Source organism: Kitasatospora sp. NPDC002551 (assembly GCF_040296005.1).
GTDB lineage: Bacteria > Actinomycetota > Actinomycetes > Streptomycetales > Streptomycetaceae > Kitasatospora.
In genome coordinates this window covers 1-55,157 of sequence record NZ_JBEOWI010000024.1, presented here as the reverse complement: position 1 = coordinate 55,157, position 55,157 = coordinate 1, and the positions used below count along the sequence as shown (strand labels likewise).

Here is a 55,157-nt window from a genome sequence, read left to right as displayed (position 1 = left end):
TCCTGCTGGTGCTGCACGAACTCGGGCCGCTGGAACCGCTGATCGACCGCGCCGTGGTGCTCCGCGACGGCTGCGTCGCGCACGACGGCCCGCCCGTGCCCAACACCGGCCTGCACGCCCTGCCCGGCCACGACCACGTCCACCCGCACGCCGACCACGGCCACGACCACGAACGGATCCGGGGACTGCTGTCATGACCGAGATGCTCAGCTACGACTTCATGCAGCGGGCGCTGCTCGCCGCCGTCCTGGTCGGCGTCACCGCCCCCGCCGTCGGCATCTACCTGGTGCAGCGCCGCCAGGCCCTGATGGGCGACGGCATGGGCCACGTCGCGATGACCGGCGTCGGCCTCGGCTTCATCTTCCAGACCAGCCCGGTCTGGACGGCCGTCCTGGTCTGCGTCGTCGGCGCCGTCACGATGGAACTGGTCCGCTCGCGCGGCAACCAGCGCGGCGACATCGCCCTCGCGATGCTCTTCTACGGCGGCATGGCCTGCGGCAAGCTGCTGGTCTCCAAGTCCGCCCAGGCGGGCGCGGGTTCGCTGGAGAGCTACCTCTGGGGCTCCATCCTGACCGTCTCCCCCGCCGACCTGGCCACGATCGCCGCGCTCGGCGCCGTCGTCATCGCCGTCACCCTCGGCCTGCGCCGCCAGCTCTTCGCGATCTGCCAGGACGAGGACTTCGCCAAGGTCACCGGCGTCCCGGTGCGGCTGCTCAACCTGCTGCTCGCGGTGATGGCCGCGGTCACCGTCACCGTCGCCATGCGCGTGGTCGGCCTGCTGCTGGTCAGCGCCCTGATGGTGGTCCCGGTGGCGGCCGCCCAGCAGCTCACCCGCTCCTTCGCCGCCACCCAGGCCGGCGCGATCGCGGTCGGTGTGATCGTCGCCCTGGCCGGCGTCACCGGCTCCTACCAGCTCGACGTGCCGTCCGGCCCGGCCATCGTGCTCCTCGCCATCGCGGTCTTCGCACTGTTCAGCGCGATCGCCGCACCGCTCGCCCGGCGCCGCCACCGCGGCACCCCGGAAGCCGGACCGCAGGTCTGCGACGTCCGGCTGCCGGACCCGCAGCAGTCCGGCGACACCGCCCCGGAGCGCACCGCCCCGCTCGCCCCGGGCCGGGCCGACGCGCTCTCTCCGGCGCCCGGTGCGGGGCTGGCACAATGAGGTGCCAGTCGCCCACACCACCAGGAGGACCCACGGTGACCACCGCAGGCCCGTCGCCGCGAGCCCGATCGACCCGGCAGCGCGCCGCCGTCTCGGCGGTCCTGGACGAGATCGAGGACTTCCGCAGCGCGCAGGAGCTCCACGACATGCTGAAGCACCGGGGTGACTCGGTCGGCCTCACCACCGTCTACCGGACGCTCCAGTCGCTCGCCGACGCCGGTGAGGTGGACGTCCTGCGCACCGCCGACGGCGAGGCCGTCTACCGCCGGTGCAGCAGCGGGCACCACCACCACCTGGTCTGCCGCCAGTGCGGCGCCACCGTCGAGGTCGAGGGACCGGCCGTCGAGCGCTGGGCCAACTCGGTCGCCGCCGAGCACGGGTTCAGCGACATCGCGCACACCCTGGAGATCTTCGGCACCTGCGCGGAGTGCGCCAAGCTCGGCTGAACCGCACCGCGAACGGCACCGCACCGCGAACGACACGAGGGCCCGCGGGAGTCATCTCCCGCGGGCCCTCGCGCACACGCGCAGGCGCGATCAGCGCTGCGCCGGCACCTCGGCGGCCAGCTCGGCCGGCACCTCGTTCGGGATCGCCCCGCCGAACCGGCGGTCGCGCATCGCGAACTGCTCGCAGGCCCGCCAGAGGTCACGGCGGTCGAAGTCCGGCCAGAGCACGTCCTGGAACACGAACTCCGCGTACGCCGACTGCCAGAGCAGGAAGTTGGACGTCCGCTGCTCGCCGCTGGGGCGCAGGAAGAGGTCCACGTCCGGCATGTCCGGGTGGTACAGGTACTTGGCGAGGGTCTTCTCGTTGACCTTCTTCGGGTCCAGCCGGCCCGCCGCCACATCGGCCGCGATGGCCGCCGCGGCGTCCGCGATCTCGGCCCGCCCGCCGTAGTTGACACACATGTACAGCGTGACGGCGTCGTTGTCCCTGGTCTGCTCCTCGGCGACCTGGAGCTCCTGGACGACGCTCTTCCACAGCTTGGGCATCCGGCCCGCCCAGCGCACCCGCACGCCCATCGCGTCCATCTCGTCGCGGCGGCGGTGGATGACGTCCCGGTTGAAGTTCATCAGGAACTTCACCTCGTCGGGTGAGCGCTTCCAGTTCTCGGTGGAGAACGCGTACAGCGAGATGTTCTTCACGCCCAGCTCGATGGCGCCCTTCAGCACGTCCAGCACGACGCCCTCGCCGACCTTGTGGCCCTCGGTGCGCGGCAGCCCGCGCTCCTTCGCCCAGCGGCCGTTGCCGTCCATGACGATCGCGACGTGGTTGGGGACCAGCTCGCCGGGGATCTTCGGGGGCCGGGCACCGCTGGGATGCGGGGTCGGGGGGAGGTACTCCCTCTGCTTGCCGCCGCCGAAGAGCCGTCGCGCTGCCATGTGCTCACTTCTCCACGTATCTCATCGAGCGGATACCCCGCTCCAGGTGCCACTGCAGATAGGCCGCGACCAGGCCGCTGCCCTCCCGCCAGTACCTCGGCTCGCAGGCGTCGGCCGTCTGCCAGTCCCCTGACAGCAGCGCCCCGAGCAGTACCAGTGTCTCAGGGGAGGGTACGGCACATCCGGGGACCCGGCAGTCCGGGCACAGGACCCCGCCGGCCGGGAGCGAGAAGAACCGGTTGGGGCCCTCCATGCCGCACTTGGCGCAGTCGTCGAAGCTCGCGCCGTACCCGTTGACGGCGAGCGAACGCAGCAGGAAGGCGTCCAGCACCAGGTGCGATTCGTGCTGCCCGGCCGCCAGCGTGCGCAGACCGCCGACCAGCAGCAGGTACTGCTGGACGGCCGGCTGGCCCTCGTTCTCGGCGAACCGTTCCGCCGTCTCCAGCATGGCCGTGCCGGCGGTGTAGCGGCCGTAGTCGGTGACGATCGAGCCGCCGTACGGGGCGATCGTCTCCACCTGGGTGCACAGCGGCAGCCCGCGCCCGAGCAGCTCACTCCCGCGGCTGAAGAACTGCACGTCCACGTGCGAGAACGGCTCCAGCCGCGCCCCGAACTTCGACTTGGTCTTGCGCACCCCGCGCGCCACCGCGCGCACCTTGCCGTGGTGGCGGGTGAGCAGGGTGATGATCCGGTCGGCCTCACCGAGCTTCTGCGCCCGGAGCACCACGCCGTCGTCCCGGAAGAGGCTCATGCGCCCGCCTCGCCGCGGCGGACCTCGAACAGTGCGGACATCCCCCCATTGTCCCCCAGCCGTCCCCCGGTCACGGACAGCCGTGTGCCCGCACCGGGCCGTGGGGGATCGCCGAACGGTGCGGGTCACGGCGGGCCCGGAGGGGGGTGGGCCCGGTTTTGTGGGGGTCGGAGGGAAGAGGAGAGGGAGCCCCAGGTGCGACAGGGGCCTAGTAGGGCGTGCGGGTCGCCGCCTCCAGCAGCGCCCCCACCCGTGCCTGCGGCAGGTCCAGGCAGCGCCCGACGGCGTCCAGCGCCTCCCGCTCCTGCGGCCGGTACCGGCCGTCGGCCAGGGCGATCGCCGCGCCCTGCAGCAGCAGCCGCTCCCGGCCTGGCTGGGCCAGGTGCGGGGCCAGCGGTTCGAGCACCGCGTGCAGCTCCACGGCCAGCCCGCCGGCCATGCCGTGCGCGTCGTACAGCTCGCCGCCGAGCCCGGACAGCGCCGCCAGCGCGGCCAGCACCTGGGCCTCGCCGCAGTCCTCGAACCCGGCGTCGCGGACCGCCGCGCAGGCCGCCTCGCGGGCCGCGCGGTGCGCGGTGCCGCCGGCGGCCAGCAGGGCCAGCGCGACGGTGTACTGCGCGTCGCGCAGCATCCCGCCCAGGCGGACGCAGGTGGGCTGCTCCAGGCTCTCCACCCCGAACCGGCCGTGGCAGCTGGTGCACTGCACGCTGCCGATCACCGGGCCGAGCGGAAGCACCGGGGTCCCCAGCAGCCGCAGCCACCGCCGGCCGTGCTGCCGGCGGTAGTTGCGGTCCCCGCCGCAGCCTGGACAGAAGAAGTCACCGAGAACGTCAGTCCGCCACCGCGGGCGAACACCCCACATCCCTGTCACGGCGCCACTCCCCAGACATGGCAGGCGGCCTGCACAACAATGGGCAGGTCACGCGACCGGCCACCGGGCCGTCCCACCGACCCGGCTTTCCGGTGGGACGATGTTGCCACGGTTGCCGACACGTGTCAGTACTTCGAACGGCCCGATCACCGAAAAAATGTGGCGCAGGACACAGCGGCCGCGCCCCGGTCCCGGGGACCGCCCGGCCCGGCCCGGGAACGCCACCGGGCCGCCCCGAACGGGACGGCCCGGCCACGACCACTCGCACGAACTAGCCGCGCTGCGCCCGGTTGACGGCGCTGATCATCGCCTTCAGCGAGGCCAGCACGGTGTTGCCGTCGATCCCGACGCCCCACAGCACCCGGCCGTCCACCGCGCACTCGACGTACGCGGCGGCCTGGGCGTCGCCGCCCTCGCTCAGCGCGTGCTCCGCGTAGTCCAGCACCCGTACGTCCACACCGATCTGCGCCAGCGCGTCGGCGAACGCCGAGACCGGGCCGTTGCCGGTACCGGCCAGGGTGACCGGCGTGCCGTCCAGCACGGCCTCGGCCGTCAGCGCGTCCCGGCCGTCCTCGGTGGTCAGGGTGCGCGAGCCGCTCAGCGAGATCCGGCCCCACGGGTTCGCCGGGGTGGGCAGGTACTCGTCCTCGAAGACCCGCCAGATCTCGGCCGGGGTGACCTCGCCGCCCTCGGCGTCGGTCTTGGCCTGGATGATCCGGGAGAACTCGATCTGCATCCGGCGCGGCAGGTCCAGCTTGTGGTCGTTCTTCAGCACGTACGCCACGCCGCCCTTGCCGGACTGGCTGTTGACCCGGATGACCGCCTCGTAGGTGCGGCCGACGTCCTTCGGGTCGATCGGCAGGTACGGCACGCCCCAGGTGTGCTCCTCGACCGGCACGCCCGCCGCGGCCGCGTCCGCCGCCAGGACGTCGAAGCCCTTCTTGATGGCGTCCTGGTGGGAGCCGGAGAAGGAGGTGTACACCAGGTCACCGGCGTACGGGTGACGCGGGTGCACCTCCATCTGGTTGCAGTACTCGGCGGTGCGGCGCACCTCGTCGATGTCGGAGAAGTCGATCTGCGGGTCGACGCCCTGCGAGAACAGGTTCATGCCCAGCGTCACCAGGTCGACGTTGCCGGTCCGCTCGCCCTGCCCGAACAGGCAGCCCTCGATCCGGTCGGCACCGGCCATGTGGGCCAGTTCGGCGGAGGCGACGGCGGTGCCCCGGTCGTTGTGCGGGTGCGCCGACAGACAGACGAACTCGCGGCGCGACAGGTGGCGCGACATCCACTCGAACTGGTCGGCCTGGACGTTCGGGGTGGCCCGCTCGATGGTGGCCGGCAGGTTCAGGATGATCTCGCGGCCCTCGCCGGGCTGCCAGACGTCCATGACCGCCTCGCAGACCTCCAGCGCGAAGTCCAGCTCGGTGTCGACGAAGATCTCCGGCGAGTACTGGTAGCCGAAGACGGTCTCCTCGCCCAGCAGCTTCTCGGCGTACTCCATCACCAGCCGGGTGCCGTCGACGGCGATCGCCTTGGTGGCCTCCCGGTCGTTGCGGAACACCACCCGGCGGAACAGCGGCGCGGTCGCGTTGTACAGGTGCACGGTCGCGCGCGGCGCGCCGACCAGCGACTCGACCGTCTTCTCGATCAGCTCCTCGCGCGCCTGGGTCAGCACCGAGATGGTGACGTCCTCCGGGATCGCCCCCTCCTCGATCAGCGAGCGCACGAAGGCGTGGTCGGTGGCCCCGGAGGAGGGGAAGCCGACCTCGATCTCCTTGTAACCCATCGCGACCAGCAGGTCGAACATCTTGCGCTTGCGCGCCGGGGACATCGGGTCGATCAGCGCCTGGTTGCCGTCCCGCAGGTCGGTGGAGAGCCAGCGCGGGGCCTTGGTGATCACCTTCGACGGCCAGGTGCGGTCCGGCAGGTCGACGGTGCCGAAGGGCAGGTAGCGGCCGTGCCGCATGCCGGACGGCCGCTGGCGTACCGAGCCGGCGGTGATCGGGGTGGGGCGGCCGGCGAACGCGCGGGCGGCGGGAACGGGCACGGCGGAACTCTGCTCGGTCATGGAGGTGAGTCTCGGCTTCCTGTGGTGCGTGATGCGGGCTGGTCGGGGCGGTGTCCTCACCCGACTCGGCCGGCCTGCTGCCGCTCGCGACCCCTCGGCGGGTCGCCCGAAATCCAGCGCGCAGCACAGTCCCCGCGGCGAGGGGGCCGGCCCTTGGTGGACTACAGGCCCTCGACGCGGCAGCTAAGAAGAAGCAGGCCGTAGCGCATGATGCGAACCAGCCTAACAAAGCACCGCGCGAGCCCGAAGCGGGGCGGTTGATCTTCCCAGTCCTTGAGACGGCGCGCGGCGGCGGCCGGGCGGCGCGCAATCCTGTCCGCGCCGGTGACAACACGTCATCGATGCCTCACGCTGGGCCACATGACAGCCGAACCGACGCTCTGCGCGATCGTTCCGCCGTACGTCCTGGACCGCCTCGCCGAGGACGGTCACGAGCCCGCCGCCCGCTCCCTCGCCCTCGACGCCGCGCACCGGGCCGCGCGGCTCACCGCCGTCCTCCCCGAACGGGCCGCCGAACGGGCCGCCGACCGCCTGGAACGGGTGATCTCCGACGCCGGCCACCGCGAACGGCTGCCCGGCCGCACCGTCCGCCGGGAGGGCGAGGGCCCCCTGCCCGACCAGTCCGTCAACCACGCCTACGACGGCCTCGGCGCGACCTGGACGCTGTTCTCCGCCGTCTACGGGCGGCACTCCATCGACGACCGGGGCCTGCGGCTGGACGCCACCGTCCACTACGGCCAGGACTACGACAACGCCTTCTGGGACGGCGAGCGGATGGTCTTCGGCGACGGCGACGGCGAGGTGTTCGGCGACTTCACCGTCTGCATCGACGTCATCGGCCACGAACTGGCCCACGGCGTCACCCAGTTCACCGCCGGCCTGGAGTACCGCGACCAGCCCGGCGCGCTCAACGAGTCGGTCTCCGACGTCTTCGGCTCGCTGGTCAAGCAGTACGCGCTGCAACAGGACGCCGCCGCCGCGGACTGGCTGATCGGCGCCGGACTGCTCGCCCCCGGCGTGCAGGGGGTCGCACTGCGCTCGATGAGGGCGCCCGGCACCGCCTACGACGACCCGCGGCTGGGCAAGGACCCGCAGCCCGCCCACATGCGCGACTACGTGCGCACCGGCCGGGACAACGGCGGGGTGCACATCAACTCGGGCATCCCCAACCACGCCTTCTACCTGCTCGCCACCGCGCTCGGCGGACCGGCCTGGGAGCGCGCGGGCCGGATCTGGTACGACGCGCTGACCGGCCGGCGGCTGCCCTCCGACGCCGGCTTCACCGCCTTCGCCCGGGCCACCGTGGCCGCCGCCAAGGCCCGCTACCCGGAGCCCGAGGTGGCCGACACGGTCACCGCGTCCTGGGCGAAGGTCGGCATCAGCCCGACTTGAGTCGCGCTTAAGTCAAGGTCCGGGAAAACCCCGGCAAACGCCATCGCTGGGTAGCACCATGGACACCATGCGTATCCAGGTGACCCGGACCGGCGGCCTCGCGGGACACGTCCGCCGCGCGGAGCTCGACACCACCGAGCGGGTGGACGCCCCGCACGTGCACGCGCTCGCCCGCGAGGCCGTCGCGGGCGGGCTGCGCACGCCCTCCTACGGGGTGCCGGACGGCTTCCACTACGAGATCACCGTCGACGGCCGGACGGTGCACTGCGCGGACCCGAAGCTCACCGAGTCCCAGCGCGAGCTGGTCTCCCTCGTCCTGCGCGAAGGCGCCTAGGGTCCGCCTCCGGACCCCCGCCCGGCGGGTCACAGCCAGCCGTCGAGGGAGGCCAGGAAGCCCGGGAGGTCGTCCCGGTGGATGGTGTGGCCGGCCCCGGCCACCGTGCGCAGCCGGTAGCCGAGACCGCGCAGGGCCTCGGCGTCCTCGGGCCCGACCAGCCAGCTGTTGTCGGCGAGCTGCACCAGCGAGGGCACGGCCGGGGCGCCGGGCAGCGTGGCCCGGCCGTGCAGCGCGGAGAGCGCGAACGCGGTCTCCGGGTCCCACAGCGCCAGGGTGGCCAGCTCGACGTCCACGTCGGCGGCGTCCCAGCGCGGGTTGACCGCGGTGATCTGCTCCCGGGTGGCCTCCTTGAACCGGACGAAGACCGCCGGGTCGAAGAGGCCCGGCTGGGCGAACCTCCAGGCCGGGTCGGAGTAGACCACCCGGGCCGGGCGCAGCCGCCCGACGGCGTGCAGCAGGGTCAGCCCGCCCAGCGAGTGGCCGATGGCCAGGTCGGCACCCCGCGGCAGGGTGTCGACCAGGTCGTCGGCGTAGCGCTCGGGGGCGTAGCGCTCCACCGCGGTGGAGCCCTCGCCGCGCGGGCTGGCGCCGTGGCCGCGCAGGTCGACGGCGATCACCCGGTAGCCGCGCTCGGCGAGCGCCGGGCCGACCGACCGCCAGGTGCGGTGGTCGGACATGATCCCGTGGACCAGCAGCGCGATCCGCTCGCCGGTGCCCCACTCGTGGGTGTGCAGCTTCATGCCGGGCTCCCCCGCCGTGTTCGGACGTCGTGGTCGTCGGACGCGGTCAGAACCCGAGCTTGCGCAGCTGCTTCGGGTCCCGCTGCCAGTCCTTGGCGACCTTGACGTGCAGGTCCAGGAAGACCGGGGTGCCGAGCAGCGCCTCGATGTGCTTGCGGGCGGTGGTGCCGACGTGCTTGAGCCGGGCGCCCTTGGCCCCGATCACGATCGCCTTCTGGCTCTGCCGCTCGATGTAGACGTTGGCGTGGATGTCGAGCAGCGGCCGGTCGGCCGGGCGGCCCTCCCGCGGCAGCATCTCCTCGACCACGACGGCCAGCGAGTGCGGCAGCTCGTCGCGCACGCCCTCCAGCGCGGCCTCGCGGATCAGCTCGGCCACCATGATCTGCTCGGGCTCGTCGGTGAGGTCGCCGTCCGGATAGAGCGGCATGCCCTCCGGCAGCAGCTTGCTGATCAGCTCGCCGACCAGCTCCACCTGCTTGTCGCCGACGGCCGAGACCGGGATGATCTCGGCCCACTCGATGCCCAGCTCGGCGCCGAGCTGATGGACGGCGATCAGCTGCTCGGCCAGCCGCTTGGAGTCGACCAGGTCGGTCTTGGTGACGATGGCCACCTTGGGGGTCTTCTTGATCTCGGCGAGTTCCTTGGCGATGAACTTGTCGCCGGGGCCGAGCTTCTGGTCGGCGGGCAGGCAGAAGCCGATCACGTCGACCTCGGCCCAGGTGGAGCGGACCAGGTCGTTGAGGCGCTCGCCGAGCAGGGTGCGCGGCTTGTGCAGGCCGGGGGTGTCCACCAGCACCAGCTGGGCGTCCGGGCGGTGCACGATGCCGCGGACGGTGTGCCGGGTGGTCTGCGGGCGGTCGGAGGTGATCGCGACCTTCGTCCCCACCAGAGCGTTGGTCAGGGTCGACTTGCCCGCGTTGGGCCGGCCGACGAAGCACGCGAAGCCGGAGCGGTACGAGGAGGAAGGGGCATTCATGGGCTCCATTCTCCCTGATCACCCCCGGCGGGGCGGACACCGCCCGTCCGAGCGGTCACTTCCGGCCGCCGAACAGCGCGCCGAGGCCCCAGCCGAGCACCAGCAGCAGGAAGGAGACCGAGCCCCAGAGCCAGAACGGCGAGCCGGTCTCCTGCCACTTGCCCATGCCCATCACACCCAGCAGCAGCCCCGCGAAGAACGCGTACGGCCCCATCGCCCAGCCCCCTCACCGCGCCGGTTCCCCGCGCAGATTCCCCGCCCGTCCCCGGTGAGATTATCCGCCGATTCCAGGGGTCCCGGAACGCGCCGGCGCCCGGGGCGGGAACCCCGGGCACCGTGCGGAGCGCGCGCCTCCCGGACGCTCAGCGGGCCTCGGCCGCGACCCGCAGCGTGCCGTCCGGGCCGGCCAGCAGCAGCGGGGTGCCCGCGCCGCCGAGGTCGCGCACCGCCGCCAGGTCGGCCGGCGAGGGCTGCTCGGCCTCGGTCACCACGGCCGCCGCCTCCAGCGACTTCGCGCCGCTGGCCACCGCCATCGCCACCGCCGTCTGCACCGCGCTCAGCCGCAGCGACTCCAGCGCGACCGTGCCGGCCACATAGGTGCGGCCGGTCTCGTCACGCACCGCGGCCCCCTCCGCGACGCCGTTGCGGGCGCGGGCGGAGCGGGCCAGGGTGATGATCTTCTTGTCCTCGGGGTCCAGCTCGACGATGTCACTCATGCCCAGGAGCATAGGCCCCGGTGACGGAGCCGGTCAGTGCCCGATCGGGTTGGGCGGCCCGGGCCGCATCACCTTCACGAAGGTCTTGGGACCGGCGGGCAGCTCCTGCTCCTCATCCGCGCGCTTGCGCCAGTACGGGTTGTCGTGCGGCAGGTGGCTGCTGACCCGCCCGTACATCCCGAACGCGGTGATCACCACGCCGAAGGCGAACGCGAAGATCACGTTGTGGATGCCGAAGTTCAGGAGGTTGGCGTCCGGCCGTTCGAGCACCGTCAGCCCGTAGAACCCGGACAGGATGAACAGCACCCCGGCCGCCATGTTCAGGTTGGCGGCGAAGTTCCCGCCGATGAACGCGCCGATCACCAGGATCCCGCCCACCACGATGGACAGGATGCTCAGCGCGCCGTTGGTGGACATCCCGGCGATCTCGTTGCCTTCGGTGGACAGGAAGCCCGGGTGGTCGGCCAGCCCCAGGCAGCCGAACACGATCAGGAAGACCCCGCCGAGCCCCGCCCCGATCCGCCAGACCAGCAGCAGCTTGTGGTCGACGGGCAGTTCGTCTTGCAGCTTCATGGCGACCTCCGAGGTGGCCGTAGCGCCTTGCCCTGCACCCGGGTGCAGCTAGCTGTAGGGGTGGCTCCCCTCCATGTGCGGCACCTCGTGCATGTACAGCGAGCCGCACTGCTGGCAGCCCCGGAGCCCGGTCCCCCACTCCTGCTCCGGCCGGGTCTGCGCCTCGGCGGGGATGGTCCGGCCGCACAGCGCGGTGGCCGGATCCCCCTCCCGCACGACGTGCCAGACCTTCACCCCGCCCGCGCTCCCCTGCGGGCCGTACTCCGCGCGAAGTTGGTGAGTCATGCCTCCCATCGTCGCCCCGGACGCACCCGAACGCTACTCGCCGCCCTCCGGGGCGGCGTCCGGCCCGGCGTGGACGGGGGCGGCGACGACGGAGCCGATCCGGTTGCGGCGCCCGGCCGAGCTCTCCGCGGTCAGCCGGATGGCGGTCAGACCGCCCGGGACCTCCTCCGGCAGCGGGATGTCGCAGGACGAGCCGGGGATCGGCACCCGGCCCAGGTGCTTGGCCAGCAGGCCGCCGACCGTCTCGACGTCCTCGTCCTCCAGCTCGATCCCGAACAGCTCGCCGAGGTCCTCCACCAGCAGCCGGGCGGTGATCCGGTAGGAGCCGTCCCCGAGGTCCTCCACCGGGGCGATCTCCCGGTCGTACTCGTCGGTGATCTCGCCGACGATCTCCTCCAGGATGTCCTCGATGGTGACCAGGCCGGCCGTGCCGCCGTACTCGTCGATCACGATCGCCACGTGCGAGCGCATCTTCTGCATCTCGCGCAGCAGGTCGGCGGCCGGCTTGGAGTCCGGGACGAACACCGCCGGCCGCAGCACCGCGCCGACCTCGTCGGACTCCGAGTCCCGGTTGATGTGGGTGCGGCGCACCAGGTCCTTGAGGTAGACGATGCCGACCACGTCGTCCTCGTTGTCGCCGACCACCGGGATCCGCGAGAAGCCCGAGCGCAGCGCCAGGGTCAGCGCCTGCCGCACGGTCTTGTGCCGCTCGATCATCACCAGGTCGGTGCGCGGCACCATCACCTCGCGGACGATGGTGTCGCCCAGCTCGAAGACCGAGTGCACCATCCGGCGCTCCTCGTCCTCGATGACGTCGTTCTTCTCCGCCAGGTCGACCAGGGCCCGCAGCTCCGCCTCGGAGGCGAACGGACCCTCCTTGTAGCCCTTGCCCGGGGTCAGGGCGTTGCCGAGCAGGATCAGCAGCCGCGGGATCGGGCCGAGGATCCGGGCCAGCGGCAGCAGCACGAAGGAGGCCGCGGTCGCGGTGGTCAGCGGGTGCTGGCGGCCGATCGTGCGCGGCGAGACGCCCACCGCCACGAACGACACCAGCACCATCACGCCGAACGCCAGCAGCACGGCCTGCCAGGTCGTGTCGATGGTGCGCACCGACACCACGGTGACCAGGACCGCCGCCGCCATCTCACTGGCCACCCGGATCAGGGTGGCCAGGTTGAGATAGCGGATCGGGTCGGTGGCCAGCGCCAGCAGCCGGGCCGAGCCCTTGCGCCCGGAGCGCACGGCCTCCTCCGCCCGGAACCGGGAGACCCGGGAGATGCCCGCCTCGGCGCACGCGGCCAGCCAGCCGAGCACGACGAGCAGCACGGCACCGAGGATGAAACTCGTACTCTCACCACTCACAGGGGTTCGCGCTCCGCGCTCAGTGGGTGGTGGGGGCCGGGGAGATGCCCCCGAGGCCCCGCTCGGCCCGCCAGCCGTCGAGGATCGCCTTCTGCAGGCCGAACATCTCGGCCTCCTCGTCCGGCTCCTCGTGGTCGTAGCCGAGCACGTGCAGCACGCCGTGCACGGTGAGCAGCTGCAGCTCCTCGTCCATCGAGTGCTTCGACGGGGCCGCCTTGCCCTGCTGCTCGGCGACCTCGGGGCAGAGCACGATGTCGCCGAGCAGGCCCTGCGGCAGCTCCTCGCCCTCCTTGCCGGGGCGCAGCTCGTCCATCGGGAAGGACATCACGTCCGTCGGGCCCGGGAGGTCCATCCACTGGATGTGCAGCTCCTCCATCGCCGCCCCGTCCACGAGGATCACGGACAGTTCGGACTGCGGGTGGATCCGCATCTTCTCCAGTGCGTAGCGGGCGACGTCGAGGATGGACTCCTCGTCGACGTCCCAACCGGACTCGTTGGCGATGTCGATCGACATGACGGGCTGGTTACTCAGCTTTCGGTGCGATGGGACTGTCGGGGTGCGCGCGAGCCGCGCCGCTGGGCGGGCTTGACCGGGAGCCTGCGCTCCTCGGTCTCCTGGGCCTCCTGGCGGGCGTCCCAGCGCTCGTACGCGTCCACGATCCGGCCGACCAGCTTGTGGCGGACCACGTCGGTGCTGGTGAGGACGGAGAAGTGGATGTCGGGCACGTCGGCCAGGATCTCCTGGACGACCTTGAGGCCGCTGCGGGTGCCGCCCGGGAGGTCGATCTGGCTGGTGTCGCCGGTGACGACCACCCGGGAGTTGAACCCGAGGCGGGTGAGGAACATCTTCATCTGCTCGGGCGAGGTGTTCTGGGCCTCGTCGAGGATGATGAAGGCGTCGTTGAGGGTACGTCCGCGCATGTAGGCGAGCGGCGCGACCTCGATGGTCCCGGCGGCCATCAGGCGCGGGATGGAGTCCGGGTCCATCATGTCGTGCAGCGCGTCGTACAGCGGGCGCAGGTACGGGTCGATCTTCTCGTAGAGGGTGCCGGGCAGGAAGCCCAGCCGCTCGCCCGCCTCGACGGCCGGACGGGTCAGGATGATCCGGTTGACCTCCTTGGCCTGCAGGGCCTGGACGGCCTTGGCCATCGCCAGGTAGGTCTTGCCGGTGCCCGCCGGGCCGAGGCCGAAGACGATCGTGTGCTTGTCGATCGCGTCGACGTAGCGCTGCTGGTTGAGGGTCTTGGGACGGATGGTCCGGCCCCGGTTGGACAGGATGTTCGCGGTGAACACCTGCGACGGCGCCGGGCTGTCGGGGTCCTCCGCGGCACCGCGGAGCATGGCGATGGAACGCTCCACGGCGTCCTCCGTCAGGGGTTGGCCGGTGCGCAGCACCAGCATCATCTCGCTGAACAGCTGCTTGACGAGGGCCACCTCGGCGCGCTCGCCGGTCGCGGTCACCTCGTTGCCGCGGACGTGGATGTCGGCGGCGGGGAAGCCCTCCTCGATCACCCGCAGCAGCGAGTCGGCGGCGCCGAGCAGGGTGACCATCGGATGCTTCTCGGGGATGACGAAACGGGCGCTGACGCGGCCGTTGTCGGCCGGCTCGGGGCGCGGCCCTCCGTTGGTACGGGTCTGCGATGTGTCACTCATAGGTCGGCGCTGGGGCCTGCCTCATCCCATCCGTGTCTCGTGGTGCCGCTGGGTCTCTCCGGGGCACCAGGGTACGCCGCGCACGTGATCGACGCGGCGGGCGGCGGGGCCGCACCCGACGATGCTGCGGCAGAGCGCCCGGGTGGCGCGAGCGGTTTTCCGGGCCGCTCACGGGCCGGGCGGGCCGGGCGGGCCGGTCATGCGTGCCGGGGCGGTACAGGTACCCGGGCGAGGTCCTCGGCAAGCACGATCGGGCCGTCGAAGTGCTTGCGGGCGTCGGCGAGGTGCTGGCCGAGGTCCGGGTAGCGCTGCGAGAAGTGGGTGAGCACCAGCGTGCGGGCGCCCGCCTCGGCGGCGACCTTGCCGGCCTGGCCGGCGGTGAGGTGGCCGTGCTCCTCGGCGAGCCGGGCGTCGGCGTCGGTGAAGGTGGCCTCGACGACCAGCAGGTCGGCGCGCTCGGCGAGCTCGTGCACCCCCTCGCAGAGCCGGGTGTCCATGACGAAGGCGAACCGCTGGCCGGGCCGGGGCTCGCTGACCTCCTCCAGGGTCACCCGCCGGCCGGCCGCCTCGATCGCGCCCTGCTGCTGGAGCCGGCCGACGTCCGGGCCGGCGATGCCCAGGGCGGCCAGCCGTCCGGGCACCAGCCGGCGGCCGTCCGGCTCGCGCAGCCGGTAGCCGAAGGACTCCACCGGGTGCGAGAGCCGCACGGCGTCCAGCGCGAAGCGGGCGCCGGGCGCCGGCAGCGGGCCGGGCTCCTCGATCGGGCGGGGCCGCAGCACGGCCGTCTCGTGGAAGGCGGTGGCGTGCCGCAGCCGCTCGAAGTACACCTCGCCGGAGGCCGGGAAGTAGACGTCCACCGGGTGCGGGACCCGGTCGAGGTTGATCCGCTGGATCACCCCGGCGAGGCCCAGGCTGTGGTCGCCGTGGAAGTGCGTGACGGCGATCCGGGTGATCTGGGTGGCCGAGACCCCGGCGCGCAGCATCTGGCGCTGGGTGCCCTCGCCGGGGTCGAGGAGCAGGCCCTCGCCGTCCCAGCGCAGCAGGTAGCCGTTGTGGTTGCGGTGCCGGGTCGGGACCTGGCTGGCGGTCCCGAGGACCACGAGTTCGCGCTGGGACACCAGCGTCAGACCATGCGCTCGGTCATCGGCCGGCCGCCGAGCACGTGGACGTGGGCGTGGAAGACCGTCTGCCCGGCGCCGGCGCCGGTGTTGAAGATCAGCCGGTAGTCCTCGACGCCCTCGTCGACGGCGACCCGGCCGGCCTCGGCGAGCAGCTCGCCGGCGATCTCCGGCTCCTCGGCGGCCAGCGCGGCCGCGTTCGGGTAGTGGGCGTGCGGGATCACCAGGACGTGCACCGGGGCCTTGGGGGCGATGTCGCGGAAGGCGAGCACCCGGTCGGTCTTGCGCACCACGGTGGCCGGGATCTCGCCCGCCACGATCTTGCAGAACAGGCAGTCGGGCTGCGGCTCGCCGGCCATCGGGTCTCCTCGCGGGGTGCTGGTGCTGGTCGGGTCGGTGCGTACGGCGGCATGCTAGGCCCTCTCTTTCGGATCACGCCAGGCGGTCGCCGCCGGGAGCGGGGGCCCGCGCCCCCGCCCCCGGCGTGCTCCTACCGCGCGCCGGGCACCGGCGGCGCGGTCCTCGCCGGCCGCTCGGCCAGCGCCTCCAGGGCCAGCCGGACGCCCTCGGCGAGCTGCGGGTCCTCCCCCGCCGCCCAGGCGTGCGGCGGGAAGGGCACCTCGACGTCCGGGTCCACCCCGTGGTTCTCCAGGCCCCAGCCGACCCGCTCCGACCAGAACGCGTACTTCGGCTGGGTCACCAGGGTGCCGTCCACCAGCGAGTACCGGCTGTCGATGCCGATCACCCCGCCCCAGGTGCGGGTGCCGACCACCGGGCCGATGCCGAGCGCCTGGATGGCCGCGTTGACGATGTCGCCGTCCGAACCGGAGTACTCGTCGGCCAGCGCGACCACCGGCCCGCGCGGGGCGTCCTCGGGGTACGGCGAGGGGTTGGCGACGTCCCGGGCGACGCCCCAGCCGATGATCCGGCGGGAGAGCTTCTCGACCACCAGCTGCGAGGTGTGCCCGCCCCGGTTGCCCCGGATGTCGACGATCACGCCCTCCCGGGCCATCTCCGAGCGCAGGTCGCGGTGGATCTGCGCCCAGCCGGTGGTCTGCATGTCGGGGATGTGCAGGTAGCCGAGCCGGCCGCCGGAGAGCTCGCGCACGGCGGCCCGCCGGCCGGCCACCCAGTCGTGGTAGCGCAGCGCCTCGTCGTCGGCGAGCGGGACGACCACCGGGTGGCGCCGGTCGGTGCCGTCCTTGCCGGCCACGGTCAGCTCCACCGGCTGCCCGGCGGTGCCGGCCAGCAGCGGCGCCGGGCCGGTCACCGGGTCCACCGGGCGGCCGTTGACCGCCAGGACGGCGTCCCCCGGGCGGATCGCGGCGCCCGGTGCGGCCAGCGGCGAGTGCGCCCGCGGGTCCGAGGACTCGCCGGGCAGGATCCGGGCGATCCGCCACACCTCGCCGTCGCGGACCAGGTCGGCGCCGAGCAGGCCCTGCCGGCGGGCCGGCTCGGTGTGCCGGCCGTGCGGCACCACGTAGGCGTGCGAGGTGCCCAGCTCGCCGTGCACCTCCCAGAGCAGGTCCACCAGGTCGTCGTGCGAGCCGAGCCGCTCCACCAGCGGGCGGTAGCGGGCCAGCACGCCGTCCCAGTCCACCCCGGAGAGGTCCGCGCGCCAGAAGTTGTCCCGCATCAGGCGGCCGTTCTCGTCGTACATCTGCCGCCACTCGGCCGCCGGGTCGACGCTCACCCGCAGCCGGTCCAGGTCGACGTCGATCTCCTCGTCCTCGCCGGACGCCTTGTGGTCGGCGGGCAGGATCCGCAGCTCGCCCTCGTCCAGCACGGCCAGCCGGGTGCCGTCGCCGCTGACCGCGAACGCGTCCAGGCCGTCCACCAGCTGCTCGGCCCGGCGCTTGCGGAAGTCGAAGCGCTCCAGGGCGGGCCGCGGGCGCTCGTCCTCCAGCGAGGCGGCCTCGTCGCCCAGCTCGCCGACCAGCGGGACGCGGGTCCACAGCACGCCGTCCTTGGCGGCCCGCAGGCTGCCGAACCGGCCGCCCTCCACCGGGAACGCCACGATCCGGTCGGCGATGCCGTCCAGGTCGACCCGGGTCACCGGCGGCGCGTCGGCCCCGCCCTCCTCGCCGTCCGTCCGCTTGCCGCGGGGCTCCTCGTCCTCGCCGCCGGCCGCCCGCCCGGCCCGGCTCGGCCCGAACGGGGACGGCGTGTCGGCGGCCAGGGTGATCAGGTACGGGCGGCAGCCGTTGGGGAACGACAGGTCGAAGACGTGCGAGTCGTACACCGGGTCGAAGTTGCGCACCGACAGGAACGCCAGATGCCGGCCGTCCGCGGTGAACGCCGGCGAGGTGTCGATGAACCGCTGCGGGGTCGCCTCGGAGACCGTCCGGGTGGCCAGGTTGGCCAGCACGATCTGGCGCAGCGACCACGGCCCGAGGGCCGGCTGCGACCAGGCCAGCCACGCCGAGTCCGGGCTGAACGCCAGCCCGCTGACCTCGCCGTCCGCGCTGTGCGCCAGCTCGTGCACGGCCCCGTCGGCCAGCGCGACCAGCAGCACCCGGCCGTCGTGGGCGCCGGCCGCCAGCTGCTTGCCGTCCGGCGACACCACCAGCGTGCGGACCCGCCCCAGCCGCCCGGCGGCCAGCCGGCGGCGCTCGGCGCCGAGCACGGCGGGCGCGTACTCGATCGCGTCCTCGCCCTCGGCGTCGGTCACCCAGACCACGCCCTGCGCGGCGTCCTCGCCGGCCGCGCCCGGCACCACCCGGGCGAGGCGCCCGCGCACCCCCGGCGTCTCGTCCAGCACCCGGGCCGGGCCCTCCCGGTGGGTCAGCCAGTGCACGGTGCCGCGCACCACCACCGCGCCGGCCCGGCCGGTGCGGTCCGGGGCGGCGCCCTCCAGCCAGTACGCGGCGGACACCGGGCGGGGGCGCCGGCCGGTGAGCGGGCCGGACGGGCGGACGTCCGGGCGGCGCGGCTCGGCGCCGGCCAGGTCGTCCAGCAGCCACAGCTCCCCGGCGCTGTGCCAGACCACCCGGGTGCCGTCGGTGGCGGCGTCGCGGGCGTAGAAGCCCTCCGGGGAGGTGCCGTGGCGGCGCAGGTCGGATCCGTCCGGGAGGCTGGAGTACAGGGCGCCGACGCCCTCGTGGTCGGAGAGGAAGGCGATGCGCTCGCCGACCCACAGCGGCGACTCGATGTTGCCGGTCAGCTCCTCGTGGACGCGCTCGAAGCGGTCGGTGCCGATCCACAGCTTGCCGGTCCTGCCGCCCCGGTACCGCTTCCACCAGGCCGGCTCCACGCCGAAGGCCGAGACCAGCAGCGTCCGGTCGCCGCCCGGCTCGAAGGCCAGCCCGCCGACCGGCCCGTACGGCAGGCGCTGCGGCTCGCCGCCGTCCAGCGGCACGGCGTGCGCCCAGGTGCGGCGCAGCGAGGCCTGTCCGGCGGCGGTGGTGGCGATCGGGCGGCCGTCCGCCGTCCAGCCGCGCAGCTGGGTCTGCGCGTCGCCCCAGTAGGTGAGCCGGCGCGACGGGCCGCCGTCCACCGGCACGAGGTGCACCTCGGGGGCGCCGTCCCGGGTCGAGGTGAAGGCCACGTGCCGGCCGTCCGGGGAGAACCGGGGGCGGCGGACCGGGACGTGATCGGCCGTCAGCCGCCAGGCCCGGCCGCCGTCCAGCGGGGCGAGCCACACGTCGTTCTCGGCCACGAAGGTGATCAGGTCACCGTGCAGGTGCGGGTGGCGCAGATAGGCGCCCACGGAGGTGCTCTCGGGTTCGCTCACACCCGTCACCCTGGCACGGGGCCGGTCCCCCGCGCCCGGACTTTCCCGACCCCGGCCCCCTGCGGGGGACGCGTGCTAGGACCAGCGGCCGGTGCGGCCCAGCAGCAGCGCGCCGGCGGCCACGCCCGCGGTGGAGGTGCGCAGCACCGACGGGCCGAGCCGGTACGGCTTGGCGCCGTCCGCGGCGAAGGCGGCCAGTTCCTCCGGGGAGACCCCGCCCTCCGGGCCGACCACCAGCACCAGGTCCCCGGTGCCCGGCAGCGCGGCGCCGGCCAGCGGCTCGGCGCCCTCCTCGTGCAGCACGGCCGCGAACGCGGCGCCGAGCAGCACCGGGGCCAGCTGCCGGGTGGTCATCACGTCGCGGACCACGGGGAAGCGCAGCCGGCGGGACTGCTTGCCGGCCTCCCGCGCGGTGGCCCGCCACTTGGCGAGCGCCTTGCCGCCGCGCTCGCCCTTCCACTGGGTGATGCAGCGCGAGGCCGCCCAGGGGATCACCACGTCCACGCCGACCTCGGTCATGGTCTCCACGGCCAGCTCGCCCCGGTCGCCCTTGGGCAGCGCCTGGACGACGACGATCCGCGGCGCCGGCTCCGGCTCGCGGCGCACGGCCGCCACCGTCACGTCGATCTCGTCCTTGCCGGGCACCGCCGCGACGGTGCCGTCCACGCCGAGGCCGAGCCCGTCCGTCAGGGTGAGCGCCTCGCCCGGCTCCAGCCGCTTCACGGCGGCCGCGTGCCGGCCCTCCGGCCCGTCCAGCCGCACCAGCGCGCCGGGCGCGGCGCCGGCGATCCGCTCGGTCTCGACGACGAACACGGGCGCGGTCATGCGGGGAACCTCCGGGGTGGGAAGGGGAACGGGGACGCGAAAGGGGTGCCGAGAAAGCCTCGGCACCCCCGCGCGGGACGGCTACCGGCCGTTGAAGGCGTCCTTCAGCCGGGAGAACAGCCCCTGCTGCCCGGGCGCGAACTGGCCGGACGGCCGTTCCTCGCCGCGCAGCACCGCCAGGCGGCGCAGCAGCTCCTCCTGCTCGGCGTCGAGCTTGGTGGGCGTCTGCACCTCGACATGCACTATCAGGTCGCCCCGGCCGCCGCCGCGCAGGTGGGTGATGCCCCGGCCGTGCAGCGGGATGGACTGGCCGGACTGGGTGCCGGGCCGGATGTCGACCTCCTCCACCCCGTCCAGGGTCTGCAGCGGCACCTGGGTGCCGAGCGAGGCCGCCGTCATCGGGATGGTGACGGTGCAGTGCAGGTCGTCGCCGCGCCGCTGGAACACGCTGTGGGTGGTCTCGGCGATCTCGACGTACAGGTCGCCGGCCGGGCCGCCGCCGGGGCCGACCTCGCCCTCGCCGGCCAGCTGGATCCGGGTGCCGTTGTCGACACCGGCGGGGATCTTGACGGTCAGGGTGCGGCGGGCGCGGACCCGTCCGTCACCGGCGCACTCCGGGCACGGGGTCGGCACGACGGTGCCGAAGCCCTGGCACTGCGGGCAGGGGCGGGAGGTCATGACCTGGCCCAGGAAGGACCGGGTGACCTGGGAGACCTCGCCCTTGCCGCGGCACATGTCACACGTCTGCGCGGAGGTGCCGGGCGCGGCACCCTCGCCGCTGCAGGTGGTACAGGTGACGGCGGTGTCCACCTGGAGTTCCTTGGTGGTGCCGAACGCGGCCTCCTCCAGGGTGATCTCCAGGCGGATCATCGCGTCCTGGCCGCGCCGGGTGCGCGAGCGCGGGCCGCGCTGGCCGGAGGCGGCGCCGAAGAAGGCGTCCATGATGTCGGAGAAGCCGAAGCCGGCCGCGCCCGCGCCGAAGCCGCCCGCCCCGCCGCCGCCGTTCGGCGAGAGCGGGTCGCCGCCGAGGTCGTAGACCTGGCGCTTCTGCGGGTCGGAGAGCACCTCGTAGGCGGCGTTGATCTCCTTGAACCGCTCCTGCGTCTTCGGGTCCGGGTTGACGTCCGGGTGCAGTTCGCGCGCCAGGCGCCGGAACGCCTTCTTGATCTCGTCCTGCCCCGCATCCCGTCGGACGCCGAGTACCGCGTAGTAGTCCGTGGCCACCAAATGCTCCGCTTGTTCCGCCTGTAAGAGTGCTTGCGACTTGGGCGCCGTCAAATTTTTGACGGCGCCGTTCCTACGACTCGGCCAGGATCTGGCCCACGTACCGTGCCACCGCTCGCACCGCCCCCATTGTGCCCGGATAGTCCATCCGGGTCGGACCGATCACACCCAGTTTGGCCACGCTCTCGTCGCCCGAACCGTAGCCGACCGAGACGACCGACGTGGAATTCAGCCCCTCGTAGGCGTTCTCCCGGCCGATCCGCACCGTCATCCCGGCGTCCGCGGTCTCACCCAGGAGGCGGAGCAGGACGACCTGCTCCTCCAGCGCCTCCAGCACCGGCTGGATGGTGAGGGGGAAGTCGTGGCCGAAACGGGTCAGGTTGGCCGTGCCGGCCAGCATGATCCGTTCCTCGCTCTGCTCGGCGAGCGTCTCGAAGAGCGTCGCCAGCACCACCGTGACGGTCGGCCGGTCGGCCGCCTCGAACAGCGCGGGCAGGTCGTCGAGCAGCCCGGGGACGTCCGGGAGCCGCTGGCCGGCGGCCCGCGCGTTGACCCGGGCCCGCAGATCCGCCAGCAGCGTCTCGCCGACCGTGCCCGGGCAGTCCACCAGCCGCTGCTCGACCCGGCCGGTGTTGGTGATCAGCACCAGCATCACCTTCGCCGGGGCCAGCGCGACCAGCTCGATGTGCCGGACCGTGGAGCGGCTCAGCGAGGGGTACTGCACCACCGCGACCTGGCGGGTCAGCTGGGCCAGCAGCCGCACCGTGCGGGCGACCACGTCGTCGAGGTCCACCGCGCCGTCCAGGAAGTGCCGGATCGCCCGCCGCTCGGGCGCGCTCATCGGCTTGACCTCGGCCAGCTTGTCGACGAACAGCCGGTAGCCCTTGTCGGTGGGGATGCGCCCGGCGCTGGTGTGCGGCTGGTGGATGTAGCCCTCCTCCTCCAGCGCGGCCATGTCGTTGCGGACGGTGGCCGGGGAGACCCCGAGGTTGTGGCGGTCCACCAGGGCCTTGGAGCCGACCGGCTCCTCCGTCCCCACGTAGTCCTGGACGATCGCGCGAAGCACCGCGAGCTTGCGGTCGTCGAGCTGGCGGACCTCACCGGCCATGGGGCACGCACCTCCGTCTTCACGCGTTGTCCGTTGTGACACGCCGTTGTGGCACGTGTCCGTGTTCCGAGCTTCGGGCCGGCCCCGCAGGGCCCGGCCTTGGCACTCCGACCATCCGAGTGCCAGAACCGTACCTGCCAGTGTAAGGCCCGGGTCCGACGGCAGGAACGGCCCGGCCGGGGTGATCCTGCCCGCAGTTCGCGGCGCGCGGATGATGCCGCGGGCCCGTCCGGGTGGCAGCATCGGAAGCGGACGGCGAACGGAGGAACAGCGATGTCGACCCCGGGCCAGCACACCCGTTTCGCCCCCGACCGCGGCCTGACCGGCCGGATGGTGGGGACGATGTTCCTGATCGGACTGCTGTACGTCGGATTCACCGGGCTGCTGATCGCACTGCTGCGCGGCGCCTGGCCGATCATCGTCCTGATCTCCGGCGGCCTGTTCGTCGCCCAGTTCTGGTTCAGCGACAAGATCACCGAGCGGGCGATGGGCGCCCACCGGGTCTCCCCCGAGCAGTACCCGCAGCTGCACGGCGCCGTCGACCGGCTCTGCGCGCTCGCCGACATGCCCAAGCCCCGGGTCGCCGTCGCCGACAACGACATGCCGAACGCCTTCGCCACCGGCCGCAACCCGCAGAACGCGGTGGTCTGCGTCACCACCGGCCTGCTGCGCCGGCTGGAGCCGGAGGAACTGGAAGGCGTGCTCGCGCACGAGCTGTCGCACGTCGCCCACCGGGACGTCGCCGTCATGACGGTGGCCGGCTTCCTCGGCGTGCTGGCCGGCGCGATGACCAGGATCGCCATGTACGGCGGCTTCATGGGCGGCGGGCGCAACAGCAACGACTCCAACGCGGCGATCGCCGCGCTGGTCATTCCGCTGGTGTCGATCGCGGTCTACGCGATCAGCTTCCTGCTGACCCGGCTGCTGTCCCGCTACCGGGAGCTGGCCGCCGACCGGGCCGCCGCCCAGCTCACCGGCAGGCCCAGCGCGCTGGCCTCGGCGCTCACCAAGGTGACCGGCCAGATCGCCGCCATCCCGACCAAGGACCTGCGCCAGGCGCAGGCCTACAACGCCTTCTACTTCGCCCCCGCGCTGAGCGCCCGCGAGGCCGCCACCCAGCTGTTCTCCACCCACCCTTCGCTGGAGCAGCGGCTGGCCCAGCTGGCGAAGATCTCCGCGCGGCTCGGCCGCTGACCCGCCGACCGGCTCAGCCGCCGGCCCCGACCCGGAAGGACCGCCGTGGGAATCCTGGACGCGCTGTTCGGCCGCACCAAGCCCGTCAAGCCGGACCTCGACCAGTTGTTCGGGGTTCCCTCCGCCGCGCTGACCCTGGAGGCGGGAGCGGGACTGCGGCCCACCGGACTCGGCTCGGTCTGCTTCGCCTCGGTCGAGGGCGGGGCCTTCGACGAGGTCGAACGCCAGGTCCGGGCCCTGCTGGACGCCGACACCGAGCGCGGCGGCGTCCCCGTCGAGGCGTCCAGGGACGCGTACGGCTACTCCTGGCTGCTGGCCCGGCACACCCCCGAGGAGCTGCCGGAGCTGGTCAACGACCTGCACGCGGTCAACAGCGAGCTGGAGGCGCACGGCTTCGGGCCGCAGCTGCTCTGCTCGCTGGTCGGCTTCCGCGACGCCGACGGGCGCCGGCCGCTGGCCCTGGTCTACCTGTACAAGCGCGGCACCTTCTACCCCTTCGCGCCGCTGCCGGGCGGCGGGGAGAAGCGCGACAGCCCGCTGGAGCTGGAGGTCAACGCGATGCTCGGCAACGACCTGCGGCTGGAGAAGGACCTCACCCGCTGGTTCCCGGTCTGGGGCGCGCCGGGGCTGTGAAAACCGGTGGCCGCGGCGGTCCGGCGCCCCTAGGGTCCGACCATGATCGACTGGACCGGTATCGAGACCGCCGAACCCACCCCCGACCTGCTCGCCGCGGTGAGCGCCGCCCTGCGCTCGCCCGACCCCGAGACCCGCGACAGCCGCGCCTACGAGCAGCTGTGCCGCTGGGTGCCCCTGCTCACCCCGGAGCAGCGCCTGGCCCTCGGCGACGAGATGGCCGAGCGGCTGTCCGACCCCGAGATCCAGGCCCGCACCTTCGCCCCGCTGGTCCTCGCCGACCTCGCCGACCTCGGTGCGCACCGGAGCGCCTGGCTGGACGCCTTCGCCCGCTGGTACCTCGCCGAGACCGACCTGCGCGGCTTCGACGCCGAACTCGGCTGGCTGCACGCCCTCGCGCACGGCGCCGACTACCTGGCCGCCCTCGGGCGCGGCCCGCTGCTCGCCGACCCGACGCCGCTGCTGGAGCTGGTCGCCGCCCGGCTGCTCGCCCCCACCGACCACGTCCTGGACGCCCTGGAGGACGACCGGCTCGGCCGCGCCCTCGCGCAGATCCTCACCCGCCCCGAGCTGACCGAGCGGCAGGCACTGGGCTGGCTCGACGTGATCGCCGCCCAGCCGCCGCGCCGCCCCTCGGCGACCACCGGCGCCGTGCCCGCCGTCGTCTCCAACACCCTGCGCACGCTGCGGATGCTGTACGTGCTCGCCGACCGGGGCGTGCGGATGGAGCGCGGCGGCGACCCGGTGCCGCTGCCGCACTCGGCCGCGCTGCGCGAACGGATCGCCGGGATCCTGGTGGTGAACTCGCCGTTCACCGGCTGACGCCTCGTAGACTCCGTGGAATGCGCAGCCGCCAGTACGGACCCGACCTGACCCCGCCGTGGAAGAAACAGACCCCCGCCCCCGAGGTGCCCGCCGAGCGGGACCTGGTGGTCGAGGAGGCGGCGAGCGGCTTCTGCGGGGCGGTGGTGCGCTGCGAGAAGACCGCCGAGGGCTTCACCGTCACCCTGGAGGACCGTTTCGGCAAGCACCGGGTCTTCCCGATGGTCCCGCGCGGCTTCCTGCTGGAGGGCCGGACGGTCACCCTGGTCCGGCCCCCGGGCCCGGCCCCCGCACGCGCCCCGGGCCGGACCGCCTCCGGCTCGGTCGCCGTCCCCGGTGCCCGGGCCCGGGTGGCCCGCGAGTCGCGGATCTACGTCGAGGGCCGGCACGACGCCGAGCTGGTGGAGCGGGTCTGGGGCGACGACCTGCGGATCGAGGGCGTGGTCGTCGAGTACCTGGAGGGCGTCGACGACCTGCCCGCGATCGTCGCCGACTTCGCCCCCGGCCCGGGCCGCCGCCTCGGCGTCCTGGTCGACCACCTGCTCCCGGGCACCAAGGAGCACCGCATCGCCGCCCGGGTCACCGGCCCGCACGTGCTGGTCGTCGGCCACCCCTACATCGACGTCTGGCAGGCCGTGAAGCCCTCCTCCGTCGGCATCCCCGCGTGGCCCGCCGTCCCCAGGGGCGAGGACTGGAAGACCGGCACCTGCCGCCGCCTGGGCTGGCCCGAGGACGCCCCGGCGGCGTGGAAGCGGATCCTGTCGAGGGTGGACTCCTACCGGGACCTGGAGCCCGAGCTGCTGGGCAAGGTCGAGGAGCTGATCGACTTCGTGACCCTGCCGCCTCAGGAGTAGGTCCGGAACTCCGAGGTGTCGAGAACGACGCCCAACAGGTCCAGCGGCACCGGCTCGCCGAACTTGGTGGTCCGCTCGGCCACGTAGTCCGGCAGCCCCGAGGCACTCGCCTCGGTCGGCTCGGCCAGCAGCACACAGAGGCCCTTGATCGGATCGACGATCAGGTAGAGGGGGACAGCACCCTCCGCGTAGAGCTCCCGCTTGGTGCGGTAGTCGCGCAGCACACTGGTCTTCGACACGACTTCGACGACCAACGTCACGGCCGGCGCGGGCACCAGACGCCCCGGCCCCTCGACGGTTCCTCGCTCGATCACCACCAGATCCGGCTGCGGCTCGCTCGCGTCGGCGGGGAACGCCACGTCCTGGGTCTGGAGCCAGTGCCACCGCGTGCGCGGGATCTGGTCGACGATCGACTCGACGATGAGGTCGTGGGCCATGTCCGGCCCCGCCGTCATCACGGTTTCCCCCCTGATGAGCTCGGCCTTGAAGCCTTCCGGGACCTCCAGGTTCTCGAAGATCCCCGTCATCCGGTCATCGATGGCGGTCACTGCGCGCTCCCTCCGACGGCTGACACCACGTTAACGACACTCAGTCCACCAGGTCGCGCACCACCGCGTCCGCCAGCAGGCGGCCCCGGAGGGTGAGGGCGGCGCGGCCCCCGGACCAGGGCTCCGGGGCGAGGAGGCCGTCGGCCAGGTGCTGCCGCGCGGCCTTCAGGCCGGTCTCCGTCAGCAGGTCCAGCGGGATGCCCTCGGCCAGGCGCAGCTCCAGCAGGACGCGCTCGACGCGGCGGTCCTCGGCGGTGAGGCGCTCGCGGCCCTGGGCGGGGGTGCGCCCCTCGGCGAGGGCCCGGGCGTAGGCGGCGGGGTGCTTGGCGTTCCACCAGCGGACGCCGCCGACGTGGCTGTGCGCGCCGGGGCCGGCGCCCCACCAGTCGCCGCCGGTCCAGTACAGCTCGTTGTGGCGGCAGCGGCCCTCGGGGGTGGTGGACCAGTTGGAGACCTCGTACCAGGAGTAGCCGGCGGCGCCCAGCGCCTCCTCGGCGATCAGGTAGCGGTCGGCGTGCACGTCGTCGTCGATCATCGGCAGTTCGCCGCGCCCGACCCGGGCGGCCAGCCGGGTGCCCTCCTCGACGATCAGCGAGTAGGCGGAGACGTGGTCGGGGCCGGCTCCGATCGCGGCGTCCAGGGAGGCCCGCCAGTCGTCGTCGGACTCGCCGGGGGTGCCGTAGATGAGGTCGAGGTTGACGTGCTCGAAGCCGGCCGCGCGGGCCTCGGCGACGCAGGCCTCGGGGCGCCCGGGGGTGTGGTGGCGGTCGAGCAGCTTCAGCACGTGCGGGCGGGCGGACTGCATGCCGAAGGAGATCCGGTTGTAGCCGCCCTCGCGCAGCTCCGCCAGGTACGCCGGGTCCACCGACTCCGGGTTGGCCTCGGTGGTGACCTCGGCACCCTCGGCGAGCCCGAACTCCTCGCGGATCGCGGCGAGCATCCGCACCAGGTCACGGGCCGGCAGCAGGGTCGGGGTGCCGCCGCCCAGGAAGACGGTGCGCACCGGCGGCGCGTCCGCGCCGAGGACCCGCCGGGCCAGCCGGACCTCGGCCACCACGTTGTCCGCGTACGTCTCCTGCGAGGCGACGGTGCCCGAGGAGCGCAGCTCGGTGGCGGTGTAGGTGTTGAAGTCGCAGTAGCCGCAGCGGCTCGCGCAGTAGGGCACGTGCAGGTAGAAGCCGAACGGCCGCGAGCCCAGCCCGTCGAGGGCGTGCGCGGGCAGGGAACCGTCGGACGGCACCGGTTCGCCGTCGGGAAGTGCGGAGGGCATGACCCCATTGTCCCGTACAGCCGGCCCCGCCTGTCCCGTACGGCCCTCCGGGCGGTGCGGGACAGGCGGGGCCGGGCGCGGCGGGCGGGCCGGATCAGGCCTCGTTGGCGCCCGCGTACATCGCGGTGACCGCCTCCGCGTAGGTCCGCTCCACCACCGGGCGCTTGATCTTCAGGCTCGGGGTGAGCTCGCCGTGCTCGACGTCCAGGTCGCGCGGCAGCAGGTGGAACTTCTTGATCGTCTGCCAGCGCTGGAGCTGGCCGTTGAGCCGCCGCACGAAGCCGTCGATCAGCTCGTGGGTCCGCGGGTCGGCGACCACCTCGGCGTAGGAGCGGCCGGCCAGGCCGTGCTCGGCGGCCCACGGCATGATCACCGACTCGTCCAGGCCGATCAGCGCGGTGCAGTAGTTGCGGCCGTTGCCGATCACCAGGACGTTGCTGACGAACGGGCAGACCGCCTTGAACTTGCCCTCCACCTCGCTGGGCGCGACGTACTTGCCGCCGGAGGTCTTGAACAGGTCCTTCTTGCGGTCGGTGATCCGCAGGAAGCCGTCCGGCGACAGCTCGCCGATGTCCTCGGTGTGGAACCAGCCGTCCGCCTCCAGCACCTCGGCGGTCTTCTGGGGCAGGTTGTGGTAGCCGCGCATGACGCCGGGGCCGCGCAGCAGGATCTCGCCGTCCTCGGCGATCCGCACCTCGGTGCCCGGCAGCGGACGGCCCACCGTGCCCACCCGGATGTCCTCGGCCCGGTTGACGCTGGAGCCGGCGCTGGTCTCCGACAGCCCGTAGCCCTCCAGGATCGGCACCCCGGCGCCGACGAAGAAGTAGCCGATCTCCGGGGCCAGCGCGGCACTGCCGGACACCGCCCCGCGCAGCCGCCCGCCGAAGGCGGCCCGGATCTTCGCGTACACCAGCCGGTCGGCGAGGGCGTGCTTCATCCGCAGCGCCGCCGGGGCGCTGCCCACGCCGGTCGCCACCCGGGTCTCCTGGACGGTGCGGGCGTAGTCGCGGGCGGTGCGCGCCGCCCACAGGAAGATCTTGTACTTGGCGCCGCCCTCCGCGCGGGCCTTTCCGGCGATGCCGTTGTAGACCTTCTCGAAGATCCGCGGCGCCGAGGCCATGATGGTCGGCCGGATCACCGGCAGGTTGTGGATGATCCGCTCCACCCGGCCGTCCAGCGCCATCACGTGCCCGGTCGCGATCTGCCCCGAGATCAGCGTCTTGCCGAACACGTGCGACAGCGGCAGCCACATGAACTGCACGTCGTCGGCGGCCAGCAGACCGCTCGCCTCCTGTGCCCGCCCCTCGTAGGCCCAGCAGTCGTGCACCAGGCGCACGCCCTTGGGGCGGCCGGTGGTGCCGGAGGTGTAGATGAGGGTCGCCAGCTGCTCCCTGTCGAGGGCGGCGACCGCCTTGTCGACGGCGTCCGGGTGCGCGGCCAGGTGCTCGGCGCCGAGCCGCTCCAGTTCGGCGAGGGTGATCACCCGCAGCCGGCCGGCCGGCGGCGGCCCGTCCGGCGCGTCGAACAGGATCACCGTCTCCAGCCCGGGCAGCCGGTCCAGTTCGCCGGCCACCTTGTCCAGCTGGGCCGCGTTCTCGGCGAACAGGGCCCGGGAGCCGGAGTCGGAGAGGATGAAGGCCGTCTCGTCGGCGTTGGTGCTCGGGTAGACGGCCGTGGTGGCCGCGCCGGCGCACATGTTGCCGAGGTCGGCGAGGATCCACTCCAGCCGGGTGGAGGAGGCCAGCGCGACCCGGTCCTCGGCCTCGATGCCCAGCGACAGCAGCCCGGCCGCCACCGCGTACACCCGGGCCGCGGTCTGCGCCCAGGTCAGCGACCGCCACTGCTCGGCGCCGGGGGTGCTGTCCGCCGCGTGCTCGTCCACCGGGACGGGATAGCGGTAGGCCTCGCCACCGGGGGTCAGCGCGACCCGCTCCTGGAACAGGTGGGCGACGGAGGCCGGGCGACCGGCCACGATGTCGGTGCGGCCGGAGTCGATCAGGGACTGCGCGGAACTCAACGAGGACCTCCGGGAGCGGGTGGCCGTCTGGAAGATGTGGCGTCCGTGGGGGCGGCCGCCGGCCCCCACGGCAACCGGACCGGTACCGGCGAGTAACAACGAGGGCTGCCAGCAGCCTAGGGGGAAACCGGTCATTCCGTAAGAGGGCGGGCCGAGCTGGCACCCTCCCGAACCACCGGTGCACGGCACAACCGCGCCCCCCGGAACGTTCGGCAAAGGGCTGGACAAAGATCCGGCTCGCTTGCCCGGAATCTCATGTACCGGCCTCCCGAACAACGAGAATTGGGATGCCAACGCCGCCGCCGACGACAAGAGTGAGCCAGTGCTGATCAGACTGCTCAGGGCGTACCTGCGCCCCTACACCCGACCGATCACCCTGCTGGTGCTCCTCCAGCTGGTGTCCACCCTCGGGCTGCTCTACCTGCCCACGCTCAACGCCGACATCATCGACAGCGGAGTGATCAAGGGGGACACCGGCTACATCCTGCGCGTGGGCGCCGTGATGATCGCCGTCACCCTCCTGCAGACCCTCTGCTCGATCAGCGCCGTCTACTACGGCGCCCGCACCGCCATGGCCGTCGGCCGCGACATCCGCGCCGCCGTGTTCGACCGCGTCCAGGGCTTCTCCGCCCGCGAGGTCGGCCAGTTCGGCGCGCCCTCGCTGATCACCCGCACCACCAACGACGTCCAGCAGGTCCAGATGCTGGTGCTGATGTCGTTCACCCTGATGGTCGCCGCACCGATCATGTGCGTCGGCGGCATCATCATGGCGCTCAACCAGGACGTACCGCTGTCCGGACTGCTGCTCGCCGTCGTGCCCGCCCTCGGCCTCGTCGTCGCCCTCCTGGTCCGCCAGCTGCGCCCGCGCTTCCGCAGCATGCAGGAGAAGATCGACACCGTGAACCGGGTCCTGCGCGAGCAGATCACCGGCATCCGGGTCATCCGCGCCTTCGTCAAGGACGAACACGAGCAGAACCGGTTCGCCGACGCCAACGGGGACCTCACCGGCGTCTCGCTGCAGGTCGGCAAGCTGATGGCCTACCTGTTCCCCGGCGTCATGCTCGTCGTCAACATCTCCAGCGTCGCCGTGCTGTGGTTCGGCGCCCACCGGATCAACAGCGGCGAGATGGAGATCGGCGCCCTGACCGCGTTCCTCTCCTACCTGCTGCAGATCCTCATGAGCGTCATGATGGCCACCTTCATGTTCATGATGGTGCCGCGCGCCGAGGTCTGCGCCGAACGCATCCAGGAAGTGCTCGACACCCGCTCCAGCGTCGTGCCGCCCGCCGCCCCGGTCACCGAGGTGCTGCGCCGCGGCCACCTCGAACTGCGCGACGTCGACTTCCGCTACCCCGGCGCCGAGGCCTCCGTACTGCGCGGCATCGGCATCACCGCCCGCCCCGGCGAGACCACCGCCGTCATCGGCTCCACCGGCAGCGGCAAGTCCACCCTGCTCGGACTCGTCCCCCGGCTCTTCGACGCCACCTCCGGGCAGGTCCTGCTCGGCGGGGTCGACGTCCGCGAACTCGACCCGACGGCCCTGTCCGACAGCGTCGGACTCGTCCCGCAGAAGCCCTACCTGTTCTCCGGCACCGTCGCCAGCAACCTGCGCTACGGCCGCCCCGACGCCACCGACGAGGAACTCTGGCACGCCCTGGAGATCGCCCAGGCCAAGGACTTCGTCGAACAGCTCGCCGAAGGCCTGGACGCGCCCATCTCGCAGGGCGGCAGCAACGTCTCCGGCGGCCAGCGCCAGCGCCTGGCGATCGCCCGCACGCTGGTGCGCCGGCCCGACGTCTACCTCTTCGACGACTCCTTCTCGGCCCTCGACTACGCCACCGACGCCAGGCTGCGCAAGGCGCTCGCCCGCGAGACCTCCGAGGCCACCGTGGTGATCGTCGCCCAGCGCGTCTCCACCATCCGCGACGCCGACCGGATCATCGTCCTGGACGAGGGCGCCGTCGTCGGCAGCGGCACCCACGGCGAGCTCATGGCCGACAACCCGACGTACCGGGAGATCGTGCTCTCCCAGCTCACCGAGCAGGAGGCGGCGTGACCAGCCCCGACAAGTCCGCGCCCGGCTTCGACAAGGCACCCGGCGGGCGGCCCGGCGGTCCGGGCCGCCCGGGCGGCCCCGGTGGACCCGGTGGACCCGGCGCGGGCGGCCGCCCGCCCCAGCCGGCCGGCGACTCCCAGGCCGCCGCCGCCCGCCGCGGCCCCGCCGGCCCCGGCCGCTTCATGGGCGGCCAGGGCGCCGAGAAGTCCATGGACTTCAAGGCCTCCGGCAAGCGGCTGCTCAAGCTGCTGCGCCCCGAGCGCGCCCTGATCACCGGCGTCCTCGCCCTCGGCGTCCTCAGCATCGGCGCCGCCATCGTCGGCCCCAAGATCCTCGGCAACGCCACCGACCTGATCTTCGCCGGCGTCATCAGCAGCCGCTTCCCCGCCGACGCCTCCAAGCAGCAGATCATCGACTCCATGCGCGCCCGCGGCGACGGCGACCTCGCCAACCTGCTCTCCTCCGTGGACTTCACCCCCGGCCAGGGCATGGACTTCGACGCCATCGGCACCGTCCTGCTCTGGGTCCTCGCCATCTACGTCGCCTCCGCCGTCTTCGGCGTCGTCCAGGGCCGCCTCGCCGCCCGCGCCATCCAGCGCGCCGGCTACCGGCTGCGCCAGGACACCGAGGCCAAGCTCGCCCGGCTGCCGCTCAGCTACTTCGACAAGCAGCCCCGGGGCGAGGTCCTCAGCCGGGTCACCAACGACATCGACAACATCAGCCAGACCATGCAGCAGACCATGGGCCAGGTGGTCAACTCGCTGCTCACCGTCGTCGGCGTGCTCGCCATGATGTTCTGGATCTCCTGGCTGCTCGCCCTCATCGCGCTGATCGCCGTCCCGCTGTCCGTCGTCGTCGCCACCCGCGTCGGCAAGCGCGCCCAGCCCCAGTTCGTCCAGCAGTGGCGCTCCACCGGACAGCTCAACGCGCACATCGAGGAGATGTACACCGGCCACGCCCTGGTCAAGGTCTTCGGCCGGCAGAAGGAGTCCGCCGAGACCTTCCGCGAGCACAACGAGGCCCTCTACGCCTCCAGCTTCAAGGCCCAGTTCATCTCCGGCATCATCCAGCCCGCGATGATGCTCATCGGCAACCTCCAGTACGTGCTGATCGCCGTCGTCGGCGGCCTGCGGGTGGCCAGCGGCGCGCTGTCCATCGGCGACGTCCAGGCCTTCATCCAGTACTCCCGCCAGTTCAGCCAGCCGCTCACCCAGGTCGCCAGCATGGCCAACCTGGTGCAGTCCGGCGTCGCCTCCGCCGAGCGCGTCTTCGAACTCCTCGACGCCCCCGAGCAGACCCCCGAACCGGCCATGCCCGAGCGCCCCGACACCCTGCGCGGCCGGGTCGTCTTCCAGGACGTCGCCTTCCGCTACGACCCCGACAAGCCGCTCATCGAGGACCTCTCGCTCAAGGTCGAACCCGGCCAGACCGTCGCCATCGTCGGCCCCACCGGTGCCGGCAAGACCACCCTGGTCAACCTGCTGATGCGGTTCTACGAGGTCAGCTCCGGCCGGATCACCCTGGACGGCGTGGACATCGCCGCGATGTCCCGCGAGGAACTGCGCTCCGGCATCGGCATGGTCCTCCAGGACACCTGGCTGTTCGGCGGCACCATCGCCGACAACATCGCCTACGGCGCGGACGGAGGCGCGGAGCGCGGCGACCCGGCCAAGGATGGTGACGGGCGACGGACGGGCGCCACCCGCGAACAGGTCGTCGAGGCCGCCAGGGCCGCCCACGTCGACCGCTTCGTGCGCACCCTGCCCGAGGGCTACGACACCGTCATCGACGACGAGGGCACCGGCGTCAGCGCCGGCGAGAAGCAGCTCATCACCATCGCCCGGGCCTTCCTCGCCCAGCCCTCGATCCTCGTCCTCGACGAGGCCACCAGCTCCGTCGACACCCGCACCGAGGTACTCATCCAGCGGGCCATGGCCCGGCTGCGCACCGGCCGCACCAGCTTCGTCATCGCCCACCGGCTCTCCACCATCCGGGACGCCGACGTGATCCTGGTGATGGAGAACGGCTCCATCGTCGAGCAGGGCGGCCACGACGAGCTGATCGCCGCCGACGGGGCCTACGCCCGGCTCTACAAGGCGCAGTTCGCCGAGGCGGTGGCCGAGGTCGAGTAGCCGCGTGCCACCGGGAGCCCGGGGCGGACGGTCCTCGTGTCCGCCCCGGGCTCCCGCGCGTGCGGGCCCCGCCGCGCGCCGCCGGAACTCGCCGCCGCGGCGGCGGGCGCTACGGTATGGGCCGTGAGTGACGAACCGTCGACGACCGCCGCCGAGCCCGGAACCCCGGCCGAGGAGACCCCGGCCGCCGGTACCCCGACCACTGGTACCGCGGGCGCTGGTACCGCGGGCGCGCCCGCCGCCGGCGGCCCGGACGCCTTCGAGGAGCACCGGCGCTACCTCGGCTCCGTCGCCTACCGGATGCTCGGCTCCTTCACCGACGCCGAGGACGTCCTCCAGGAGGCCTGGCTGCGCTGGCGCGCCGCCGACCGCACCACCGTCGCCGACCCCCGCGCCTACCTCACCACCGTCGTCACCCGGCTCTGCTACGACCAGCTCGGCTCCGCCCGGGCCCGCCGCGAGTCCTACTTCGGCGAATGGCTGCCCGAACCGTCCCTCTCCTACCAGGACGCCCCCGCCTCCCCCGCCGACCTCGCCGAACGCGGCGAGTCCGTCTCCCTCGCGCTGCTCGCCGTCCTGGAACAGCTCACCCCCGCCGAGCGCGCCGCCTTCGTCCTGCACGACGTCTTCGCCGTCGGCTTCGACGAGATCGCCGCCTCCCTCGACCGCAGCCCCGACGCCGCCCGCCAGCTCGCCTCCCGCGCCCGCCGCCGGATCAAGGACGGCGGACGCCGGGCCACCGCCGACCCGGCCGAGCACCGGCAGGCCATCGAGGCGTTCGCCGCCGCCAGCGCCCGCGGCGACATCGAGAGCCTGCTCGCCGTCCTCGACCCCGGGATCGTCTGGCACTCCGACGGCGGCGGCGTCGTCACCGCCGGCGCCCGCGCGGTGCTCGGCGCCGACAAGGTCTCCCGGCTCGTGCTGGGCTTGGTCGCCAAGTGGGTCACGCCCGAGGCCACCGTGGAGTTCGCGCTGGTCAACGGCGAGCCCGGACTCGTCTGGTACACCCGGCCCGGCGTGGTCGGCGGCGTGCTGGCCTTCACCGTCGCCGACGGCCGGATCACCGAGGCGTACGCGGTGGTCAACCCGGAGAAGCTCGGCCACCTCAACGCCCCCGCCACCCCTCCGGAGGTGTGACGCAGGTCACGGTCACACTTCCCCGGGCGCCGTCGTCCCCCTTCCGAACACGCGGAGAAGCGCTCCCCGGCCACCCCGGGGGCGCCGCGAGAGGGCGTCGACGACGGCGCCACGAAGGAGCGGGACGACATGACCGAGAAGCAGATCGTCGTACTGGGGGCCGGCTACGCGGGCCTCGCCGCCGCGACCCGGGCCGGAAAGCGCGGCCGGGTGACCCTGGTCGCGCCCGAGAGCCGCATCCTGCACCGCGTCCGCCAGCACGAGACCACCGCCGGCCTCCCCGTGCACCGGCCCGCCATCGACGAGGTGCTGCGCGGACGGGGCGTGCGGCACGTCCGGGCCCGCGCCACCGGCCTCGACCTCACCGGCCGCAAGATCGTCCTCGACAACGGCGACACCCTCGCCTACGACACCCTCGTCTACGCCCTCGGCAGCCGCACCGCCTGGCACGGCGTCCCCGGCGCCGCCGAGCACGCCCACCCCGTCGAACGGGCCGCCGAGGTCGCCGAGCGGCTGCGCACCGCCGGGCGCCCCGGCACCGTGGCGGTCGTCGGCGGCGGCGCCACCGGCATCGAGCTGGCCGCCGAACTCGCCGAGGCCCACCCGCGCTGGACCGTGCGGATCGTCGCCGCCGAGCAGGTCGGCGGCTGGTTCTCGGCCCGGGGCCACGACCACGTCCACCGCGTGCTGCGCGGACTCGGCGTCGGGATCCACGAGCACAGCGCCGTCACCGCCGTCGACGCCGAGGGCCTGAGCACCACCACCGGCCGGATCCCCGCCGACCTGGTCGTCTGGGCCGCCTCGATGGAGCCGCACCCGCTGGCCGCCGAGGCCGGCCTCGCCGTCACCCCCGGCGGACAGGCCGTCGTCGACGACCACCTGCGGTCGGTGTCGCACCCCGAGGTGTACGTGATCGGCGACGCCGCCGAGGTCACCGTGCCCGGCACCGGCACCCTGCGGATGGGCTGCGCCACCGCCCTGCCGCAGGGCCAGTACCTCGGCAAGGTGCTCACGGGGCGCACCGACAAGCCGTTCGCCTTCCGCTACGTCGTGCAGTGCCTGAGCCTCGGGCGGCGCGACGGCCTGCTCCAGCTGATCCACGGCGACGACTCGATGCGGCCCACCGTGCTCACCGGGCGGGCCGGGCGGCTGGCCAAGGCGGCGATCCTCAAGTCCGTCGTGCTGTCGCTGCGCTGAGCGGCGCGGCACGCCCGAGGGGCCCGGGACGCGGTGTGCGTCCCGGGCCCCTCGCGGTGGCGCCGTCGTTACTTCTTCTCGCCCTTGGGCGCCTCGGCGTCGGTGGACAGCGCGGCGATGAAGGCCTCCTGCGGGACCTCCACGCGGCCGACCATCTTCATCCGCTTCTTGCCTTCCTTCTGCTTCTCCAGCAGCTTCCGCTTGCGGGAGATGTCACCGCCGTAGCACTTGGCGAGGACGTCCTTGCGGATCGCGCGGACCGTCTCACGGGCGATCACCCGCGAGCCGATCGCGGCCTGGATCGGCACCTCGAACTGCTGGCGCGGGATCAGCTTCTGCAGCTTGCCGGCCATCATCACGCCGTAGCTGTAGGCCTTGTCCTTGTGCACGATCGCGGAGAACGCGTCCACCGCGTCGCCGTGCAGCAGGATGTCGACCTTGACCAGGCTGGCGCTCTGCTCGCCGATGGGCTCGTAGTCGAGCGAGGCGTAGCCGCGGGTCTTGGACTTCAGCTGGTCGAAGAAGTCGAAGACGATCTCGGCGAGCGGCAGGGTGTAGCGCAGCTCGACCCGGTCCTCGGAGAGGTAGTCCATGCCCTGGAGGTTGCCGCGGCGGGACTGGCAGAGCTCCATGATCGCGCCGACGAACTCGTTCGGCGCCAGGATGGTGCCGCGCACGACCGGCTCGTACACCTCGGCGATCTTGCCGGTGGGGAACTCGCTCGGGTTGGTGACGGTGTGCTCGGTGCCGTCCTCCATGATCACCCGGTAGACCACGTTCGGGGCGGTGGAGATGAGGTCGAGGTTGAACTCGCGCTCCAGGCGCTCCCGGATGATCTCCAGGTGCAGCAGGCCGAGGAAGCCGCAGCGGTAGCCGAAGCCGAGCGCCACCGAGGTCTCCGGCTCGTACACCAGGGCCGCGTCGTTCAGCCGCAGCTTGTCGAGCGCGTCGCGCAGCAGCGGGTAGTCCGAGCCGTCCAGCGGGTACAGGCCGGAGAACACCATCGGGCGCGGGTCCTTGTAGCCGCCCAGCGCCTCGGTGGCGCCCTTGTGCTGCGAGGTGATCGTGTCACCGACCTTGGACTGCCGGACGTCCTTCACACCGGTGATGATGTAGCCGACCTCGCCGACGCCCAGGCCGTCGGCGACCTTCGGCTCCGGCGAGATGACGCCGATCTCCAGCAGCTCGTGGGTCGCGCCGGTGGACATCATGGCGATGCGCTCGCGCTTGTTGAGCTGGCCGTCGACCACACGGACGTAGGTGACCACGCCGCGGTAGGCGTCGTAGACCGAGTCGAAGATCATCGCGCGGGCCGGGGCCTCGGCGACGCCGACCGGGGCCGGGACGGTGTCGACGATGTGGTCCAGCAGGTCCTCGACGCCCAGACCGGTCTTGGCGCTGACCTTCAGGACGTCGCCCGGGTCGCAGCCGATGATGTGCGCGATCTCCTCGGCGTACTTCTCCGGCTGGGCGGCCGGCAGGTCGATCTTGTTCAGCACCGGGACGATCGTGAGGTCGTTCTCCAGCGCCAGGTACAGGTTGGCGAGGGTCTGCGCCTCGATGCCCTGGGCCGCGTCGACCACCAGGACGGTGCCCTCGCAGGCCGCCAGGGAGCGGGACACCTCGTACGTGAAGTCCACGTGGCCCGGGGTGTCGATCATGTTGAGGATGTGGGTGGAACCGGCGTTGGAGCCGGTCTTCGGCGCCCAGGGGAGTCGGACGGCCTGCGACTTGATGGTGATGCCGCGCTCGCGCTCGATGTCCATGCGGTCGAGGTACTGGGCGCGCATCTGCCGCGGGTCGACCACACCGGTGATCTGCAGCATCCGGTCGGCGAGCGTCGACTTGCCGTGGTCGATGTGGGCGATGATGCAGAAGTTGCGGATCAGCGCCGGGTCGGTACGGCTGGGCTCTGGCACATTGCTGGGGGTCGCGGGCACCTTGGTCCGATTCTCCGTTGGTCCGGGGGCCGGGGGTGTCCGGATCATCGCTGACCGGCTTCCCGGGCGACCGGACGGTCGTCCGATCGAGATAGTTCCTCCCATCTTCCCATCTCCCGCGAGCGGGCCGCGCGCCAGCGCCCGGTTTGGGCCGGGACCACGGCCCCTGGTAGCGTTGGGCGCTGCACCTGGCCTCGGCATGCCCTCTCAGCTGGTCCGACGGCCGCGCGGTGCAGTCCTCCCCCGGCCCCGGCCGGGAGGGACCTCCAGCAACCGAGACACAGACTGAGGCTCTTTCGTGGCGAACATCAAGTCCCAGATCAAGCGCAACAAGACCAACGAGAAGGCGCGCCTGCGCAACAAGGCCGTCAAGTCCTCGCTGAAGACCGCCCTGCGCAAGGCCCGCGAGGCCGCTGCCGCCGGCGAGACCGAGAAGGCCACCGAGCTGGCCCGCGCCGCCTCCAAGGCGCTGGACAAGGCCGTGAGCAAGGGCGTCATCCACGCCAACCAGGCCGCCAACAAGAAGTCGGCCATCACCAAGCGCGTCAACGCCGCCGCCCAGGCCTGACGCCCCCGGGGCCGCTTCGACGGCCCCTCCCCCTCGGGACGGTCCGGCCCTCTACCCGGAAGCCCGGGGCGCACAGCACACTTCGCACCGCACGCGGCCTGCGTTCGCCACGCGGGTGCGGTGCACACAGCTTGACCGAAAGCGGCAGCTCATAGGCCCTTTCACTACTGCCCGTCCGGTACACACCGGGCGGGCAGTACGCATTTTGTACACATGGATCCGGACGGACCGCTACGCGGCGAGCGCAGTCCTGGCCGCCAGTGCGGCGGCGCGGCCCGTGTCGAGCGCGTTCGCCACCTCGTCGAGCCGGTCCGGGAACAGGTGCCCGTAGACGTCGAGCGTCATGGCCGCCGACTTGTGGCCGAGCATCTGCTGCACCACCTTGACGTCCGCCCCGGCCGCGATGGCCAACGAGGCCGCGGTGTGCCGGAGCTTGTGCGGGGTGAGCCCGAGATCGTCCAGCCCGGCCGCCTTCACGGCCGGGTCGAAGATGCCGGCCCGGAACTCCCAGTAGGTCATCGGCTCGCCCTCCGCCCCGGCGAACACCAGGGCGTCACGGCCCCGCCCCTTGATCACGTCCCGCAGGTCGGCGACCAGCGAGGCCAGCAGCGGAACGGACCGCTTCTCGTGGTTCTTCACGTCCTTCAGCAGCACGCCGCCGCCACGCCTGCGCGTGTAGGCCTGGACGATCCGGAGCCGGCGCGCGGCCACCTGCACCCGCCCGGCCTTGAGGCCCGAGACCTCGCCCCACCGGATCCCGCAGTAGGCCAGGACCAGTAGCAGCAGTGCGTGCTCCCCCGCCGCCGCGGCCAGCCTCTCGACCTGCTCGTGCGTGAGGTAGACGTGGTCGTCGTCGTCCTCGTCCTGCGGAAGCTCATGGTCGACGGCCGGGCTGGTCGCGATCTTCCCGGTCTTCACGGCGTACTTGAGCACCATGCCGAACACAAGGTGGATCTTCGCGATCCGGCCGGCCGACAACGGCTTGCCCCGCACACCGGGGGTGTTGCACAGCTCGGTCAGCCACTCGGAGACCTGCTCCCACCGGATCGACGCGACCGGCCACGCCCCCCACTTCGGCAGGACGTACAGATCGAGCAGCTCTCGGTAGTCGTCCTTGGTCCGCTCGCCGGGCCGGCGGAGCGACCCGAACCACGCGGCGGCCACGTCGGAGAACAGGGTCTTGCCCTGCTTCGGGTCACGATAGGTGCCCTTGTCGAGTCGCTCCAGCGTGTCCTGCTGGTGCTTCTCGGCGGCCGGCAGCTTCCCGAACGTCTTGGCCTTGGGCTTCCCGTCCGGGTCGTACCAGCGGACCCGCCACCGGCCCGGCTCGGCCCGCTTGCTGCCGACCTTCTTCGCCGCCCGCCACTTCACCATCGCGGCGACGTAGTCCTTCTGGGTGGAGCGATCCTCGATCCAGACCCTAGCCATCCCCTCGCCTCTTCCTACGCGGCGCGAACGGCAGGAGGCGATCATCGCCTTGAGCCGAGAACAGGCCAACGGGCCGCGAGTTGAGCAGGAACTCGACCACTGCTCGATCGGCCTCCTCCTCGCCTTCCGGCAGTGTCAGAGGATCGTTGCACCACGCCCACGCCCACGCCTCGCGGCCGTCGACGCGCCCGCCGCCAGTGATCTCGGCATCGGTGCGCGCATCAGCCGGCAGAAGGAGCGTCAGGGGAGAGACGCCGAGCGCGACGGCCAAGGCCATCAGGTCGTCCACCGTCACCTGGCGTTCGCCCTTCTCCATCCGCGTGATTCCAGAGGCGGGGATCGGACGGCCACGCTGCTCAAGCTTCGCAGAGAGCTGCCGGGTAGTGAGCTGACTCATTTTGCGAAGCCGGCTCAGGTTGTGGGCCACCGTCATGCCGGTGGGACCGGTCTCGATCGCACGTCGCCCCTTGGGCTGCTCAGTCATAGCACCAAGGGTAAGCACCAACGGGGGGCTTGTAAGTCGCCCGTTGTCGAGTAGCATCGTGTTCATGGATGCATGATAGCAACATGCGGTGCTATCGTGCAACACATGCTCCTTGAAAGGTGGTATCCAGTGAAGGATGACGTCCTTACCCCGAAGCAGGTCTGCGACGAGTACCCGTTCTTCGGCAGCCCTGCGGCTCTCGCTGACAGGCGCTGGCGTGGTACTGGACCTGCCTACATCAAGACCTCGACGGCGCGGTCGGGTCGGGTTCTGTACCGCCGCAGCAGCATCGAACGCTGGCTCGACTCCCAGACCATCGCGGCCTAAAACGCGAACGGCCCCCACCAGGACGGCAATCCCGGCAAGGGCCTGACGCACTCCACTCACGACGAAGCCCCGGGCTCATCGCTGGCCAGCGACCCGGGGCGACGACCTCACGAAGGAGAACGCTGTGAACCAGACTACGGGCTCCCTGCCCAAGACCACCAGCGCGCCCGAGAGCGGCAAGCTCGCCGCCGCCATCGAGCGCGTCCGTGCCCAGGCCGCCGCCGCCATCGCCGCCCAGCCCGGCCGGCTCACCGCCGACGCCCCCGTCTGGGGCGACACCACCATCACCATCCCCGAACCCAGCTGGTGCACCCTCGACCACCACAACCGGCTCGACCACCCCGAGGACCTGTACCACGCCAGCGCCGAGGCCGCGGTGCACGTCACCCGCGCCGGCGGGGAGCGCGAGGAGCTGTTCTCGGTCTGGCTCGCCAACAACCCGTACGACCGCGGGCCGGTCCCGGCCGGCCTCACCGGCCTGCGCGCCGCGGTCGCCCTGCCGACCGGCGACGTCGAGGACTACGACGAGAGCGGCCTCACCCGCCTCGCCGGCGAACTCCGCGCCGCCGCCGCACTGATCGACCGCCTCAACGCCCAGCTCGCCGACGCCCGCGCCACCCGCCACACCGAGGCCGAGGCGCGCTGATGAACCGCCGCACCACCACCGAGGCCCCCGCCACCAAGGCGGGGGGCCTCGGGCCGGCCCCCTACGGCCTCACCCGCCGCGAGATCCGCGCCGAACTTCGCCGCCTCGCCGCCGCCGGCTGGCAGCTCTGGGAACTGCACCACCTGTTCGGCCACCCCCGCCACTGGGGGCAGCCATGGACATGAGCCCCGCCCTGGTCGACGCCTTCACGCTCCACCTGGAGCACCACCTGTTCCAGAAGTGGACCGACGCCATGGAAGCCGCCGAAGCCGCTGCGTGGGAGCCCATCCGCCAGCGGCTCCACGCCATGGCCGGCATGCCGACCGTCGCCGAGCAGGACGAGCGGCGCCGCTTCCCCCCGCCCCGACAGCTCCGCGCCACCCCCGGCTGGCCGCCGATCGCCATCCCCGGCCGCCCCGGGCAGTACCTCACCCCCCTGGAGATCGCCGCGTGACCGACTTCGAGCAGGACATCTGGGAGAGGTACGGCCCGCCCACCGACACCGACAGTCCGGCGCCCGGCGAGTCGACCCGCCGCCTGGTGCTGACCCCGGCCTCCGCCATCGAGCCCGAGCCCGTCATCTGGGCATGGGAGCCCGAACAGGGCGAGGGCCGCATCCCCGCCGGAGCGCTCACCCTCGCCGCCGGCCGAGAGGGCACCGGCAAGTCCTCGTTCGGCATCTGGCTCGCCGCCCAACTCTCCCTCGGCAAGCTGCCCGGCTCGTTCTTCGGCACGCCCCGCGCCGTCTTCTACGCCGCGGTCGAGGACTCGTGGTCCCGCACCCTGGTCCCCCGGCTGATGGCGGCCGGCGCCGACCTGAACCACGTCTACCGGGTCGAGGCCCAGGACATCCTGCGCGGCGAGACCATGATCTCCCTGCCCCTCGACGTGGAACTCATCGAGCAGGCCATCGCCGAGTACGGGGCCGCCGCGCTGATCGTGGACCCGCTCATGTCCACCCTCGGCAGCGGCACCGACGCCCACCGCACCCAGGACGTCCGCCAGGCGCTCGAACCGCTGGTGCGCATGGCCGAACGCACGAAGGCGCTCACGCTGGGCATCGCCCACTTCAACAAGGCATCCGGGTCCGACGCCTCCCAACTGATCTCAGGGTCGGGCGCGTTCAAGGACCTCGCCCGCGCCATCCTCGCGTTCGCCCGCGACCCCGAGGGCGAGCAGCAGGTCATGACGCAGACGAAGAACAGTCTCGGCCGCCTGCTCGACCTTCCCTCGCTCGGCTACCGCATCGAGGGCACCGACATCCACACGCCGAAGGGCGTGGCCAACGTCGGCCGGCTGGAGTGGACCGGCATCGCCGAACGCAGCGTCGAGGACACCCTCGCCGCGTCCGGCGACCGGGACGAGGCCGGGGAGCGGGACGAGGCAGTCGAGTGGCTGCGCGACTACCTCGCCGACAACGGCGGCGAGGCATCGGCAGGGGACGTGATCAAGGCCGCCGACAAGAACGGCATCGCCAAGCGCACCCTCCAGCGGGCCCGCGCCAAGGCCGGCGTCACGTCCGAGAAGTCCGGATTCGGCAAAGGCTGGGTGTGGGTACTCAACGTCACCGACCCCAGCGAAGGTGACACGAAGGCGCCGAAGGCGCCAGGGCCCCGAGGGTTGGCGCCTTCGGCACCTTCGCTGGCACCTTCGCCCAGCACGTCACCGAACGTGAGCAGCGAAGCGGCACCGTGCACCGTGTGCCGCTTCCCTCTCGACCCGGTCCACGCCGCGACCGGCGAGACCGCCCACCCCACGTGCGAGACCGAGGAGACACCCCCATGCCCACCGACGACCGCGTGACCGACCTCATCGCCGAAGCCACCCGCCGCCGTGCCGCCAGCGCCGCCCGGCGCGCACGCCTCGACGCTGCCCGCCGAGCCGGTCTCACCGCGCGTCACCGCCTCAAGCTCGCCCGCCTCGACCCGCCCGACCAACCGCAGGCAGGCACTACCGAACCGGAACCCCCTGCCGCCGCCTGACCGCCGCACCGATCGAGGCGTTGCCTCCCAAGCAACGACACGCGACCACCACCCCACAACACCACCAGGGGGTAGGGGTGTCTCCATCACGGACGCCCTCCCCCGGGGACCCGCCGCGGTTAACTCCGCACACACCGACGACGACAGAACCGATTTTGGAGAGAGGGCACACCATGACCGTTCAGCGTGACCGCGCGACGATCCCGAAGGGCCTCAGGGTGCTGGCGCCGCCGGCTCGCGCGCTGGCCGTCGCGCGGGATGCCGAACTCGGCGGCCTCGGGCTCAACTTCGCCGATGTTCCGGAACAGCTCGATGCGACGGGGCGGGCGAAGTGGCAGCACTTGGCCGAGGAGTACCAGCAGAACCCGACCCGGTTCCGGGAGGGCGACCGCATGGCAGTGACGGCCTACTGCATGTGGTCGTCGCTGTACTTGGCCGCGGCGGCGGACATCAAGCAGCGGGGTGCCGTGGTCGAGGGCCGATCGGCTGAGGACCGGGGGCGGACGGTGCGTAACCCGTACGTGCAGTTCGCCCGGGAGGCGTCGCAGCAGTTGCGGTACTGGTGCCGCGAGCTGGGGCTGACGCCGGACTCCCGGGGCCGCCTGGGGTTGGCGGACGGGGAGACGTCCGACGACACCGACAACCCGTTCGCGTAGGAGGAGAGATGTCAGTGCAGGACGACGACCAGGCCGAGGCCGAGCGGGCCTGGCCGGCCATCCGACGGGTGGTGCTGAAGGACGATCGTCGCGAGGCGGGCCCGCTGGGTCGGCCGCGTGCGACGGAGATGTCCGCCGACGCGGCGGATCACTGGGACGAGACGATTTGGAGGCGGGCATGAGCGACCGCGTGGTGAGGATGCTCGACGGAACGGAAGCCCAGGGTATGGGCGTCGTTCTGGCGGTGCTGGAGCACGCCGAGACGGAGCCTCCCCGGCCGTGGACGGTGACCTGCTCCGAGGGTCAGCTGATGGACGGGGAGGGGGCCGTATGGACGGTTGACGGCGGCCAGGCGGTCCGGTTGCTCGCCCTGGCCTGCCAGTGTGGCTGCACGGAGTTGACGACGTACAAGGATGGCGTCGAGATCTCCCGCTTTGTGGGTGTTCGGTAGTACTCTGACGTCAGGTTGATCGACGGCCAGCGCAAGCGGCCGGGCGTGAGACCGTCCGTGAGTAGGACTGGCACGGGGTGTGTGCGGCGGCCGCCAGCGCGAGCTGCCCGCCAAGTCGCCCGCCCCGTCGCTGGACCCCGGTCGGCCCGCCCCGCCCTCTCGTCCGCCAAGTTCGGCGCCCCCGGTACGACTGTCGAGGCCAACTCTCCGCCGCCCTGCGTGGGCCGCGCGCTGTGGTCCGTCTCCAGAGGCCGGGAAGCATCCACCGACTTCCCAAGGGGACGAACATGCCCACGTACACGCCGCTCGTCGACGAGCTGAAGGTCACCCTCACGGCCGCCAAGGCCATCGCGGCCAAGGCCGAGGAGGGGGACCGCGACTTCACCAAGGCGGAGGCGGCCGAGCTCGAACAGCTCATGGCGAAGGCTCGCAGCCTGCGGGACCGGATCGAGGCGGCCAAGGCCGAGGAGAAGGGCGAGAAGGACGCCCGCGAGACGCTGATGGCTCTCGGCGATGCCATCGCCGGCTCTCGTGGCGGATCGAAGGGCCAACACCTCGACCCACGCGTGAAGGCGGCCGGCGGCTCCACCTGGGGTGACACGGTCATCAAGCGGGCCAGCGACCAGTTCGGCCACTTCAAGGGCCTGCTGGCCGGAGGCTCGGTGCCGGTGACGGTGCCGCTCGACCCGGAGCCGATCCGCACCGACGTGCCGGTCCTGTCGCTGCGGCAGCTGATCCCGCTCGCACCGAACACCGGTCCGCGGTTCTCCTACCTGCGCCAGACCACCCGCACGAACAACGCCGCAGTGGTGGCGCCCGGCGCGAGAAAGCCGACCAGCCTCTACACCCTCACCCGCTTCGACGACCGGGTGCGGACGATCGCCCACCTGTCGGAGCCGATCAACAAGTTCGACCTGGAGGATGCCCCGTCGCTGCGGCAGTTCCTCGACCAGGAGATGCGCCTCGGCCTCGAACTCGCCCTGGAGGGCGAGATCCTCAACGGCGACGGCACCGGCGAGCACATGACCGGCGTCGCCAACGTCTCCGGCTCGCAGGCGCAGGCGTTCGACACCGACATCCTGGTGACCGCCCGGAAGGCCGTGACGAAGCTGGAGAAGGTCGGCCACCTGACGGGCGCCGGCTGGCTGATGCACCCGGACGACTGGGAGGCGTTCGAGCTGCTGCAGGACAACGAGGCCCGGTTCTACTACGGCGGTCCGGGCAACGCGGTGAACCCGACGTCGCGCCGCCTGTGGGGCGCGCCGGTGGTCACCTCGCTGTCGCAGACGGTCGGCACCACGCACCTGGTCGACTGGCAGGCCGCGACCCGCCTGCACGTCCTGGAGGACGGTGTCCTCGACTGGTCGGAGAACATGTACGACAAGGACGCCCTCGGCTCCGGGGTGGGTGCCTCCGACTTCGAGCGGAACATGATCCGCTTCCGGTTCGAGGGCCGGTTCGGCCTGGAGATCCTGCGCCCGTCCGCCATCGTCGAGGTCGACCTCACCGCCTGATCGACCACCCGTTGCGCCCGGCTGCCACCACGGCGGCCGGGCGCTTCGTCATGTCCGGGCACTCAGCAGAGCGCCCGGCCGGCCTCGATCACCGTGCTGATGTCCACCTTCAGCCCGTGCCCCAGGCTCGGGTCATCGGCCCAGATCGGCAGCACCTTCGGGTACTTGCCCTGAGCGAGCCCGTTCACGCCGTACTCGACACCACCGGCCTCGAACGTCACCTGCTGGCCGGGCCGGCAGCGCAGCAGGCCCGACTCGACGGTGAACGGCCACGGCGTGAGCGAGGCTCGCGACACCGTACGACTGTGCGCGGAACCCGCTGCCGCCGGCGGCGGCACGGCGGCGCCCACCGTCGCGGCCGTCGAGGGTGTGGTCGGCCGATACCGGGTGGCCGTCTCGGCGGCGGCCGGCACGGAAGCGTACTCGTCGTCCGGATCGACGGCGGTCACTGCCCAGATCAGCCCTGCGGCCAGCGCCACCCCGCCGAGGGCGTACAGGCCACGCTTCGTCTCCCGTGCCGCCCGCTCCCTCTGGAGTCTCTGGCGCTCGCTCAACTCCCACCGCACCTGCGGCGTCATGTCGTCCACGGTCCCCTCCCCAATCGGGCGACAGCGTAGGCCGGTTGAGGCTCGCGGGCCAATCGCTCCGCCGCGCACACCTGCGTGGTCCTCAGCGCAACGCAGATCGGTGGAATCCGCCTCGCCGCCTGCTCCGACCCGCCATCCTGGTGGTTCACCCCGGCAGAGAGGGAGAGCACCGTGAAGCTCAAGTTCCTCGGCAGCACCAGCGAAGACGGCAAATGCCCGACGCTGTACGAGACGGAGAACGGCGACATCGTCGTCCAGGGGTACCAGCTCACCGATCCCGAAGCCCTCGCCCAGCTGCAGAACGTGCTGCCCGGCGAGACCTTCGTCGTCGTTCCCCGCGACCTGCTGACCCGCTTCACGCCTAAGGTCTGACCCATGCCCGAGTTCATCAGCGACGACCAGTTCGACCACTTCTTCGGCGACGGCTTCGCCCACACCGCATGGCGATTGGAGAGCCGCCGCGGCTACGCCTCCGACCGATCCGGAGACGGCTTCAAGCGGTGGCTGCGCGGCGAGGACCCGCAGACCGACCCGAACCGCCCGTGGTGCCGGAGCATCGCGGCGCAGACGGCGGCCGGCAAGCGCGTCGGGCGGGTACGCATCGCGGACGAGCCGATCACCGACGGGCAGGCATATCTGCTGCACGTCGGATGGGCCAACGTTCAGGCTGGCGAGGACATCCGGCATCTGCCGCGAGCGACCGCCCTTCGCCTCAACCTGCCGGAGCGCGACTTCTGGCTGTTCGACTCCGAACACCTGCTGGAGATGCACTTCGACCAGGACGACAACTACCTTGGCGCAGAACTGGTCGACGACGTCGAGGCCGTCCTCGACGCGTGCCAGATCCGCGACCGTGCACGGCACTACGCGGTACCCCGGGCCGCGTTCGTCGACCAGGTGGCGTCGCGAGTGTGAGCGACTTCCAGCGGGCCCGTGAGGCCCTCGGGGTCCGTCTCCAGCAGTTGCGCGGCGACGCAGGGCTGAGCGGCCGGGCGCTGGCCGCTCAGCTGGGCTGGCCCCATTCGAAGATCAGCAAGCTGGAGAACGGGCGCCAGACCGCCACTCCCAACGACCTCGCCGCGTGGGCCGGGGCGACCGGTCACCCCGCGCTGTCCGGCTCTCTGCAATCCGATCTGGCCGCCCTGGAGACGCACTACCGGTCGTGGCGCCGCCGCCTGGCCAGCGGCCACCAGCCGGCCCAGCAGGAGGCCGGGGCGCAGGAGCGCGGCGCCCAGGTCGTCAGGGCCTACGAGCCGAACGTGGTACCCGGCATGCTCCAGACCCCCGACTATGCCCGGCACGTCCTGCTCGCCTCAGCCGCGCTCCACCAGTCGCCCCGGGACACGGACGACGCCGTACGCGAGCGAATGCGCCGCCAGGAACTGCTGTACGCGCCCGGCCGGAACTTCCGGTTCATCCTCTGGGAAGGGGCGCTGAGGGCCCGGGTGTGCCCGCCCGGAGTGCTCGCCTCCCAGTTGGACCGGTTGTCCGGGCTGGTCGGGCTCGACACGGTCAGCATCGGGGTCATCCCGTTCTCGGCGGACCTGCCGTTGACGCTGCGGCACGGCTTCTGGATCCACGACCAGTCGTACGTGACCGTCGAGACGATCAACGCCGCGCTGCACCTCGACGACCAGGCGGACGTGGCGCTGTACCTCCGGGCCTGGGGGATGTACGAGCAGACCGCAGCCACGGACGCCGAGGCCCGCCGCATCATCGTTGCAGCCCGTCACTCACTCGGCGCAACCTGAGAAGCACCGGGAAGCACCGATAACCCGCCTCGAAACATCGAGAAACACGGCCCCTTCGCTGAGAAACCCCGCCCTACCGTGCTGGATGCAACAGGCCAACCGCCTCCCCGGCGTGGCTTGTCTGCCCATACCCCAGTACGGCCAAGGGAGGACGCATGGGTTGGACCGCAGATGAGGACTGGACGGTCAGCGTCGAGGGGCACCTCGACCCGAAGGCGCTAGCGCCGGCGGCGGCTCTGACCGCCGTCTGGCAGGCCGTCCGAGGACTGGATGTCGGAGACCAGCAGTACGCCGCCCTGCGCTACCTCTTCGGCACCGGGGCCACCGAGACAGTCGAGGCGGCACTCGACGGCGGCCAGCTCGACTTTCCGGTCGTCCTGCCGGACAGCCGGATCATGATCCGTGTCCGCCGCGGCGACGGCCGGACCGCCAGGCAGCGGCACGGCGAGCGGTACCGGGTGGTGCAGCAGCCCCGGCAGGGACGGAACCCCGGGCTGTGGGTGGTCGAGGACACCACGACGGGCGAGCCGGTCCGCGAGGACGGCCACGTCCTGCGGTGGGGCATCGAGTCGAGCGCGCAGTCCTGGATCAGCAGACAGCTGGCCCGCGGCGATTACCAGGGGAAGGCCGGCCATGCCGCAGCTTCCTGACTCCACCCCCGAGGCTGGCGTGCTGCTCAGGCCCGCTCCTCGGTGTGCGACGTGCCGGCACCTTGCCGCGCAGCATGCCGCCGCCGAGCGCGGCCGCGCCGCCAGCGCCTCGACGGACGCGCGCGTCCTCATGCGACGCCACCACGCGAACGACCACCGGTGACCGACGACCCCCAGGCCGACTACCGCGCGGCACACCACCGCCGACAGCACGGCGAGCCGGACCCGGCCGCGCTGACCCGGGCCTACGCCGTGTCGATCGCCGCCCTGGTGGTCGTCATCGTGCTGCTGATCATCTCCACCATCCGCCACCGCTAGGAGCAGAGCATGGCGTTCTTCCGCAAGTCGAGCCCGCCCGCGACGCCCGCCGTCGACCGCGCGGACGCCGCCGCCGCGCAGGCCGAGCTGGCCCGGTACTCCATCGAGGACAGCGACGAGGGAGCCGCCGAGCACCGCCGCCGCAAGGCCATCCGCGCCGCAAAGGGGCTTCGCCTGCCGGCCCGCGACGAACCGGACAGCGACCGCGACTGACCAGTGCCGACAAACCCTCCCCGGCTGGTAGGCGGTCGGGGAGGCGGGTAGTCGTCGCAGGTCAGACTGCGCCTACCCGACCGCCTACCGCACTTCCCGGCCTGGTGGGGGAGGGGCCGTTCGGGGTCACGGGCGTCCACGCTTCACGGTGGCCTCGATGCCGTCGAGGCCATCCGTACCGGGAGTTCCGTCCGGCCGGCGGACGGAACCGGTGGCGTCGGCCGGACCGACCCCACCCCGAGGGGTACTCGTTGAGTGAGTACCCCTTGAGGCCGGAGCCTTGGTTCCGTCGTGCCTCCCGACGGAACCCGTGACCACCTTCGCGCCGGCGCGAAGATCAGCACGGGGTGCCAGTACCGACGACACCCGTGCCGACCGCAAGGGGGGTGCACATTGCGCACACCCCTTCTCGGCGGCACCGGGTCCGCAAGGTCCCGGAGGAACCCAACGGACTCGGGTCCTTCCGGGACCTCTGTGAGGGACAGGCTGTCCCTCTATGGCTGCGGCACCGCCACCGTTGAGACTTTCCCGAACTCGGGAAAAAGGCAGGTCAGACCCCTGACTCACTCCCTGCGTGGTGCTCCGGACCACGCAGGCCCGGAGCACCAACCGTGGGAGAGCCACGGTTCACCGCTCAGCCAGCACGCCCTTGGTCGCGCTGTCGGAAGCTTTTCCGGTGGTCACCGAAGAAGCCTGCTCGGCCTCGAACCGCCGGTAGTAGCGGGACGCGGTCGACTGACTCACCCCGCACCGGGCCGCCGCCGAGCGCGTGCTCAGCCCCCGCTCCCATGCCGTGCGGAGCGCACCCACCACACCCTGCTGCACCGGCCGTTGGGCCTGACTCGGCAGTGACTCGGCCAGCTCCGGGCCACCCTGCGGCGGCATCACGGTCCGCCAGACGAACGGGCCGGCCAGCGCCACACCGATGAGATCAGCCACACTGACATCGTCCCGGCTCACAGGGCGCCCTCGGCGTTGAGGAGTTCGGCCGCGAGGTCGCGCAGCCGTCCGGCGTGGACGACCAGCTGCGCCGCCAGCATCCGGAGCGCGTCGTGGTCGAGGCGGTGCCAGCCGGTGCCGAGCAGGACCGCTGCCTGCACCTCGCGGTCGTCGGGGTTGCTGCTGTACGGGTACTGGCACAGGCCAGCGTCGAGCAGCTGCACCGGTCCGTGCGGCACGTCCACGGTGAGCACCGTCTCGGGACCCTCGTGGGCGAGGTCGACCAGGTCGAGGCCGTCCTCGTGGACGCCGAGGCACCAGGACGGGCACGGCACGGTCACCGGCCCCTGGTCGAGGGTGTGCACGGTCGCGGTACGGGGGCGGTCGCTCATCGGGCACCGCCCGCCCGGTCGATCACCGCGTTGAGGCGGACGCTGTACGGGCCGACGTCGAGCCGACTCGACGTGCTGCTGCCGAACAGGTCGTCGCTCTCGGCGTCCCACGGCTCCGTGCGCCGCTCCAGGCGGGCGGCGAGCCGGTACGCGGCGGCCAGCAGGACGTCCCGCGGGGCGGAGCCGTCGAGGCCGGCGTACCGCATCATGAGGTGCAACGGGCCGGCGGCGAAGTAGTCCGGCAAGCGCTTCCGGCGGCCGGGCAGGACGGGGGTAGGGTCATGGGTCATGGTCGGACTCCTTGTTGGTAGGAGCCCGGCTCAGGCGCCGCTCGGTGTGCAACCACCGGGCGGCGCTGTCTCGTCTCGCAGTACACATTCAGTACACATGAGGCCGAGATGAGCCGGGAGAACGAGGGATAACGCGGGATGCGTTTTCCCTGGTCAACCGGCCTATGGAGCCTGTTTCTGCTGGTCGGGGAAGTGCCTCTAACACACGCGGCCTGCGTTCGCCACGCGGGTGCGGTGCACGGAGATCGACCGGAAGTGCCGGCCCGCCGGCCCTCCCCCGCACTGCCCGACCGGTTCCCCACCGGCCGGGCAGTTCGCGTTTGCGGGACCGGGCCGGCCGGTGGGGCGGGCTCGGCGTTCCCGTGGGGCGGGGGTCAGCCGACCTTCGTCCAGCGCTGGCAGCCCTGCGTCTTGAAGACGGCGTCCGACTTCTTGATCGTGACGACGCCCTGGCCCGTCAGGTTCTCGTTGGCGATGATCGAATCCAGCTCGCCGTCGGCGGCCCGGGCCCGCTCCCAGTAGCACATGCCTCCCGAGCCGCCGCCCGGTCCGGCCGTCCGGTAGGTGCCGGGCCGGACCTCGGCGCCGACCAGGAACGTGCCGCTGCCGTCGATCGTGTCGGCCGGCTCGGCGGGCGCCGGAGGGGGCGCGGCGGGCGGCGTGGACGCGGCCGGTGGTGCGGCGGTCACCGTCGCCGTGGCGGTCACGGTGACCGTCACGGCCGGCGGCGCCGGGGCCGTGACCGTCGCGGTGACGGTCTGCGTGGCGGCGGGCCGTGGAACCGGGTCGGTTGCCGCCGCCGTCACCGCCCTCGAACCGCCGGAACACGCGGTCAACCCGGCCAGCAGCCCGGCCGCCGTGATGATCGTGATGGTGCGCGTACGCAAGGTCCCCCCTGGGACGTGTGGCTGGTGAGGGCCTGACCCTACCGGCCGCGCGGAGCGTCACCGCGCCTGTCCCGCTCCTCGGTACGACCGGTAGGGTCCCGGGTTGTCCGGCACCCACGCCGAGGCCCGAGGGGGGCACACATTGGGGACACCTCCGCCGCCACCGCCGCCGCCGAGCGGCCCCGGCTTCGCCGGCTTCCCGCAGCAGCAGCCGCGGCAGCCGCAGGCGCCGAACAGTCCGCCCGGCTTCGGACCGCCGCCCGGGCTGCCCAGCGCGCCCGGTGCGCCCGCCGCTCCCGGTGGGCCCGGATCTCCCGGCGCTCCCGGTGCGTCCGGTGGGCCCGCCGGTCGGAGCGGGCTGCGACGCAACGCGGTCTGGGCGTTCGTCGGCGCGATCCTCGCCTCGGTGGTCTGGACCGGGACCGTCGTCGTGGTGCCCGGGCTCGTCGACGGCAAGTCCTCCGCGAAGAGCATCCGCGGCTACCACGCCGTCGACAGGATCTGCGACGCGGGCAAGCTCACCGCGTTCCGCGGCGCGTACAAGATGGTGGACAACTACCCGCTGGAGCACACCGGCCGCAGCGAGTCCATGGACGTCATGCGCTGCTACGCGCTGATGAAGCGCACGCCCGGTGACAGCGAGACCACCGACTACGCCACCCTCGACATCCGCGCCGAACTGCACAAGGCCGTCGACTCCGTCCCCGAGTTCACCGCTCTGCGGCACTACTTCGAGCAGCAGAAGTACGAGATCACCGACGTGCCCGGGCTCGGCGAGGAGGCCTACCTCGCGTACGGGGACGAGCCGACCAGCTCGGACAAGACCTTCCACGACATCAACTACCACCTGCAGATCCGCGACGGCGGCATGACGTACTCGCTGTACTGGACGGACAACTACCAGGTCGGCAAGAACCACACCCTGGACCGCGAGAGCGTGCGCAAGGCCATGATCGACGACACCCGGGACATCCTCAAGGCGATCGGCGGCCGGTAGCGGCGGGTCGCGGGCCGCGGGCCGGCCCCCGCGGGCGGTGTCAGTACGACGGCGTCCGGGAACCGGCCCGGGCGGCCCTGGCCACGGCGACCACGGCCCGCTCCAGTGCGAAGGCCGGGTCGTCGGAGCCGCCCTTGACGGCGGCGTCCGCCTGCGCGATCGCGGTCAGGGCCACGGCCACGGCGTCGCCCGTCCAGCCGCGCATCTGCTGGCGGACCCGCTCGACCTTCCAGGGCGGCATGCCCAGCTCGCGTGCCAGGTCCGCCGGGCGCATGTTCCGCCCGGTGGTCGCCAGCCGGCCGATGCTGCGCACGCCGGAGGCCAGCGCGTAGGTGATGCCGGTCGGCGGCTGGCCGACGGCCAGCGCCCAGCGCAGCCGCTCCAGGGCCTCGGCGGCGCGGCCGGTGACCGCCAGGTCCGCCACCTCGAAGCCGGTCGCCTCCGCCCGGCCGCTGTAGTAGCGGGCCACCACGGTCTCGTCGATGGCGCCCTCGACGTCGGAGGTGAGCTGGCTGCAGGCGGCGGCCAGCTCGCGCAGGTCGCTGCCGAGCGCGTCCAGCAGGGCCTGGCAGGCCTCGGGCGTCGCCGAGCGGCCGAGCGTGCGGAACTCGCCGCGGACGAAGGCCAGGCGCTCGCTCGCCTTGGCGAGCTTGGCGCAGGCCACCTCACGGCCGCCGGCCTTCCGGCCCGCGTCGAGCAGACCCTTGCCCTTGGCGCCGCCCGCGTGCACCAGGACCATGATCACTTCTTCGGCGGGGGCCTCGATGTACGCCTTGACCTCCTTGACGGAGTCGGCGGAGAGGTCCTGGGCGGCCCTGACCACGATGACCTTGCGCTCGGCGAAGAGCGAGGGGGTGGTCAGTTCGGCCAGGCTGCCCGGCTGGAGGGTGCCAGGCGGGAGGTCCCGCACGTCGGTGTCCGGGTCGGCCGCCTTCGCCGCGGCCACCACCTGGGCGACCGCGCGGTCCAGCAGCAGCTCCTCCTGGCCGACCGCGAGGGTCAGCGGGGCGAGCAGGTCGTCGGGTGCACTCTTCCTGGCCATCGCCTACCAGCATCCCACGGGCGACGGACAGGTCCGCCCCTGGACAATGGGCGGGTGACCGAAGACCCCACCACCGACCTGCCGGACGACTTCGACCCGCACGCCCGGCAGCTGCTCGTCCTGCCCGACCGCGACGCCGCCGAGGAGGCCGCGGAGGAGCTCGGCGCGGACCACCCCGACCTCGGCGAGCTGGAGCTCGTCCGCGACGCCCTCGCCGGGGAGGACGACGCCGAGGACGCCCAGTGGCTGGTGGTCGTGGAAGCTCCCGAGGAGGGCTGGACCCCCGCTCGCCTCCAGGCCCTCGACACCGTCGCCGCCTCCTACGAAGGCTGGCGCGAGGAGCACTGACCCTGGGGGCGCTCTGGAGTGGGAAGTCGGCCCCGCCGACTTCCCACTCCAGAGCGGTTGGCGTCCTCGCTTCCGTCGGACTTGGCGGTCAGGGCCGCCTCACGGGACTCGATCGCCTCGCCCGCCTCGGCCCGGGACGGCGCTGCGGCCCGCCCCTTCCCGGGTCGGCCGCGCTGACCGTCCGGAGTAGGAAGTCGGCGGGGCCGACTTCCTACTCCGGAGCACGGGGGCACGGGCGCCGCTCGCCCTCTCTCCCCGCTTCGGCTGCCGTTTCTCGCGCCGCGCTCCGGACCCGCCCGGAGCGCGGCGTCATCGCCTTCCCCTTCGCTCGCCCGCGCGGGTGCCATCCGCCTCCCACCCGAGCCACCCTGCTGTTCGCCCGGCCCGAGCGTGCCGCTCGGGCCGGGCGGGAAGAATCGTTTCTTCCGGGCCGCAGACCACCCCCACCACTCCTTCCTTCCCGACCACTTGCCCCCAACCCAGACCCCATCCACGCAAGTGGTCGGGAAGGAAGGTGGTGGGGTCACCAGGGCGGCGCGCGCTGGAGGCCCCACACGGCCGAGCCCCGCAGGCCGACCCGGCGCCGCTCCGACCGGAGCGACACCCCGGCGGCC

Annotated in this window: 62 protein-coding genes (1 of these 62 running past the window's edge); 31 read left to right on the top strand and 31 right to left on the bottom strand. The window is 72.6% G+C overall.

Annotated features, from left to right (window positions below):
- The 3 genes in view from ABT093_RS21060 to ABT093_RS21050 are tightly spaced (at most 35 nt apart) and all read left to right on the top strand, a layout consistent with a single transcriptional unit that may run on beyond the window.
- Window positions 1-197, top strand: the final stretch of a protein-coding gene (locus ABT093_RS21060; RefSeq protein ID WP_350566395.1) for a metal ABC transporter ATP-binding protein. It extends 583 nt beyond the left edge of the window; only the last 197 of its 780 coding nucleotides appear in the window; its start codon lies beyond the left edge, outside the window; the stop codon is at window positions 195-197.
- Window positions 194-1,162: a metal ABC transporter permease gene (locus ABT093_RS21055; RefSeq protein ID WP_350566393.1), complete on the top strand. Its 969-nt coding sequence runs from the start codon at window positions 194-196 to the stop codon at window positions 1,160-1,162. Before ABT093_RS21060 ends, ABT093_RS21055 begins: the two co-directional genes overlap by 4 nt.
- A 35-nt stretch (window positions 1,163-1,197) precedes the next feature.
- Window positions 1,198-1,608, top strand: coding sequence for a Fur family transcriptional regulator (locus ABT093_RS21050; RefSeq protein WP_350566391.1), 411 nt, complete (start codon window positions 1,198-1,200; stop codon window positions 1,606-1,608).
- Window positions 1,609-1,698: 90 nt separating this feature from the next.
- Here ABT093_RS21050 and ABT093_RS21045 read toward each other — a convergent pair whose 3' ends face one another.
- The 4 genes from ABT093_RS21045 to leuA form a co-directional block, all read right to left on the bottom strand.
- Window positions 1,699-2,544, bottom strand: coding sequence for an isoprenyl transferase (locus ABT093_RS21045; RefSeq protein WP_350566390.1), 846 nt, complete (start codon window positions 2,542-2,544; stop codon window positions 1,699-1,701).
- A 4-nt stretch (window positions 2,545-2,548) separates the two neighbouring features.
- Window positions 2,549-3,295 (bottom strand): DNA repair protein RecO, encoded by a 747-nt coding sequence (gene recO, locus ABT093_RS21040; protein WP_350566388.1) that lies wholly within the window; start codon window positions 3,293-3,295, stop codon window positions 2,549-2,551.
- Between the two features lie 208 nt (window positions 3,296-3,503).
- Complete coding sequence (locus ABT093_RS21035) at window positions 3,504-4,013, bottom strand: TerB family tellurite resistance protein (RefSeq protein WP_350566386.1); 510 nt, start codon at window positions 4,011-4,013, stop codon at window positions 3,504-3,506.
- A 424-nt stretch (window positions 4,014-4,437) separates the two neighbouring features.
- Window positions 4,438-6,234 (bottom strand): 2-isopropylmalate synthase, encoded by a 1,797-nt coding sequence (leuA, locus tag ABT093_RS21030; protein ID WP_350566384.1) that lies wholly within the window; start codon window positions 6,232-6,234, stop codon window positions 4,438-4,440.
- 360 nt (window positions 6,235-6,594) lie between these two features.
- On the opposite strand from leuA, the gene ABT093_RS21025 reads away from it, so the two are divergent.
- Both ABT093_RS21025 and ABT093_RS21020 read left to right on the top strand, forming a co-directional pair.
- On the top strand, window positions 6,595-7,626 hold the full coding sequence (locus ABT093_RS21025) for a M4 family metallopeptidase (RefSeq protein WP_350566382.1): 1,032 nt from the start codon (window positions 6,595-6,597) through the stop codon (window positions 7,624-7,626).
- Between the two features lie 67 nt (window positions 7,627-7,693).
- Entirely contained in the window at window positions 7,694-7,960 is a 267-nt protein-coding gene (locus tag ABT093_RS21020; protein WP_344337572.1) for a protealysin inhibitor emfourin, read from the top strand.
- A gap of 29 nt (window positions 7,961-7,989) precedes the next feature.
- On the opposite strand, the gene ABT093_RS21015 is transcribed toward ABT093_RS21020, so the two are convergent.
- From ABT093_RS21015 to hrcA, 15 genes are all read right to left on the bottom strand, one after another.
- Window positions 7,990-8,703, bottom strand: a complete 714-nt coding sequence (locus tag ABT093_RS21015; RefSeq protein ID WP_350566380.1) for an alpha/beta fold hydrolase — start codon at window positions 8,701-8,703, stop codon at window positions 7,990-7,992.
- 46 nt (window positions 8,704-8,749) lie between these two features.
- Complete coding sequence (era, locus tag ABT093_RS21010) at window positions 8,750-9,679, bottom strand: GTPase Era (protein WP_344337568.1); 930 nt, start codon at window positions 9,677-9,679, stop codon at window positions 8,750-8,752.
- 55 nt (window positions 9,680-9,734) lie between these two features.
- On the bottom strand, window positions 9,735-9,893 hold the full coding sequence (locus ABT093_RS21005) for a hypothetical protein (protein WP_350566378.1): 159 nt from the start codon (window positions 9,891-9,893) through the stop codon (window positions 9,735-9,737).
- A 148-nt stretch (window positions 9,894-10,041) separates the two neighbouring features.
- Window positions 10,042-10,395 (bottom strand): cytidine deaminase-like protein, encoded by a 354-nt coding sequence (locus tag ABT093_RS21000; RefSeq protein WP_350566376.1) that lies wholly within the window; start codon window positions 10,393-10,395, stop codon window positions 10,042-10,044.
- Between the two features lie 33 nt (window positions 10,396-10,428).
- Window positions 10,429-10,968 carry a DUF4383 domain-containing protein gene (locus ABT093_RS20995; protein WP_350566374.1) on the bottom strand — a complete coding sequence of 180 codons (540 nt, stop codon included), beginning with the start codon at window positions 10,966-10,968 and terminating at the stop codon, window positions 10,429-10,431.
- Between the two features lie 48 nt (window positions 10,969-11,016).
- The gene (locus ABT093_RS20990; protein ID WP_350566372.1) at window positions 11,017-11,253 is read right to left on the bottom strand and encodes a hypothetical protein; all 237 of its coding nucleotides are present in this window, start codon (window positions 11,251-11,253) and stop codon (window positions 11,017-11,019) included.
- A gap of 33 nt (window positions 11,254-11,286) precedes the next feature.
- Window positions 11,287-12,612: a hemolysin family protein gene (locus tag ABT093_RS20985; protein ID WP_350566370.1), complete on the bottom strand. Its 1,326-nt coding sequence runs from the start codon at window positions 12,610-12,612 to the stop codon at window positions 11,287-11,289.
- A gap of 19 nt (window positions 12,613-12,631) precedes the next feature.
- Entirely contained in the window at window positions 12,632-13,126 is a 495-nt protein-coding gene (gene ybeY / locus ABT093_RS20980) for an rRNA maturation RNase YbeY (RefSeq protein WP_350566368.1), read from the bottom strand.
- 14 nt (window positions 13,127-13,140) lie between these two features.
- Window positions 13,141-14,265, bottom strand: a complete 1,125-nt coding sequence (locus ABT093_RS20975) for a PhoH family protein (protein ID WP_502884270.1) — start codon at window positions 14,263-14,265, stop codon at window positions 13,141-13,143.
- Window positions 14,266-14,462: 197 nt separating this feature from the next.
- Window positions 14,463-15,383: a ribonuclease Z gene (locus tag ABT093_RS20970; protein ID WP_350566366.1), complete on the bottom strand. Its 921-nt coding sequence runs from the start codon at window positions 15,381-15,383 to the stop codon at window positions 14,463-14,465.
- A gap of 5 nt (window positions 15,384-15,388) precedes the next feature.
- Complete coding sequence (locus ABT093_RS20965) at window positions 15,389-15,742, bottom strand: histidine triad nucleotide-binding protein (RefSeq protein ID WP_350566365.1); 354 nt, start codon at window positions 15,740-15,742, stop codon at window positions 15,389-15,391.
- Window positions 15,743-15,873: 131 nt separating this feature from the next.
- Window positions 15,874-19,116: a S41 family peptidase gene (locus ABT093_RS20960; RefSeq protein WP_350566363.1), complete on the bottom strand. Its 3,243-nt coding sequence runs from the start codon at window positions 19,114-19,116 to the stop codon at window positions 15,874-15,876.
- A 75-nt stretch (window positions 19,117-19,191) separates the two neighbouring features.
- Window positions 19,192-19,941, bottom strand: a complete 750-nt coding sequence (locus ABT093_RS20955; RefSeq protein ID WP_350566361.1) for a 16S rRNA (uracil(1498)-N(3))-methyltransferase — start codon at window positions 19,939-19,941, stop codon at window positions 19,192-19,194.
- 81 nt (window positions 19,942-20,022) lie between these two features.
- Complete coding sequence (gene dnaJ, locus ABT093_RS20950) at window positions 20,023-21,165, bottom strand: molecular chaperone DnaJ (RefSeq protein WP_350566360.1); 1,143 nt, start codon at window positions 21,163-21,165, stop codon at window positions 20,023-20,025.
- A gap of 73 nt (window positions 21,166-21,238) precedes the next feature.
- Window positions 21,239-22,273 (bottom strand): heat-inducible transcriptional repressor HrcA, encoded by a 1,035-nt coding sequence (hrcA, locus tag ABT093_RS20945; protein ID WP_350566358.1) that lies wholly within the window; start codon window positions 22,271-22,273, stop codon window positions 21,239-21,241.
- Window positions 22,274-22,546: 273 nt separating this feature from the next.
- Here hrcA and htpX point away from each other — a divergent pair, with 273 nt between their 5' ends.
- From htpX to ABT093_RS20925, 4 genes are read left to right on the top strand one after another with little or no spacing between them, the layout of a single operon-like run.
- On the top strand, window positions 22,547-23,467 hold the full coding sequence (htpX, locus tag ABT093_RS20940; RefSeq protein ID WP_350566356.1) for a zinc metalloprotease HtpX: 921 nt from the start codon (window positions 22,547-22,549) through the stop codon (window positions 23,465-23,467).
- A gap of 45 nt (window positions 23,468-23,512) precedes the next feature.
- Entirely contained in the window at window positions 23,513-24,100 is a 588-nt protein-coding gene (gene pspAB / locus ABT093_RS20935) for a PspA-associated protein PspAB (RefSeq protein WP_350566355.1), read from the top strand.
- A gap of 42 nt (window positions 24,101-24,142) precedes the next feature.
- The gene (locus ABT093_RS20930; RefSeq protein WP_350566353.1) at window positions 24,143-24,922 is read left to right on the top strand and encodes a DUF2785 domain-containing protein; all 780 of its coding nucleotides are present in this window, start codon (window positions 24,143-24,145) and stop codon (window positions 24,920-24,922) included.
- Window positions 24,923-24,942: 20 nt separating this feature from the next.
- Complete coding sequence (locus ABT093_RS20925) at window positions 24,943-25,776, top strand: DUF3097 domain-containing protein (RefSeq protein ID WP_350566351.1); 834 nt, start codon at window positions 24,943-24,945, stop codon at window positions 25,774-25,776.
- Here the strand turns inward: ABT093_RS20925 and ABT093_RS20920 are convergent.
- The 3 genes from ABT093_RS20920 to ABT093_RS20910 form a co-directional block, all read right to left on the bottom strand.
- The gene (locus ABT093_RS20920) at window positions 25,767-26,324 is read right to left on the bottom strand and encodes a Uma2 family endonuclease (protein ID WP_350566349.1); all 558 of its coding nucleotides are present in this window, start codon (window positions 26,322-26,324) and stop codon (window positions 25,767-25,769) included. The genes ABT093_RS20925 and ABT093_RS20920 overlap by 10 nt on opposite strands.
- A gap of 40 nt (window positions 26,325-26,364) precedes the next feature.
- Complete coding sequence (gene hemW / locus ABT093_RS20915) at window positions 26,365-27,594, bottom strand: radical SAM family heme chaperone HemW (protein ID WP_350566347.1); 1,230 nt, start codon at window positions 27,592-27,594, stop codon at window positions 26,365-26,367.
- Window positions 27,595-27,688: 94 nt separating this feature from the next.
- Window positions 27,689-29,611, bottom strand: a complete 1,923-nt coding sequence (locus ABT093_RS20910) for an AMP-dependent synthetase/ligase (RefSeq protein ID WP_350566345.1) — start codon at window positions 29,609-29,611, stop codon at window positions 27,689-27,691.
- A 322-nt stretch (window positions 29,612-29,933) separates the two neighbouring features.
- On the opposite strand from ABT093_RS20910, the gene ABT093_RS20905 reads away from it, so the two are divergent.
- The 4 genes from ABT093_RS20905 to ABT093_RS20890 all read left to right on the top strand — a co-directional run bounded on the left by ABT093_RS20905 (window position 29,934) and on the right by ABT093_RS20890 (window position 36,133).
- Entirely contained in the window at window positions 29,934-31,667 is a 1,734-nt protein-coding gene (locus ABT093_RS20905; protein WP_350566344.1) for an ABC transporter ATP-binding protein, read from the top strand.
- Between the two features lie 182 nt (window positions 31,668-31,849).
- Window positions 31,850-33,799 (top strand): ABC transporter ATP-binding protein, encoded by a 1,950-nt coding sequence (locus ABT093_RS20900; protein ID WP_350566495.1) that lies wholly within the window; start codon window positions 31,850-31,852, stop codon window positions 33,797-33,799.
- Window positions 33,800-33,922: 123 nt separating this feature from the next.
- Window positions 33,923-34,936 carry an RNA polymerase sigma factor SigJ gene (gene sigJ, locus ABT093_RS20895; protein WP_350566342.1) on the top strand — a complete coding sequence of 338 codons (1,014 nt, stop codon included), beginning with the start codon at window positions 33,923-33,925 and terminating at the stop codon, window positions 34,934-34,936.
- Window positions 34,937-35,065: 129 nt separating this feature from the next.
- A complete protein-coding gene (locus ABT093_RS20890) occupies window positions 35,066-36,133 on the top strand; it encodes an NAD(P)/FAD-dependent oxidoreductase (RefSeq protein ID WP_350566340.1) in 1,068 nt (355 codons plus the stop codon).
- Window positions 36,134-36,201: 68 nt separating this feature from the next.
- On the opposite strand, the gene lepA is transcribed toward ABT093_RS20890, so the two are convergent.
- Window positions 36,202-38,073: a translation elongation factor 4 gene (gene lepA / locus ABT093_RS20885; RefSeq protein WP_350566338.1), complete on the bottom strand. Its 1,872-nt coding sequence runs from the start codon at window positions 38,071-38,073 to the stop codon at window positions 36,202-36,204.
- A gap of 298 nt (window positions 38,074-38,371) precedes the next feature.
- On the opposite strand from lepA, the gene rpsT reads away from it, so the two are divergent.
- Window positions 38,372-38,641, top strand: coding sequence for a 30S ribosomal protein S20 (rpsT, locus tag ABT093_RS20880; protein WP_350566336.1), 270 nt, complete (start codon window positions 38,372-38,374; stop codon window positions 38,639-38,641).
- 231 nt (window positions 38,642-38,872) lie between these two features.
- Here rpsT and ABT093_RS20875 read toward each other — a convergent pair whose 3' ends face one another.
- Entirely contained in the window at window positions 38,873-40,069 is a 1,197-nt protein-coding gene (locus tag ABT093_RS20875) for a tyrosine-type recombinase/integrase (RefSeq protein WP_350566334.1), read from the bottom strand.
- Window positions 40,062-40,553, bottom strand: coding sequence for a helix-turn-helix domain-containing protein (locus ABT093_RS20870; RefSeq protein WP_350566332.1), 492 nt, complete (start codon window positions 40,551-40,553; stop codon window positions 40,062-40,064). Before ABT093_RS20870 ends, ABT093_RS20875 begins: the two co-directional genes overlap by 8 nt.
- Before the next feature lie 451 nt (window positions 40,554-41,004).
- Between ABT093_RS20870 and ABT093_RS20865 the strand changes: the two genes are divergently transcribed.
- From ABT093_RS20865 to ABT093_RS20825, 9 genes are all read left to right on the top strand, one after another.
- The gene (locus ABT093_RS20865) at window positions 41,005-41,526 is read left to right on the top strand and encodes a DUF6907 domain-containing protein (RefSeq protein ID WP_350566330.1); all 522 of its coding nucleotides are present in this window, start codon (window positions 41,005-41,007) and stop codon (window positions 41,524-41,526) included.
- Entirely contained in the window at window positions 41,526-41,711 is a 186-nt protein-coding gene (locus ABT093_RS20860) for a hypothetical protein (RefSeq protein WP_350566328.1), read from the top strand. The genes ABT093_RS20865 and ABT093_RS20860 overlap by 1 nt, the downstream gene beginning before the upstream one ends.
- Complete coding sequence (locus ABT093_RS20855; protein ID WP_350566327.1) at window positions 41,702-41,980, top strand: hypothetical protein; 279 nt, start codon at window positions 41,702-41,704, stop codon at window positions 41,978-41,980. The genes ABT093_RS20860 and ABT093_RS20855 overlap by 10 nt, the downstream gene beginning before the upstream one ends.
- Complete coding sequence (locus ABT093_RS20850) at window positions 41,977-43,329, top strand: AAA family ATPase (protein ID WP_350566325.1); 1,353 nt, start codon at window positions 41,977-41,979, stop codon at window positions 43,327-43,329. The genes ABT093_RS20855 and ABT093_RS20850 overlap by 4 nt, the downstream gene beginning before the upstream one ends.
- Window positions 43,308-43,508: a hypothetical protein gene (locus ABT093_RS20845; RefSeq protein ID WP_350566323.1), complete on the top strand. Its 201-nt coding sequence runs from the start codon at window positions 43,308-43,310 to the stop codon at window positions 43,506-43,508. Before ABT093_RS20850 ends, ABT093_RS20845 begins: the two co-directional genes overlap by 22 nt.
- Window positions 43,509-43,681: 173 nt before the next feature.
- Entirely contained in the window at window positions 43,682-44,164 is a 483-nt protein-coding gene (locus ABT093_RS20840; RefSeq protein ID WP_350566321.1) for a phage terminase small subunit P27 family, read from the top strand.
- A 14-nt stretch (window positions 44,165-44,178) separates the two neighbouring features.
- Complete coding sequence (locus ABT093_RS20835; RefSeq protein WP_350566319.1) at window positions 44,179-44,346, top strand: hypothetical protein; 168 nt, start codon at window positions 44,179-44,181, stop codon at window positions 44,344-44,346.
- Window positions 44,343-44,615 carry a hypothetical protein gene (locus ABT093_RS20830; RefSeq protein ID WP_350566317.1) on the top strand — a complete coding sequence of 91 codons (273 nt, stop codon included), beginning with the start codon at window positions 44,343-44,345 and terminating at the stop codon, window positions 44,613-44,615. The genes ABT093_RS20835 and ABT093_RS20830 overlap by 4 nt, the downstream gene beginning before the upstream one ends.
- 287 nt (window positions 44,616-44,902) lie before the next feature.
- Window positions 44,903-46,129 (top strand): phage major capsid protein, encoded by a 1,227-nt coding sequence (locus ABT093_RS20825; protein ID WP_350566316.1) that lies wholly within the window; start codon window positions 44,903-44,905, stop codon window positions 46,127-46,129.
- A gap of 62 nt (window positions 46,130-46,191) precedes the next feature.
- On the opposite strand, the gene ABT093_RS20820 is transcribed toward ABT093_RS20825, so the two are convergent.
- Window positions 46,192-46,707 (bottom strand): DUF2511 domain-containing protein, encoded by a 516-nt coding sequence (locus ABT093_RS20820; protein WP_350566493.1) that lies wholly within the window; start codon window positions 46,705-46,707, stop codon window positions 46,192-46,194.
- A gap of 180 nt (window positions 46,708-46,887) precedes the next feature.
- Here ABT093_RS20820 and ABT093_RS20815 point away from each other — a divergent pair, with 180 nt between their 5' ends.
- The 6 genes from ABT093_RS20815 (at window position 46,888) to ABT093_RS20790 (ending at window position 49,648) form a co-directional block, all read left to right on the top strand.
- Window positions 46,888-47,088, top strand: coding sequence for a hypothetical protein (locus ABT093_RS20815; RefSeq protein ID WP_350566314.1), 201 nt, complete (start codon window positions 46,888-46,890; stop codon window positions 47,086-47,088).
- A gap of 3 nt (window positions 47,089-47,091) precedes the next feature.
- Window positions 47,092-47,631, top strand: a complete 540-nt coding sequence (locus ABT093_RS20810; protein WP_350566312.1) for a DUF6879 family protein — start codon at window positions 47,092-47,094, stop codon at window positions 47,629-47,631.
- Complete coding sequence (locus tag ABT093_RS20805) at window positions 47,628-48,467, top strand: helix-turn-helix domain-containing protein (RefSeq protein WP_350566311.1); 840 nt, start codon at window positions 47,628-47,630, stop codon at window positions 48,465-48,467. The genes ABT093_RS20810 and ABT093_RS20805 overlap by 4 nt, the downstream gene beginning before the upstream one ends.
- A 155-nt stretch (window positions 48,468-48,622) precedes the next feature.
- The gene (locus tag ABT093_RS20800) at window positions 48,623-49,117 is read left to right on the top strand and encodes a hypothetical protein (protein WP_350566309.1); all 495 of its coding nucleotides are present in this window, start codon (window positions 48,623-48,625) and stop codon (window positions 49,115-49,117) included.
- A gap of 159 nt (window positions 49,118-49,276) precedes the next feature.
- A complete protein-coding gene (locus tag ABT093_RS20795) occupies window positions 49,277-49,435 on the top strand; it encodes a hypothetical protein (RefSeq protein WP_350566307.1) in 159 nt (52 codons plus the stop codon).
- A 9-nt stretch (window positions 49,436-49,444) separates the two neighbouring features.
- A complete protein-coding gene (locus tag ABT093_RS20790) occupies window positions 49,445-49,648 on the top strand; it encodes a hypothetical protein (protein ID WP_350566305.1) in 204 nt (67 codons plus the stop codon).
- Window positions 49,649-50,275: 627 nt separating this feature from the next.
- Here the strand turns inward: ABT093_RS20790 and ABT093_RS41000 are convergent.
- From ABT093_RS41000 to ABT093_RS20770, 4 genes are all read right to left on the bottom strand, one after another.
- Entirely contained in the window at window positions 50,276-50,587 is a 312-nt protein-coding gene (locus ABT093_RS41000; protein ID WP_502884269.1) for a helix-turn-helix domain-containing protein, read from the bottom strand.
- A gap of 17 nt (window positions 50,588-50,604) precedes the next feature.
- Window positions 50,605-50,979 carry a DUF6907 domain-containing protein gene (locus ABT093_RS20780; protein WP_350566303.1) on the bottom strand — a complete coding sequence of 125 codons (375 nt, stop codon included), beginning with the start codon at window positions 50,977-50,979 and terminating at the stop codon, window positions 50,605-50,607.
- A complete protein-coding gene (locus ABT093_RS20775; protein WP_350566301.1) occupies window positions 50,976-51,269 on the bottom strand; it encodes a hypothetical protein in 294 nt (97 codons plus the stop codon). Before ABT093_RS20775 ends, ABT093_RS20780 begins: the two co-directional genes overlap by 4 nt.
- A gap of 374 nt (window positions 51,270-51,643) precedes the next feature.
- Window positions 51,644-52,156, bottom strand: coding sequence for an Rv1352/Rv1906c domain-containing protein (locus tag ABT093_RS20770; protein WP_350566299.1), 513 nt, complete (start codon window positions 52,154-52,156; stop codon window positions 51,644-51,646).
- A 406-nt stretch (window positions 52,157-52,562) separates the two neighbouring features.
- On the opposite strand from ABT093_RS20770, the gene ABT093_RS20765 reads away from it, so the two are divergent.
- The gene (locus ABT093_RS20765) at window positions 52,563-53,153 is read left to right on the top strand and encodes a hypothetical protein (protein WP_350566297.1); all 591 of its coding nucleotides are present in this window, start codon (window positions 52,563-52,565) and stop codon (window positions 53,151-53,153) included.
- A 40-nt stretch (window positions 53,154-53,193) separates the two neighbouring features.
- Here ABT093_RS20765 and holA read toward each other — a convergent pair whose 3' ends face one another.
- Window positions 53,194-54,195 (bottom strand): DNA polymerase III subunit delta, encoded by a 1,002-nt coding sequence (gene holA, locus ABT093_RS20760; RefSeq protein ID WP_350566295.1) that lies wholly within the window; start codon window positions 54,193-54,195, stop codon window positions 53,194-53,196.
- A gap of 54 nt (window positions 54,196-54,249) precedes the next feature.
- On the opposite strand from holA, the gene ABT093_RS20755 reads away from it, so the two are divergent.
- Entirely contained in the window at window positions 54,250-54,543 is a 294-nt protein-coding gene (locus tag ABT093_RS20755; protein ID WP_350566293.1) for a hypothetical protein, read from the top strand.
- Window positions 54,544-55,157: the final 614 nt, after the last annotated feature.

Coding starts and splice junctions, on each gene's coding strand:
- ABT093_RS21055 (WP_350566393.1), top strand. CDS start 194: ATGACCGAGATGCTCAGCTACGACTTCATGCAGCGGGCGCTGCTCGCC.
- ABT093_RS21045 (WP_350566390.1), bottom strand. CDS start 2,544: ATGGCAGCGCGACGGCTCTTCGGCGGCGGCAAGCAGAGGGAGTACCTC.
- recO (WP_350566388.1), bottom strand. CDS start 3,295: ATGAGCCTCTTCCGGGACGACGGCGTGGTGCTCCGGGCGCAGAAGCTC.
- leuA (WP_350566384.1), bottom strand. CDS start 6,234: ATGACCGAGCAGAGTTCCGCCGTGCCCGTTCCCGCCGCCCGCGCGTTC.
- ABT093_RS21025 (WP_350566382.1), top strand. CDS start 6,595: ATGACAGCCGAACCGACGCTCTGCGCGATCGTTCCGCCGTACGTCCTG.
- ABT093_RS21020 (WP_344337572.1), top strand. CDS start 7,694: ATGCGTATCCAGGTGACCCGGACCGGCGGCCTCGCGGGACACGTCCGC.
- ABT093_RS21015 (WP_350566380.1), bottom strand. CDS start 8,703: ATGAAGCTGCACACCCACGAGTGGGGCACCGGCGAGCGGATCGCGCTG.
- era (WP_344337568.1), bottom strand. CDS start 9,679: ATGAATGCCCCTTCCTCCTCGTACCGCTCCGGCTTCGCGTGCTTCGTC.
- ABT093_RS21005 (WP_350566378.1), bottom strand. CDS start 9,893: ATGGGGCCGTACGCGTTCTTCGCGGGGCTGCTGCTGGGTGTGATGGGC.
- ABT093_RS21000 (WP_350566376.1), bottom strand. CDS start 10,395: ATGAGTGACATCGTCGAGCTGGACCCCGAGGACAAGAAGATCATCACC.
- ABT093_RS20995 (WP_350566374.1), bottom strand. CDS start 10,968: ATGAAGCTGCAAGACGAACTGCCCGTCGACCACAAGCTGCTGCTGGTC.
- ABT093_RS20990 (WP_350566372.1), bottom strand. CDS start 11,253: ATGACTCACCAACTTCGCGCGGAGTACGGCCCGCAGGGGAGCGCGGGC.
- ybeY (WP_350566368.1), bottom strand. CDS start 13,126: ATGTCGATCGACATCGCCAACGAGTCCGGTTGGGACGTCGACGAGGAG.
- ABT093_RS20975 (WP_502884270.1), bottom strand. CDS start 14,265: ATGAGTGACACATCGCAGACCCGTACCAACGGAGGGCCGCGCCCCGAG.
- ABT093_RS20965 (WP_350566365.1), bottom strand. CDS start 15,742: ATGGCCGGCGAGCCGCAGCCCGACTGCCTGTTCTGCAAGATCGTGGCG.
- ABT093_RS20955 (WP_350566361.1), bottom strand. CDS start 19,941: ATGACCGCGCCCGTGTTCGTCGTCGAGACCGAGCGGATCGCCGGCGCC.
- hrcA (WP_350566358.1), bottom strand. CDS start 22,273: ATGGCCGGTGAGGTCCGCCAGCTCGACGACCGCAAGCTCGCGGTGCTT.
- htpX (WP_350566356.1), top strand. CDS start 22,547: ATGTCGACCCCGGGCCAGCACACCCGTTTCGCCCCCGACCGCGGCCTG.
- ABT093_RS20930 (WP_350566353.1), top strand. CDS start 24,143: ATGATCGACTGGACCGGTATCGAGACCGCCGAACCCACCCCCGACCTG.
- ABT093_RS20925 (WP_350566351.1), top strand. CDS start 24,943: ATGCGCAGCCGCCAGTACGGACCCGACCTGACCCCGCCGTGGAAGAAA.
- hemW (WP_350566347.1), bottom strand. CDS start 27,594: ATGCCCTCCGCACTTCCCGACGGCGAACCGGTGCCGTCCGACGGTTCC.
- ABT093_RS20900 (WP_350566495.1), top strand. CDS start 31,850: ATGGGCGGCCAGGGCGCCGAGAAGTCCATGGACTTCAAGGCCTCCGGC.
- ABT093_RS20890 (WP_350566340.1), top strand. CDS start 35,066: ATGACCGAGAAGCAGATCGTCGTACTGGGGGCCGGCTACGCGGGCCTC.
- ABT093_RS20875 (WP_350566334.1), bottom strand. CDS start 40,069: ATGGCTAGGGTCTGGATCGAGGATCGCTCCACCCAGAAGGACTACGTC.
- ABT093_RS20870 (WP_350566332.1), bottom strand. CDS start 40,553: ATGACTGAGCAGCCCAAGGGGCGACGTGCGATCGAGACCGGTCCCACC.
- ABT093_RS20860 (WP_350566328.1), top strand. CDS start 41,526: ATGAACCGCCGCACCACCACCGAGGCCCCCGCCACCAAGGCGGGGGGC.
- ABT093_RS20855 (WP_350566327.1), top strand. CDS start 41,702: ATGGACATGAGCCCCGCCCTGGTCGACGCCTTCACGCTCCACCTGGAG.
- ABT093_RS20845 (WP_350566323.1), top strand. CDS start 43,308: ATGCCCACCGACGACCGCGTGACCGACCTCATCGCCGAAGCCACCCGC.
- ABT093_RS20840 (WP_350566321.1), top strand. CDS start 43,682: ATGACCGTTCAGCGTGACCGCGCGACGATCCCGAAGGGCCTCAGGGTG.
- ABT093_RS20830 (WP_350566317.1), top strand. CDS start 44,343: ATGAGCGACCGCGTGGTGAGGATGCTCGACGGAACGGAAGCCCAGGGT.
- ABT093_RS20825 (WP_350566316.1), top strand. CDS start 44,903: ATGCCCACGTACACGCCGCTCGTCGACGAGCTGAAGGTCACCCTCACG.
- ABT093_RS20820 (WP_350566493.1), bottom strand. CDS start 46,707: ATGACGCCGCAGGTGCGGTGGGAGTTGAGCGAGCGCCAGAGACTCCAG.
- ABT093_RS20810 (WP_350566312.1), top strand. CDS start 47,092: ATGCCCGAGTTCATCAGCGACGACCAGTTCGACCACTTCTTCGGCGAC.
- ABT093_RS20800 (WP_350566309.1), top strand. CDS start 48,623: ATGGGTTGGACCGCAGATGAGGACTGGACGGTCAGCGTCGAGGGGCAC.
- ABT093_RS20790 (WP_350566305.1), top strand. CDS start 49,445: ATGGCGTTCTTCCGCAAGTCGAGCCCGCCCGCGACGCCCGCCGTCGAC.
- ABT093_RS20780 (WP_350566303.1), bottom strand. CDS start 50,979: ATGAGCGACCGCCCCCGTACCGCGACCGTGCACACCCTCGACCAGGGG.
- ABT093_RS20775 (WP_350566301.1), bottom strand. CDS start 51,269: ATGACCCATGACCCTACCCCCGTCCTGCCCGGCCGCCGGAAGCGCTTG.
- holA (WP_350566295.1), bottom strand. CDS start 54,195: ATGGCCAGGAAGAGTGCACCCGACGACCTGCTCGCCCCGCTGACCCTC.